The sequence below is a fragment of the Xylanibacter ruminicola genome, assembly GCF_900142525.1.
In the GTDB taxonomy this organism is placed as follows: Bacteria; Bacteroidota; Bacteroidia; order Bacteroidales; family Bacteroidaceae; genus Prevotella; species Prevotella ruminicola_A.
In genome coordinates, this window is the sequence record NZ_FRBD01000008.1 from 1 (window position 1) to 57,671 (window position 57,671).

General features: G+C 45.8%; 41 protein-coding genes and 1 rRNA gene (1 of these 42 running past the window's edge). 30 read left to right on the forward strand and 12 right to left on the reverse strand.

Annotation, left to right across the window (positions count from 1 at the left end; translation table 11 throughout):
- Positions 1-199: 199 nt before the first annotated feature.
- A 5S ribosomal RNA gene (gene rrf / locus BUB86_RS06205) occupies positions 200-312 on the forward strand.
- A gap of 509 nt (positions 313-821) precedes the next feature.
- On the opposite strand, the gene BUB86_RS06210 is transcribed toward rrf, so the two are convergent.
- The gene (locus BUB86_RS06210; RefSeq protein ID WP_175549424.1) at positions 822-1,772 is read right to left on the reverse strand and encodes a helix-turn-helix domain-containing protein; all 951 of its coding nucleotides are present in this window, start codon (positions 1,770-1,772) and stop codon (positions 822-824) included.
- 413 nt (positions 1,773-2,185) lie between these two features.
- Here BUB86_RS06210 and BUB86_RS06215 point away from each other — a divergent pair, with 413 nt between their 5' ends.
- The 10 genes from BUB86_RS06215 (at position 2,186) to BUB86_RS17175 (ending at position 9,315) form a co-directional block, all read left to right on the forward strand.
- On the forward strand, positions 2,186-2,827 hold the full coding sequence (locus tag BUB86_RS06215) for a helix-turn-helix domain-containing protein (RefSeq protein ID WP_081373131.1): 642 nt from the start codon (positions 2,186-2,188) through the stop codon (positions 2,825-2,827).
- A gap of 18 nt (positions 2,828-2,845) precedes the next feature.
- Complete coding sequence (locus tag BUB86_RS06220; protein WP_139261465.1) at positions 2,846-3,625, forward strand: hypothetical protein; 780 nt, start codon at positions 2,846-2,848, stop codon at positions 3,623-3,625.
- Positions 3,626-3,847: 222 nt separating this feature from the next.
- Positions 3,848-4,366: a hypothetical protein gene (locus tag BUB86_RS06225; RefSeq protein WP_073207050.1), complete on the forward strand. Its 519-nt coding sequence runs from the start codon at positions 3,848-3,850 to the stop codon at positions 4,364-4,366.
- Positions 4,367-4,372: 6 nt separating this feature from the next.
- Positions 4,373-4,936: a cob(I)yrinic acid a,c-diamide adenosyltransferase gene (locus tag BUB86_RS06230; RefSeq protein ID WP_073207053.1), complete on the forward strand. Its 564-nt coding sequence runs from the start codon at positions 4,373-4,375 to the stop codon at positions 4,934-4,936.
- 65 nt (positions 4,937-5,001) lie between these two features.
- On the forward strand, positions 5,002-5,223 hold the full coding sequence (locus tag BUB86_RS06235) for a DUF2795 domain-containing protein (RefSeq protein ID WP_013063838.1): 222 nt from the start codon (positions 5,002-5,004) through the stop codon (positions 5,221-5,223).
- A 64-nt stretch (positions 5,224-5,287) separates the two neighbouring features.
- Positions 5,288-5,827 carry a DUF255 domain-containing protein gene (locus BUB86_RS06240; RefSeq protein ID WP_073207363.1) on the forward strand — a complete coding sequence of 180 codons (540 nt, stop codon included), beginning with the start codon at positions 5,288-5,290 and terminating at the stop codon, positions 5,825-5,827.
- A gap of 75 nt (positions 5,828-5,902) precedes the next feature.
- The gene (locus BUB86_RS06245) at positions 5,903-6,352 is read left to right on the forward strand and encodes a GatB/YqeY domain-containing protein (protein ID WP_073207056.1); all 450 of its coding nucleotides are present in this window, start codon (positions 5,903-5,905) and stop codon (positions 6,350-6,352) included.
- Between the two features lie 209 nt (positions 6,353-6,561).
- Complete coding sequence (locus BUB86_RS06250) at positions 6,562-8,085, forward strand: DUF2779 domain-containing protein (RefSeq protein ID WP_073207070.1); 1,524 nt, start codon at positions 6,562-6,564, stop codon at positions 8,083-8,085.
- Between the two features lie 41 nt (positions 8,086-8,126).
- Positions 8,127-9,083 (forward strand): hypothetical protein, encoded by a 957-nt coding sequence (locus tag BUB86_RS06255; RefSeq protein ID WP_073207074.1) that lies wholly within the window; start codon positions 8,127-8,129, stop codon positions 9,081-9,083.
- A gap of 34 nt (positions 9,084-9,117) precedes the next feature.
- Positions 9,118-9,315, forward strand: a complete 198-nt coding sequence (locus BUB86_RS17175) for a hypothetical protein (protein WP_139261467.1) — start codon at positions 9,118-9,120, stop codon at positions 9,313-9,315.
- Between the two features lie 14 nt (positions 9,316-9,329).
- Here BUB86_RS17175 and BUB86_RS06260 read toward each other — a convergent pair whose 3' ends face one another.
- From BUB86_RS06260 to BUB86_RS06275, 4 genes are all read right to left on the reverse strand, one after another.
- Positions 9,330-10,430: a hypothetical protein gene (locus BUB86_RS06260; RefSeq protein ID WP_073207077.1), complete on the reverse strand. Its 1,101-nt coding sequence runs from the start codon at positions 10,428-10,430 to the stop codon at positions 9,330-9,332.
- A gap of 41 nt (positions 10,431-10,471) precedes the next feature.
- Positions 10,472-11,257 (reverse strand): helix-turn-helix transcriptional regulator, encoded by a 786-nt coding sequence (locus tag BUB86_RS06265; protein WP_073207080.1) that lies wholly within the window; start codon positions 11,255-11,257, stop codon positions 10,472-10,474.
- A 68-nt stretch (positions 11,258-11,325) separates the two neighbouring features.
- The gene (locus BUB86_RS06270) at positions 11,326-11,655 is read right to left on the reverse strand and encodes a hypothetical protein (protein WP_139261469.1); all 330 of its coding nucleotides are present in this window, start codon (positions 11,653-11,655) and stop codon (positions 11,326-11,328) included.
- 86 nt (positions 11,656-11,741) lie between these two features.
- Entirely contained in the window at positions 11,742-13,409 is a 1,668-nt protein-coding gene (locus BUB86_RS06275) for an ATP-binding protein (RefSeq protein WP_073207087.1), read from the reverse strand.
- 196 nt (positions 13,410-13,605) lie between these two features.
- Between BUB86_RS06275 and BUB86_RS06280 the strand changes: the two genes are divergently transcribed.
- The 11 genes from BUB86_RS06280 to BUB86_RS06330 all read left to right on the forward strand — a co-directional run bounded on the left by BUB86_RS06280 (position 13,606) and on the right by BUB86_RS06330 (position 33,660).
- Positions 13,606-14,001 carry a hypothetical protein gene (locus BUB86_RS06280; RefSeq protein ID WP_139261471.1) on the forward strand — a complete coding sequence of 132 codons (396 nt, stop codon included), beginning with the start codon at positions 13,606-13,608 and terminating at the stop codon, positions 13,999-14,001.
- Positions 14,002-14,006: 5 nt separating this feature from the next.
- Entirely contained in the window at positions 14,007-14,435 is a 429-nt protein-coding gene (locus BUB86_RS06285; protein WP_073207094.1) for a hypothetical protein, read from the forward strand.
- Positions 14,436-14,804: 369 nt separating this feature from the next.
- Positions 14,805-17,852 carry a SusC/RagA family TonB-linked outer membrane protein gene (locus tag BUB86_RS06290; RefSeq protein ID WP_254795114.1) on the forward strand — a complete coding sequence of 1,016 codons (3,048 nt, stop codon included), beginning with the start codon at positions 14,805-14,807 and terminating at the stop codon, positions 17,850-17,852.
- Between the two features lie 16 nt (positions 17,853-17,868).
- A complete protein-coding gene (locus BUB86_RS06295; protein ID WP_073207098.1) occupies positions 17,869-19,785 on the forward strand; it encodes a RagB/SusD family nutrient uptake outer membrane protein in 1,917 nt (638 codons plus the stop codon).
- Positions 19,786-19,817: 32 nt separating this feature from the next.
- Entirely contained in the window at positions 19,818-20,957 is a 1,140-nt protein-coding gene (locus BUB86_RS06300) for a SusE domain-containing protein (protein WP_073207101.1), read from the forward strand.
- A 163-nt stretch (positions 20,958-21,120) separates the two neighbouring features.
- Positions 21,121-22,722, forward strand: a complete 1,602-nt coding sequence (locus tag BUB86_RS06305) for a DUF6377 domain-containing protein (protein WP_073207104.1) — start codon at positions 21,121-21,123, stop codon at positions 22,720-22,722.
- A gap of 182 nt (positions 22,723-22,904) precedes the next feature.
- On the forward strand, positions 22,905-25,154 hold the full coding sequence (locus tag BUB86_RS06310) for a glycoside hydrolase family 31 protein (RefSeq protein ID WP_073207107.1): 2,250 nt from the start codon (positions 22,905-22,907) through the stop codon (positions 25,152-25,154).
- Between the two features lie 10 nt (positions 25,155-25,164).
- Positions 25,165-25,890, forward strand: coding sequence for a SusF/SusE family outer membrane protein (locus tag BUB86_RS06315; protein ID WP_139261473.1), 726 nt, complete (start codon positions 25,165-25,167; stop codon positions 25,888-25,890).
- A gap of 35 nt (positions 25,891-25,925) precedes the next feature.
- Positions 25,926-28,049 carry a TIM-barrel domain-containing protein gene (locus BUB86_RS06320; protein ID WP_073207113.1) on the forward strand — a complete coding sequence of 708 codons (2,124 nt, stop codon included), beginning with the start codon at positions 25,926-25,928 and terminating at the stop codon, positions 28,047-28,049.
- An 88-nt stretch (positions 28,050-28,137) separates the two neighbouring features.
- Positions 28,138-30,066, forward strand: a complete 1,929-nt coding sequence (locus BUB86_RS06325) for a glycoside hydrolase family 97 protein (RefSeq protein WP_073207116.1) — start codon at positions 28,138-28,140, stop codon at positions 30,064-30,066.
- Positions 30,067-30,087: 21 nt separating this feature from the next.
- Positions 30,088-33,660, forward strand: coding sequence for a glycoside hydrolase family 38 C-terminal domain-containing protein (locus BUB86_RS06330; protein WP_073207120.1), 3,573 nt, complete (start codon positions 30,088-30,090; stop codon positions 33,658-33,660).
- 105 nt (positions 33,661-33,765) lie between these two features.
- On the opposite strand, the gene BUB86_RS06335 is transcribed toward BUB86_RS06330, so the two are convergent.
- Genes BUB86_RS06335 through BUB86_RS06365 form a run of 7 tightly spaced genes read right to left on the reverse strand, consistent with a single transcriptional unit; the run spans position 33,766 to position 47,966 of the window.
- On the reverse strand, positions 33,766-36,024 hold the full coding sequence (locus BUB86_RS06335) for a GH92 family glycosyl hydrolase (protein WP_254795115.1): 2,259 nt from the start codon (positions 36,022-36,024) through the stop codon (positions 33,766-33,768).
- A 38-nt stretch (positions 36,025-36,062) separates the two neighbouring features.
- Positions 36,063-38,561 carry a glutaminase family protein gene (locus BUB86_RS06340; protein ID WP_073207123.1) on the reverse strand — a complete coding sequence of 833 codons (2,499 nt, stop codon included), beginning with the start codon at positions 38,559-38,561 and terminating at the stop codon, positions 36,063-36,065.
- A gap of 17 nt (positions 38,562-38,578) precedes the next feature.
- Positions 38,579-39,403: a DUF3823 domain-containing protein gene (locus tag BUB86_RS06345; RefSeq protein ID WP_073207373.1), complete on the reverse strand. Its 825-nt coding sequence runs from the start codon at positions 39,401-39,403 to the stop codon at positions 38,579-38,581.
- Between the two features lie 35 nt (positions 39,404-39,438).
- Positions 39,439-41,499 carry a RagB/SusD family nutrient uptake outer membrane protein gene (locus BUB86_RS06350; protein WP_073207127.1) on the reverse strand — a complete coding sequence of 687 codons (2,061 nt, stop codon included), beginning with the start codon at positions 41,497-41,499 and terminating at the stop codon, positions 39,439-39,441.
- Between the two features lie 28 nt (positions 41,500-41,527).
- On the reverse strand, positions 41,528-44,677 hold the full coding sequence (locus tag BUB86_RS06355) for a SusC/RagA family TonB-linked outer membrane protein (RefSeq protein WP_073207131.1): 3,150 nt from the start codon (positions 44,675-44,677) through the stop codon (positions 41,528-41,530).
- Positions 44,678-44,697: 20 nt separating this feature from the next.
- The gene (locus BUB86_RS06360; protein ID WP_175549425.1) at positions 44,698-46,149 is read right to left on the reverse strand and encodes a glycoside hydrolase family 76 protein; all 1,452 of its coding nucleotides are present in this window, start codon (positions 46,147-46,149) and stop codon (positions 44,698-44,700) included.
- A gap of 20 nt (positions 46,150-46,169) precedes the next feature.
- A complete protein-coding gene (locus BUB86_RS06365) occupies positions 46,170-47,966 on the reverse strand; it encodes a carboxypeptidase regulatory-like domain-containing protein (protein WP_073207137.1) in 1,797 nt (598 codons plus the stop codon).
- 357 nt (positions 47,967-48,323) lie between these two features.
- Here BUB86_RS06365 and BUB86_RS06370 point away from each other — a divergent pair, with 357 nt between their 5' ends.
- From BUB86_RS06370 to priA, 8 genes are all read left to right on the forward strand, one after another.
- The gene (locus tag BUB86_RS06370; protein WP_081373133.1) at positions 48,324-50,654 is read left to right on the forward strand and encodes a hypothetical protein; all 2,331 of its coding nucleotides are present in this window, start codon (positions 48,324-48,326) and stop codon (positions 50,652-50,654) included.
- Positions 50,655-50,681: 27 nt separating this feature from the next.
- A complete protein-coding gene (locus tag BUB86_RS06375) occupies positions 50,682-51,614 on the forward strand; it encodes a type IX secretion system membrane protein PorP/SprF (protein WP_073207144.1) in 933 nt (310 codons plus the stop codon).
- 14 nt (positions 51,615-51,628) lie between these two features.
- On the forward strand, positions 51,629-53,065 hold the full coding sequence (locus BUB86_RS06380; protein ID WP_073207148.1) for an SUMF1/EgtB/PvdO family nonheme iron enzyme: 1,437 nt from the start codon (positions 51,629-51,631) through the stop codon (positions 53,063-53,065).
- An 18-nt stretch (positions 53,066-53,083) separates the two neighbouring features.
- On the forward strand, positions 53,084-53,839 hold the full coding sequence (gene gldL, locus BUB86_RS06385) for a gliding motility protein GldL (RefSeq protein WP_073207152.1): 756 nt from the start codon (positions 53,084-53,086) through the stop codon (positions 53,837-53,839).
- A 5-nt stretch (positions 53,840-53,844) separates the two neighbouring features.
- Entirely contained in the window at positions 53,845-55,404 is a 1,560-nt protein-coding gene (gene gldM / locus BUB86_RS06390) for a gliding motility protein GldM (protein ID WP_073207154.1), read from the forward strand.
- A 16-nt stretch (positions 55,405-55,420) separates the two neighbouring features.
- Positions 55,421-56,503, forward strand: a complete 1,083-nt coding sequence (gene gldN, locus BUB86_RS06395; protein ID WP_073207157.1) for a gliding motility protein GldN — start codon at positions 55,421-55,423, stop codon at positions 56,501-56,503.
- Between the two features lie 116 nt (positions 56,504-56,619).
- Positions 56,620-57,225, forward strand: coding sequence for a porin family protein (locus tag BUB86_RS06400; RefSeq protein WP_073207160.1), 606 nt, complete (start codon positions 56,620-56,622; stop codon positions 57,223-57,225).
- 102 nt (positions 57,226-57,327) lie between these two features.
- Positions 57,328-57,671, forward strand: the 5' end (the start) of a protein-coding gene (gene priA, locus BUB86_RS06405; RefSeq protein WP_073207164.1) for a primosomal protein N'. It continues 1,912 nt past the right edge of the window; 344 of the gene's 2,256 nt are visible here — the first part of the coding sequence; it begins with the start codon at positions 57,328-57,330; its stop codon lies beyond the right edge, outside the window.

The following is a 57,671-nucleotide window of genomic DNA, read 5'->3' on the forward strand; positions in this document are numbered from 1 at the left end:
CGATGACGTTGATAGGGTGCAGGTGTAAAGACGGTGACGTCAAAGCCGAGCACTACTAATTGCCCGAGATCTTTCGCTTCATGCTGATATTATCAGATGTAGTTGTTTCTAATAGAAGTAATTACTTCAGTTCTTGTGTCGACACTGTCAATCCCATACTAGTGATGCTAGTTTTGCTAGTGATGCTAGATAAGATTTATCAGGTGGTTATTGCAGTGGGGTCCCACCTCTTCCCATTCCGAACAGAGAAGTTAAGCCCACCTGCGCCGATGGTACTGCAATGCAATGCGGGAGAGTAGGAAGCCGCCGTCTTTTTTAAGAAAGCCCTGGAGAATACATTTCTCTGGGGCTTTTCGTTAAAAGCTAATATTCGAAATTGAAGACTCGCAAGATGCTGATTCTCAGTAACTTGAGTCACCTCCAGAAACACAAAGGTGATATAGTGACATAGGAAAAATAAACTCCTATAAGAAAAAATAAAAAAGTGGTACATTTTTATTTTTGCATAGTAAGTTCGCATATGTATATATCACTATATCACTAAGTAAGAGCTAATTATCTAATTATTAACAAGTTACAAAGATTATTAAGTTATTATGATGATATAGGCAGTTTAGGGTTGTCCTAGCGTCATCTTCAGGTCGTTCCGAAGTCATCTTCAGGTCGTTCCGAAGTCATCTACGACTCGTTCCGCAGTCATCTTAGGGGGGTAAAGTGACTCATCTACGACCGCAAAGTGACTGAGATTCGAGCGAAAGAAACGTCAGGCGCCACCCGAAGATACCCCTACCCACTGCACCGCCGCCACCATACACAAAAAGTTACTCGGCAGAATCGTGCATCCAGGCGGTGACGCTCTGGCCCATGCGCTGGGTGAATGCGCGGCTGAAGGTGCTGTAGCTGCGGTAACCGCTCTCGATGGCCAGCTGTTGTACCTTGAAGGTCTGTCCGGAGGCAACAACCTTCTGGTAGCGGCTGATAAAGTAGTTGATGCGCAGATTGTTGATATAGATATTGTAGTTGATGCCCTGGCGCGAGAAATACTGACTGAGATACGATCGGTTGGTGCCGATGACCTGCGCCAGCTCCTCTATCGAGAGGTCATGCTGCAGGTAAATCTGTGTAGCCACGCAGCACTCGGCCAGCGATTTCTCGATTTGGGCCAGGTCGATAGTGACGGGGACTACCGTTGGCTGCTGAGCCTTTGGCTGGACTGGGAGTTCCAACATAGGCAGTGTCTCCACGCGCCACATCAGCAGGCCTACAAGCACCAGCTCGATGATATGTACAAGCCAGAGAATGACCAAGTTGTCAGCAAGTACATAGAGCACAAACAGCAGCATGCAGAGGAGCGCCACCGCTTGGCATAGCCATACTTTCTTGTTCTCCAGGTCAGCATAGTTGTTGTTTAGCCAACTACCGTATTGACGGATGGCATACACCATATATCCTGTAAAGACCATGCCGACCAACAAGAGGTAAGCAGCGGCAAACATTTCGAGCTGGTGGTTGGGATAGACCATGTACACTCCCGCAATCGCTACGAATGGTATCACGGCCACCAAGGCGGGCCATACAGGCCTACGTCGGTCCTGAAGCATAGACAGCAGCATGCCGGCGAAGGTGACGAACAGCAGCACGCAGTCGGCCATGGCGAGCACCAGATTGCCCAAGGAATTCAGGTCTCGGTCGAAGATGAAGAACAGCAGCCACCACACATGCGCCAACGTAGATACGCCAAAGAACGCCGCCGTCCAACGACGCAGCCGCACAGGCGATGTAACACCTGGCGCAATGGCATTGGCCCGGCGTAGCAGCAGGTAAAAGGCCGCAATCAGCGGCACCACGCCCGTTACGCCGTAGAGCACGAAAAACAGCATCGCCTGTATAGTGGTTAGACCAAGTATTTCCATCTAGTGTGCAAATATACTACTTTTTTCGATACGTTGCATGATTTTTGCAAAAAAATCTTGGCCCCCAACATGTCAAACTAACAATTTTGAGTTGTCAAATCATCAATTTGAGTGTGCAAATTCACAAAAAGTTGTCAAATCGTAAAAATCTGCACCTGACAGCGGCTCGGGGCTTGCAAGCTTCGTGTATTTTTTGTAGATTTGCCACAAAGATAAGCCGAAATTCTACGGCGCCTATTATATTATTAGTAGTAACTTAAAACAATTTTATCATGAATAATAGAATTATTTCTAGTACCTTGATGTTTATATTGGCATCCCCCTTCTGCTACGCCAGCGGCTACACCCTGGCTGTGGCCAATAGCATTATAGTGGCACTGGTGGTCATTGTGATTGCGCTCATCGCGATGGGCTGCTATAGCATACATTATAATAAGGTGCTCAGTCAGCGAAACGAGCAGTTGCGACGCATCCTCACGGCGCTCGATGACTACCGCGCCCTGGTATCCGACGATGCGCTGGCGACGGTAGAGCAGATAGAGGTAAAGGCCAAGGAGCCCGAGCAGAGCTTCTTTGTGAAGATGGATACCCGTGTCAATAAGGAGCGGCCCTTTGCCGATCCTGATTTCGACCAGGCTGCGCTGGCCGCGTTTATGGATGTAACGCCTGAGGCGTTCTGTCAGCTGGTGCCGCGCTATGCCGATCCGGCCCGTACGCTCGACTACATCAACTCGCTGCGTGCAGAGTATGCGGCCAAGATGCTGATGGAGCATCCTGCCTACACTGCAGCCGACATCGCCGGCCAGTGCGGTTTCCGCGATACTGCCGCCTTCAACAAGGCCTTCCGCTTCTCGTTCGGCATCACGCCTACCGATTACCTGAGCGACATGAACAGGATGTTCAAAAATAACTAAAACCCACAACTACCAATTATGTTCGACTACCGAGGACTGCACGACATGGCATTCCTGGCGCTCTACTGGGGGGCGGCGGTGCTGGCTCTGCTGGCCGCGCTGTACCTGCTCTGCCGGCGGAAGAACCTGCTGATGCATGAGTCTGGACCGGAGGAGCTGCTCACCATTGAGCTGCCGTCGGGTAGGAAGCTGCGCCTGGGCCGGCCGCGGCGCTCCAGCCCGAGGTTGCGGCGGTGGACAGCGGCGGCGCTGGTGGCCATGGCGCTGAGCCACGTGTGGTGGTACGGCGTGGGGCAGTGGTGGCTGGTGGACGACCATTTGGTGCGCACCCTGCTGGTGATCATGCTTGACCACATGACGCTGGTGCCGCTCTTGATGGGCGTGCTGCTGGCGATGCTGCAGGATAGGCGGCGGCCGCTGTGGCCGTGGCTCTTGGTGCAGGCGCCGGTGGCGGTGCTGGGCGCCGTGGGCATGGCGCAGCGCTCGTGGCTGCTGGGCTATACGCTGGCCTGCTGGTGGCAGCTGGGCTCGATAGCCGTGTTCATTACCTATTATATATATGCGCTACGGCAGTACGGCCGCTGGCTGCTCATGAGCTATGCCGACCTGGAGCACAAGCAGGTGTGGCAGAGCCTGGCGCTGGCGCTGGTGTTCTTCGCCATCTACGGGCTGTACACGTCGAACATGGGGGCCCTCTCGCGCGAGTATCTCTCGCAGGTGCTCACCGTGGCCATCGTGGCGTTCCTCGTCTGGCGCGCCGAGACGCTGGAGGAGCTCTCCGACGGCGGCCCGCCCTGATGAGGTAGTAATCTTTGCCCGTACCACTGGCGCCAGTGTGAGCGAGAGTGGTCATCTGGACGTAACGGTAGTAAACATCGGATTTGGCCTGGTCGATGACCAGATAGATCAATCGGAAGCAGAATGAAAAAGCGAGCCTCGCGTCATCACGACGCGAGGCTTTTTTTTAAAATACTCAAATAATTATTTGTTTTTTTGCTCACTTAATCGTATCTTTGCCGAGTGAATCAAATAAAACGCTGGGGAGTGTGGGTTAGGCGGGTGCATCGGTGCCGGGGATTTGGCATACAGTCGCCTACCGATTATTCGTTTGTACGCTATGTGATAAACGAACACTGGCCGTATTATGCCTACGATGAACTTTACAGTAGCGACTGGCTGGAAGAGAAACTTGGACGGCTGTACTTCCGGTTGGCTAACTGGCGACAACCTGACCAGATGATAGCCGACGAATATCAACCGTACTGGCAGGCGGGTTGCAAGAAGACTTCCTTTTCTGCTGATATCGAAAAGGTGGAACTGGCCAGGGTGACCATCGAGGACCACGACCAATGGGAAAAACTGCTTGCCAAATGCGACCGACAGTCGGTGGTGGTGGTTGAGGGCATCTGGCGCGATTGGGATCGTTGGCAGATGATAGAGAATGACGAACGGACATCGATTACCTACGATCTGTATTATTGCGGTATCGTGATGTTTGATAAATCCAGATATAAACATAACTATTTAATAAACTTCTAGCCTATTATGAAAATAACTAAAGTCTATACCCGTGGTGGTGATATGGGTAAAACCTCGCTCGTAGGAGGTCAGCGTGTTTCGAAAGCCAGTGTACGCCTGGAGGCATACGGCACAGTGGATGAGCTGAACAGTCATCTGGGATTATTAGCGGCCATGATGGCGGATGGCGAGGATAAAGAGTTGATTATCCGCATCCAGAACTGCCTGTTTAATGTATGTACTAATCTGGCTACCGACCAGGAGCAAACGCCTCTGTATCCTTCGGCCCATCTGCCTGAGGGCGAGATAGAGCTGATAGAACAGAAGGTAGATGAAATCATGCAGTTGCTGCCCGAGCGGCAGGGTTTTATACTGCCTGGTGGTACCAAGGAAGCTGCCCAGGCACATGTGTGTCGCACGGTATGCAGGCGCGCCGAACGCCGGATAGTGGCCCTCGCTGAAGTGGCCCAGATAACCCCTTCGGTATTACAATACGTGAACAGATTAAGTGATTACCTGTTTGTTTTGGCAAAAAAAATAAATTTTAACGCTCATCATAGTGAAATAGTCTGGCAAAATGTTGGTAGATAGGAAATAATTGATTACTTTTGCGGCCGAATTAAAATAATGAATCAGTTAAACTAACAACTTGTATTATGTATTGGACACTTGAATTAGCTTCAAAACTTGAAGATGCCCCTTGGCCTGCAACCAAGGACGAACTTATAGACTATGCAATCCGCTCAGGCGCTCCTCTCGAAGTACTGGAGAACCTGCAAGAGATAGAGGATGAAGGTGAAGTATACGAAAGTATCGAGGATATCTGGCCCGACTATCCTACGAAGGAAGATTTTCTATTCAACGAGGATGAGTATTAAGAAACAAGAGACTGGCAATCCACATGGATGTCAGTCTTTTTTTAGATCAGAAAACCTTGAAGAAATGAGAAATAAGTTAATCCTATCATTTTTAGGGGTCTGTCTTGCTCTGACGTTGAATGCCCAGACCTTGCGTCCAAAGGTCGAGCAGAAGAAGGTGTATAACGAGGACATCAACCCCATCGAGCAGATATACCAGGCTATAGTGAAGTCTAAGTCTGAGGGAAAGTTCGTTATCTGTCAGGTCGGCGGAAATTGGTGTCCCTGGTGTTTACGCTTTGCTGACTTCATCACAAATGATACGACCATCAGTAAAGTTATTGACGAGAACTTCGTCTATATCCATGTGAACTATAACCCACGCAAGTCTGAGGGAGAGGAAAAGATGCTGTTAGCGAAGAAGATGCTGGAGCGTCTTAACAACCCTGCGCGTTTCGGCTTCCCAGTGTTTGTTGTGTTGGACGATGAAGGTAAAGTCATCCATATTCAAGATTCGAGTTTCTTGGAAGAAGGCCAAGGCTATGACCAGAAGAAAGTGCTGCGTTTCTTCAAGAATTGGACTCCTAAAGCCGTAAAACAAAGTGTAATCGCTAAAAAAGACTAAGACTTCACGTAAAAGGGGATTGTTGAGTAAAAAAACTGTATCTTTGCATCATGTTAAGGTTTAAATAATAGCATTATGACTTTATTCGATCAGATTAGCGAGGACATCAAGTCCGCAATGAAGGCTCGCGACAAGGTTCGTTTGGAGACGCTTCGCAACATTAAGAAAGTTTTTCTGGAGGCAAAAACAGCTCCTGGAGCCAACGACACATTGGATGATGCTGATGCATTGAAGATTATCTCAAAACTGGCCAAGCAGGGCAAGGAAACTGCAACGACCTACACACAAGCAGGACGTCAAGACCTGGCTGATGCAGAGTTGGCACAGGTGGAGGTACTTGAGAGTTATTTACCAAAACAACTATCCCAAGAGGAGATAGAGGCAGAGGTGAAGAAAATCATTGCTGAGGTTGGAGCCACAAGTATGAAGGAGATGGGAAAGGTAATGGGCACCGCCAGCAAGCTGTTGGCAGGAAAGGCTGATGGGCGAGTTATCTCTGAGATAGTGAAGAAACTCCTGGCATAAGCTTTGATTTTATGTTTGGAATTAGTGGCACAATAATGGCACAGAGCACCGTAACTCGTTGGTACTCAGTGTGTGCTTTAAACTTCAACGAGGATGAGTACTGATCATTTAATTTAGCTTGGAACAAGCGTAAATGTATAAATACAGCATGTTTTAAAACTTATAGTTTTCCATGCTGCTTTTTTATTAATGTAGAATAACTATTACCAATGGCTAATAAAGGACTCTCTAAGTCAAAATACACGAAGTTCCGTCAGTGTGAAAAGGCTTTGTGGTTGCGCGTTTACAACCCAGAATTAGCAGTGGAAGATCCGCAGATGACAGCCCGTTTCCAGGCAGGTAACGAGGTGGGAGATTTGGCTATGCATCTTTTTGGTGATTACGTTGAGGTGACAACACACAAGGACGATGGCAGTCTTGACTTGAAAGCGATGCTTTCTAAGACGCAGCAAAGCCTGAAGGATGGTACTGAGAATATTTGTGAGGCCTCTTTTACTTTCGAGGGCTGCTATTGCGCTGTCGATATACTCAAGAAAACGCCTGACGGTTATGCCATCTATGAGGTCAAGAGCAGTTCTGCTTCTGATGATGAAGAAGGTGCCAAGAAAGATAAGATGGAGGTCTATGCACAGGATATAGCCTACCAAAAGTGGGTGCTCACACATTGTGGTGTGAACATTACGGATGTTTTTCTTGTCAGGCTGAATTCTGATTATGTTCGTGGCGATGAACTCGACATTCAGCAGCTGTTTATTATTACTGATATGACGGACTATGTGGCTAAGGAGTATCCGCATATAGAGCGTTTTGTAAACAAGGCTCGTCTGACGTTGCAAAGTCAGCAGGAACCACATGCAGATTTGACTAAGTATTGCCACAAGCCCTATCATTGTGAGTTTTGGAACTATTGTTCACAACATATACCTCATCCATCTGTCTTTGATTTGTATAGAATGCGCTTTGATGGCAAGTTAAAGTTATATGATAATGGCAAAGTGACTTTCGATGACATCGTAGACGAGAAACTTACTGATTTCCAAAAGATGCAGGTGGCTTGTACGATATCGAATCAGACGCATATTGACTGCAAGGCCATCCGTGAGTTCATGCAGCAGTTGAGTTATCCGCTCTACTTCCTCGACTTTGAGACCATGCAGGTGGTCATTCCGCAATATCCTGGTACCAAGCCCTATCAGCAGATTACTTTCCAGTACTCTCTTCATTATATAGAAGAGGAGAGAGGCCCCTTGTTGCATAAGGAGTTCTTGGGTGAATCAGGTAAAGACCCTCGTCGCGCCTTAGCTGAGCAGTTGTGTCAGGACATTCCCATGAATGTCTGTGTGACGGCTTATAACAAGTCGTTTGAGTGTACCCGTATCAAGGAGCTGGCACAGGCCTTCCCTGACCTCAGTGAACATCTGCTGAATATCCGTGACCACATTGTAGATTTGTGGGATCCCTTCAAGGCAGGTCATTATTATGTGCCCGCCATGGGAGGTTCCACCAGTATCAAATACGTGTTGCCTGCCCTCTGGCCCAACGAGCCCTCGCTTGATTATCACAACCTCGACGAACGTTGTCAGAATGGTGGTAATGCTATGACCATCTTCCCACAAATCAAGGATATGGAGCCCGCAGAACAAGCCGCCACCCGCAAAGCCCTCCTTGCCTACTGTTGCCTGGATACCTATGCAATGGTGAAGGTTTGGGAGAGATTGAAAGAACAAGAATAAAATTACACAAAAGTGTACAAGAGTAACTAAACAATATAAAAATGAAAATTGAAATTGGAGAATCGTTGATTTATTCATGGCTTCGTCATGTAAAAGAATGTCAAATTGTACAGACCAATTGGAAAGTTTCGTCAAAATGGTCAGAACAGTCAACCAATGCGAATTGGCAAAAGATTTATGAAGAATTAGCGGATTTATATATTGATGAGCTTGATGTATTTGGCAAAAATACGAATATTGGCCAGCTTATTAAGCAAACAGAATGCGATGCGATTGGTATTTCGATGGGAGAAGAGCAAAAAGTTTATGCTGTAGAAGTAGCTTATCATGAAGGGGGATTAGGATATGGCTCGCCCAAAAAGAATGCATCAAAAATTATAGCTAAGTTTTTTCGTATTGCAGTATGCTTAAATATTTATTTTGGGTGTACTGATGCGGAGATAATCTTTGCCTCGCCAATTATCAAAAAAAACTCTTTAGATATAATTGAGCCTTGTATAGAGAAATTACAGAATTTCATGAAGGATCACAACTTTGATTTTTCTTTCCATATCCTTGCCAATGACGACTTTAAAACACAATTATTAGATTATGTTCTTTTGGATAGTAGCAACATAAAAGATAGCAATGAATTGTTTGTTCGATCATATCAACTATGGAAGATGTTCTACAAACAGAATTCTACTTCTTGTCAATTATCTACATCTGTCTATACGGAAATGAAAATTGGCCGATTGGCCAATCATACTCTGCGTGACGCAATTGAAAACAATCGCGTAAACATGACTGAAATAAAGAATATGCAACGTTCTGATTGGTCAAAAGAAGTTTTCGGTATTAACTATCCTTTATTAGTATCTGAGGAAAGTCAGTTCCCTAAAGAAAGGTATTATGTAATGCCAATAGAATTTGATAAGAAGAATTATTACCTTTGTTCACAATGGTTTGAAGCAAGTAGTAGAAATCTTCTTTTGAAATGGATTAATGAACATGAATAGATTATTCTCTGAGCAGCAATAATATAGATTTTTCATGAAACTCCTCCTCGCTGCCCTGATGCTCCTGTTGTCGCTATGCCTGATATTGAGTCCGCTCTATCTGGTATGGCTGGGCCTTACGGGCACTGGTAGCTTTTGGATAAGAACCCTACTTGTGGTGGCAGGGCTGGTGCTTTGCCGAATGGCAAAGCCCATCTCTGTCATCACAGGCAAGGATTGGAAAATATTTTGAGAATCGAATGATTATTATATTTTGACTTGTTCTATTGCTATTTTCCCTACTTTAGAGTTCTTTTCAATAGACATCTGATTTGAAATTTCAATAATAGGCTTAATTGTTTGTATTTTGTAGTTCCCTCTTTTGGGCTGTCCTTTTATTTCTGGAAAATTTGACACCTTCCAAGAAGTTGATTTGCTCATTTTCTTAAAATTATAGTATTTGCTACAAATACACATAAATGTTGCTTTAAGTTTTGAAGCAAGAGAATCTTCGTCATCAATATCTTTATCAAGAAGGTGGTTTGCCCATGCTGGCACTAAAACAATGTTCCAAAGATTAGTGAAATAGAAAGGATTAACAGCTCCTCCCCATAAGTGGGAAATAATGAAATTTTTAAATGGTTTTTTCTTTAATACGGAACCAAGATTATAACCTGTATAATAATTAATCATCTGGCACACTAAAGCATTTCCATTTCCATCTCTTTCTATTTTACAAATATGCTTATCATCCTCGCAGTAATACCAAATATTATCTTGTTCTTTATCGAACTTTTTGCTTTTTCGCGCAGGCAAAGGTTCGTTATTGCTTATTTTATTAGCAATTTCACAAAGACGGTGTTCTACCATGTCCTTATCAAAAAAGAAAGATGATTCTATTGCAAGTTTAATGATATCTTTCTCTCCATAATCAAATGCTTCTAAAAGAGAATCCATTCCATCAATCTGAGCAAGTTCAGATTGATTAAGATCTTTTCGTATTGAGGCCAAGATATCAGAATTGATTATTTTATTGCTCCCGTTTAAGATTTGATGTATATCTTCCTTACGGATAATTTCATGAATAAATTCTTTGTATCTATTCAAATATGAAATGAGATTAGCGCTTTCTCCATTTCTTTTGACCTTATTCTTGACCTCTCTTTCCCACTTATTTAGAACGGTGTAAGCATATATGCGCTCATCATAATATAAAAAACTAGCAATAATATCATAGTACAATAGAAGATTTCCTGAAGTCTCTAATTTGTCTAAGCGGAAATACTGATTATACGTTTTTTCTTTACCATGTTGTATTAACCATTCTTGAAATTTGTCTCGAAGAAGGAAATTAATAGCTGTATTCATAATAATTTTTTTTTAGATATTTACTTTGTTGTTTTATTACGTTATTCATTGGCAAAGATTTGAGAGTATTCTGATTTTATCGGTTCGGAATACAAATCAAAAGGAGGTAATAGCCAAGATAAAGGCCGTTTGGCATAGCGAATGCGTTCTGTCAAATCGCCTAACATGTATTTGATCTTGTTGTCGCCAAGGGCGTACCAGTCGTTAATGTCGGCAGGTTCTTCGTAATTGATGACATCTCTGTATGTTCCCTCTACGTCATCAGCAATACGCTCTGTCAGCAAATCCTCTACAGCATTCATTATAAAGCAAGCCAGACGTGGATGGTTATCTATAAGCCAAGGGAAGAAATTCTCGTCAAGCTGCTCGTCATCCATATTCTTTAGTGGCCCATCCAAAGCACAGCTGTAGGCATACACCAGCAAAGGGAAGGCTTCTTGCGGTAGTTCCAGACACTCGTCGAAGTTGACGCCATTGATTTCTAGACTGATATCCAGCACTTTGATCTTCTGGAAGCCTTCGCTGATATCCTTATCATTGAAATAAGGCATATCTTTTTTGTCGATGACCATCGCGAGCTGTCCGTTATTGTTGGAATCATCTGGTTTGGGCAAACCTTCTTTCCACATCTCGTCAGCCAGAATCGAGAAATAGTTAACTTTTAAAGCGCGACAGATGCGCATAAGCAACTCAGTGTTGATGCTGTTGCGATGGGTGATGTTAATCACGTTAGTTCTTTCGCAGTAGATTTTCCTTGCTAGTTGCGTAGCGGTGATACCCTGCCGATCCATCTCTTCTTTGATGAGTTCTCCAATGTTGATATTCATATAATGATGTTTTTGGTTTTTATCTGGTGCAAAGATACAATAATTTTTTTCTCCATGCACTTTTTTATCTATTTTTCTTCAAACGCTTTGATCGCGGTAAGAAGTTGGATGGCATTGGCAAGATCCTCCAGCACTTCCTCACAACCTCTCTGGCAGATGGGCTGTAGCTTCTTCAGTCCTTCAATAATGTCTTCAGGCTCTTCAACCAGTTTCGAAGCTTCTTCCCAAATGGAAGTTTTCCACTCATTCTCAGTATACTTCAAGTCTTTTCTCAGCTGCGTTAGTAGCTTTTCCAGAAAGTAGTAATAGATAACCAGCCCCCAACGGCCATTGCCGTTGAAGGTTTCACGCTTTTTCTGCGACTGATAGATAGGACTATAACTTTCAACCTGTTTCATAATCGCACGATTAGTCCTAACGCTACGTGGTTCATTGTCCTTTGGAAATTCAAATGCCATGATCTTTATAATTTAATTGTTAATACTTAATTGAAACCTATTCGTCTGTTGTTTTTATTGTCCAACTGCTCGTTCTCGCAGTGGCGAAAGAGGGTATCCTTCATGTTATCGTTGTTGCCATGCAGGATGCTGTCAATGGTATAGTGGCGGGCTATATTCTCTATCTGTCCTCCGCTGAAGTCGAACTTCTGAGCCAGCTGTGTGGCAATATCATCCTCCAACGAGGGAATCATTGAGAGCCAGATGTTGCGACGGGCCTCAAGGGTGGGCTTGTTGAACTTCACCTTGTAGAGGAATCGGCGCTCGAAGGCCTTGTCCATGTTCTGCTCCAGATTGGTGGTGGCGATGAGGATGCCGTCTAGCGTCTCCATCTCCTGCAGAATGATATTCTGGATGGTGTTCTCCATCTTGTCGACTGAGTGCTCTACAGACTCCTTGCGACGACTGATGATGGCATCGGCCTCGTTGAACAGGAGGATAGGCGTCTTTTCGCAGTCGCGCACTTTGTGGCGATAGTTGTCGAACACCGCCTTGATGTTCTTCTCGCTGTCGCCCACCCACTTGCTTCTGATCTCAGTCACGTCTATCTGCATGATGTCACGACCTGTTTGTCGAGCCAGCTGTAGTACAGTCTCCGTCTTTCCCGTACCAGGAGCACCATAGAACAGACAGGCAAATCCACAACGGAAGCCCTTCTCCTTCAGCCTACTGCGAATGCCCTGATAGTTGTCCTCGCTGAGCAGATTGCTCAGTTCGTTCACCTGTAGTGAGGTGCTCTCGTCGTAGTACATCTGTTTCTTCTCTATCTGCTCATGAGGGGTAAGTCCATGACGCATCGTATCTTCATTTTTTAGGTCGATGTCGAGTTCGCTCAGCATGACCTTCTTGGCAGATAATGTCAGGTGGTAATAGCTTCTGTTGGCAAAGCCCTCTTCGTTGCAGAATTCAACCAACTGATGGCGCATTAGTATGTGGCTCTCCCTGTTCAGCTCGTTGCAAATGCTTTTCGAGATATGACGATCCTTGAATACCGATTTGATATCCATCTGATTGATACGGTCGTCGTGATTATTGACGAAGGCATGTGCAAAATATACCAATAATAGCAGATCCTCATCATTGAGATTAAACGTATTTACAAACTGACAGAAGCCAAGCGTAGGATTGTTGGCCATGAGTGCCTGTATCTTTTTGGTGGCACCTAGAATGGTCATCTCTTGGTCGTCCAGCATGTCGAAGATGCCGTCGAATTGGCAGAACAGATCCTGACAGTCCAACTCTTTAATGTCGATAGTGTTGATATTCCGGTTGTCGTTCAGCGCCTCTAATATATAATAAGGTATGCGGTATGTTGGACGGCAGTTTGAACGATTACAGATAATATAGCCCCTTTCTGCCAGCACTTCCAGTTCCTTTAAGTAGGGAAGAAAACGGAATGAAGTGCAATGTAGGTGTCGACAGTAATCTGCCATCTCGATGCGTTGATCACCACAGAAGTTGACCGTAAGAGCCAAGGCCAAAACCTGTGGATGGGTGAGATCTAGTTTCTTGGCTACGTAATCGAAGGCCTCCTTGGTCTCAATATAGATACTGTCATCGCTAAGTCCGCAATCCTCAGATCTGTTGATGATAGCTTCAAAAGCTAATAAGATGGATGGCTCTCTGTCGCCAAAGGTAAAGTTGTCTTCAATCATATGATATCCTTTCTTTATTAATTATTTGCGGCGGCAAAGGTAAGAAATATCAGGAAACAATCAAAGCGGATCCTGTAAATTTATTTGTCATGGGGGTGTCGAAAAAATTTACGCTTTATATTTTAGTGATTCATCATAATTATGTATTTTTGCACCATAATTCTTAATATGGTATAATATGAAGGAATATAGAAGAATGAAGCCCTGCCCGCCTCGCAAGTATAAGAAGACGGTGTTTGTAGATGTTGAGGCCTTAACAGACGGGCTAAGTGAGGAAGAGAAGGCGGTAGTAGCGTGGCTAACTGCTTACTTTGATGTGTATATCATTCAGACTGATGAGTATGTTCACTTGTTGCGTGGCGACTATCTGATAAGTCCCGTTCAACATGAACCGATGTTTCGTGGGGAGTGGGTTTGCTTTAGGCTAAAAGGCTCACAAGATGCTGATAGTCCTCAAACGGATTGGCAACGGGTAAAAGCGTTTTTCTCGGATATAGTTGAGAAAGGTGAAAATGTGGATGATGGAGTTTCTGATGAAACAGCGCTGGCTATGTTTAGAAGTCAGCTTCGCTATGATGACGATAATTGTTGAGAAATATGAAACAGTTTGACAGAGAAAAAGACGGTGATGAATATCTGTACACCATTGACGGGGAGGTCTGGTTATGTGGTGATGAGGAGGCTTTTGGCCTTATTCGTGATTGGGAAAAGCGTTATGATGACCCCGAAGTCATTACGTCGCCAGACGTGTTTGACGATGACGACAGGATGATAGACGATCACTTTGTGGTATATACCAAAGACGGGAAGCACCTGCTTAACTGCCTGAGTGCCTTTAACGAGCCAGAATACACCGTTAAAGAGGGTGTAGTGACTATCTGTGACGATGCATTTTATTGGCGACAAAATTCTGAAGAACGTTTGACCTTGTATGTTCCATATACCGTCCGACTTATTGGTGATCATGTTTTCGGTGATGCCGGTGGACGTATTGTAATCAAACACCCCATAGACATACCAGAATAGTAGGCTTTACTGAAAAAGCGTTAATTCACTTCAACGAGGATGAGTACTGAATGATCAAGTAAGATAGTTATTTGCTGATTCATACTATAAAAAACACCAATACATCTGTTATACATCAGTATCAAGTAGTGCTATTGTAACTGCTTGATTATCAGTCATTGCTTCTTGATACAGAGTAGATGATACCTTATACAATTCGCATTTATTAGCGGATAATGATGATAAGGAGGTAACTTTGCACCGCAAAATCGATCAAAGCTAACAAATAAACAATTTATCAATTATTAAATGATGAAACAACAACTATCCAAATTCTGTCACTACTGGTTACCTGCCAGTTCTGTGATGTTTTGCAGTCTGACCATGTTGATGGCTGCTCCGTTGTTGCCTGATGCACCTGCTGCTATGGCACAAAGCGTACAGACTACACAGGTTACCGGTCTGGTTACTGACAAACAAAAAGAACCACTTATTGGTGTTACTGTTACATTGGTGGGAACGGAGACCCGTGCTATCACTGATGCCGACGGTATGTTCAGAATCAATGTGCCATCAAAAAGCGGTACAACACTGGAGTTTAACTACATTGGATTTGCCAGCAAGCAGGTCAAGGTGAATGGAGCGCGACTGCTGAACGTGATGCTGGAAGAGGAGACCAATGAGTTTACCGAGGTGGTGGTAACAGGTTACGCCAGTCAGAAAAAGGCATCGGTGATCGGTGCTATCGAAACCATCCGCCCCTCAGAGTTGCAGTTCGGCTCTACACGTACATTATCTAATAACCTGGCTGGTAAGCTGAGTGGTATTATCGGAATCCAGCGCTCGGGTGAGCCTGGTTATGACGACTCAAACTTCTGGATTCGTGGTATCTCTACCTTCTCAGGCAGTAACAACCCGCTGATTCTGATTGACGGTGTGGAGCGTGACCTGAATAATGTGGATGTGGCCGAAATCGAGTCGTTCTCTATCCTGAAAGATGCTTCGGCCTCGGCCATGTATGGTGTGCGCGGTGCTAACGGTGTGATCGTCATCACCACCAAGCGTGGTAAGATAGGTGCACCACAGGTGAACTTCCATTTGGAGCATTCTATCAATCAGCCCACCAAGATGCCTGAGTTTATGAACGCCCCCGACTATATGACACTGCTGAACGAGCTGGCTACACAGGATGGTGTGGCTTTGCCTTTTACCCAGCAGCAGATAGACCGCACACGTTCTGGTTATGATCCAGACCTCTATCCCGACGTGAACTGGGTGGATGCCATCACCAAGGATTATTCATACACTACTCGTGGAAACCTGGATATCAGTGGCGGTTCTGACTTTCTGCGCTACTCTATCGTTACTTCTTACTTCAAGGAGTCGGGTATACTGGAGCAGGATAAGAGTCTGATTTTTGACAATTCGACCAATAACCAGCAGTACAACCTGCGCACCAACATCGACATGGATGTTACAAAGACTACGATGCTTCGCGTGAACATCGGTGGTTATCTTAATCGCTTTAAGAAACAGCGTTGTGATACTGATGGTGCTTTCGGCGAAGCTTTCAGAACACTGCCTTTTGTGCATCCTGCTCGCTATAGTGATGGAGCCATACCTGTTATCTCGTATCGTGCCAATCCTTGGCGTACAGTTACGCAGCAGGGTTACGACTTTATCACATCAAGTAAGATTCAGACACTGTTCAGCGTGGAACAAGACCTTGGCATGATTATTCCTGGTTTGAAGGCAAAGGGATTGTTCAGCTTTGACCGTTGGAACAGAAGTCGTCGCAGTCGTACTGCCAAGCCAAGTACCGTATTCCCCGCAACTGGACGTGATGAGGAGGGTAACCTGATATATTCACAGTATGAAGCTGGTGATGAGTCGCTTGGTAATGAGCAAGGTAACGAATATGGAAATACCCGTGTATATTTTGAAACAGACCTGATGTATAGTCATCGTTTCGGTAAGACTGATGTAGATGCCATGGTGCTCTACAACCAGCAGGCCTATGATGATGGTAGCATACAAGATTATCGCAAGCAGGGTATTGCAGGTCGCTTGTCGGCAACCTACGATAACCGCTATGTGGCTGAGTTCAACTTCGGTTATAACGGTTCTGAGAACTTTGCAAAAGGCAAGCGTTTTGGTTTCTTCCCATCTGTAGCCATTGGATGGTTGCTGAGTGAGGAACACTTTATGGAGAAGTGGAAATCTATTTTCCATAAGATTAAGTTCCGCGCCAGCATCGGACAGGCTGGTGATGATAATATCGGCGGTCGCCGTTTTGCTTACCTTGGAACGCTTATCACCGATGCAGAGGGTTATAAGTGGGGTACCAACGCACAGCGTGACTATGGTAAAGGTATCACCGAAGGCGAAATCGGTGTTGACAATCTGACATGGGAAACGGTGACAAAGAAAAACCTGGGTATCGAACTGGGCCTGTGGAATATGCTGGACCTGAATTTCGATATCTTTAGCGAGAAGCGTAAGAATATCTTTATGCAGCGTAGCATCATCCCTACACAGACAGGTTTTGTAAAAGCACCTTGGGCTAACTACGGTCAGGTGTCGAATCACGGACTGGAGATGACGCTCAACTTCCACAAGCAGTGGAATAAGGACTTCTTTACCTCGGCTTATGGAAACTTTACCTATGCCAAGAACCGTGTAGATGAGAAGGATGAGCCAGATGCACTGAAGGGTACTCACCGTTCGGCCACAGGTCGCTCGATGAATGAGTTGTGGGGATTGACCGCTGAGCGCTTGTTCGGCTATGAGGACTTTAATGAGGATGGCACCCTGAAAGACGGTATCCCCTCGCAGGAAGGAGTGGGCGCTGCTGTGCTCCATCCCGGTGATATCAAGTATGTAGACGTGAATGGCGACGGTGTGATTACTGAGGCCGACGAAGGTTATATCGGTGGTACTGAGGATCCACGTATCGTATATGGTTTCGGTGGTGTGATCAGCTATAAGAACGTAGACTTTAACTTCTTCTTCCAGGGAACAGGCGATATGTATCGTGTGATTGGTAATCAGCCTTACTTCCTGCCTGGTGGAGGTACCACTACCGAGGGTAATGCCTACAGCTATAATATCAGTGACCGTTGGACTGAGGATAATCAGGATCCTTATGCCTTCTGGCCTCGCCTGACCTATGGTCCTAATGTGAACAACTATCGTCGTTCTACTTGGTGGAAAAAGGATATGAGTTTCTTGCGTTGTAAGACCATCGAGGTGGGATATACATTCCCTAAGACATGGCTGCAGAACTTCTATGTGAAGAGCTGTCGTGTATTCGTGAGCGGTAACAACCTGTTCTGTCTCTCAGCATTCAAACTATGGGATCCTGAGCTGGGTACCAACGATGGTTTGAAATATCCGATGAACCGTTCTGTGATGTTCGGTGTTGACATTAACTTTTAGTTTATAGTATATTGTTATGAAGAAGAAACTTCTATATATTTTCTGCGCGCTTAGCGCCATCAGCGGCTCATTAGTGTCGTGCTCTGACTATCTTGACAAGGAACCCGATACCGAGCTGACCACCGATATGGTGTTTGAGAACCGTGAAAAGGTCTACCAATGGCTGGCCTATGTCTATAACGTGATCCATACTCCTGATAAATGGGAACTGAAAACCGATGGTTTCGAGGTGTTTGCCGACGACTTGACCCCTTCTAAGCGATGGCAGCAGTGGGACTGGAGCAAGGTGATTCCAAAGATCTTCGGTCAGTGGACCATCAACTCGCAGTGGGATGCCAATTACTGGCAGATGATGCCCCGTTATATTCGTCATGGCTATATCTTCAATAACATGGTAAAGGCTATGCCCGACCACGATCTGCCACAGTCGGAGGTAGATAACATGAAGAACGAGGTGAAATTCCTGACCGCCTATGGCTGGTGGCAGTTGGCTGAGAACCATGGCGGTATCCCCTTTAAGCCCGATTACATCGCCCCAACCGACTTTGATCTGAGTGACCTGATGGTAGGCCAGTCGAAGTTTGACGATGTGGTAGACTATTGCGATAAGCAGATGCTGGAAGCAGCTATGGCGCTGCCAGCCGTGTATGACGATCCCTCTAAGTATGGTCGTATCAACCGCATCATGGCGCTTACAGTTCGTTCACGTATGCTGCTGTTTGCAGCCAGTCCACTAGTAAACGGCAATCCTTGGTACAAGGATTATGTGAATAATGAAGGTGAACAGATTTTCAATCAGACCTACGACCCACAGAAGTGGGTGCGTGCCGTTGAAGCTCTGAAACTCTGTATCGACGAGGCAGAGAAAGCCGGCTATGAGCTTTATACAGAGCAAGGTCCTAATGGCGACATCGACCCCTTTATGAGTACCTATAATGTACACATCAAGCGCTGGAGCGAGGGTAACCACGAGATTACCTTCCCTGTGACAAAGGATAACAGTTATAGGAATTTCTTCTTGGTTAAGGTAAGTGTTCGTGACTATGGTGGTGGTAATGGTCTTGGTGTATATCAAGGTCTTGTAGATGCCTTCTTCACCAAGAACGGTCTGCCTATTACCGATCCAAACTCGGGATATGTAGAGAATGGCATGTCGACCACTATCGACGACCGTTCTGATATCACCAGCTGGGAGTATGGTACCGGTAAGCCCGGTCAGGTAACCGATCGCGGTACCTATAATATGTACTGTAACCGTGAACCCCGTTTCTATAATGCCGTATCGTTCCATGGTGCCTGGTTGGCCGTTGGCAATCGTAAGTATGATTTCTTCTATAACGGTCGCGATAACGTGCAGACCTCATCGCCACACGATGCGCCACAGAACGGCTATCTGGCTCGTAAGGGTCTGAATGTGCTTGACAACAATCTGACAGGATCTGTTACCCCACGTCAGGGCTTTACCTATCGTCTGGCCTTCACCTATCTGGATTATGCTGAGGCACTGAACGAGTGCTACGACAACAGTGCATCGCGAAACGAGGCTCTGGAATACGTGAATCGTATCCGTAAGCGTGCTGGTGTGCGAATGTATACAACTGATAACGTGAGCGAGATGGACGAGAACTACATCCATGTAGACGATACACAGACAGAGGTTCGTCGTGTGATACGTGCTGAGCGTCGTGTAGAACTCTGCTGCGAGAACAACCGCTGGTATGACATCCGTCGCTGGATGGAAGCAGAGAATCTGCCTGAGATGTGTGGTGATGATTATGGAATGAACTTCCAGGGACGTAATGAGGAGGAGTTCTTTAAGCGTACAGTGTTCCAGACCCGTATCTGGAAGCGCCAGTACTACTGGATGCCTATCTACATAGATGAGTATGAGAAGAACCCCAACCTGCGCGAGGCTCCATTCTGGGTTAATTAATGTACAAGTGTAAAATTAGAAAAAGCAAAAGTATGAAGAAATATGCGATAACTTTCTGTGCCCTGTGCATGGGATTGCTGTTGGGATCGTGTAACAAGGATCCGGAGTACTTCACTTTGGAAACATATCCCGATGAAATGCATGTAAAATGCTCTGTTGAGGAGATTGTTCTGAATAAAGGTGTGGCCGATCAGACGGCAGTTACCTTTACTTGGGATGCTGCTACTAGCCCCATGTCGCCAACTGATCTGGTGACTTACAAGATGTGTCTTTATCCATCGGCCCAGAAGGATAGTAGGTCAGAGTATATCGATCTTGGTACCAATCTTTCTTACTCTCTTACTCACGACGAGCTAAACACCCTCATGTCGCAATGGGTATTGCCCGGACAGGCTATCAGTGTAACAGCCCAGCTGCTTTGTAATGTTCATAACGAGCAGCGTTACATTAAGCCTGAAGAATCAACCGTTGAGTTTACTGTGACTGGTTATGAGAAGTACCCACCATATCTCTATATGAAGATTACGACTGATGAGGGGCAGCAACTGTCGCAGCGCTTGGAGCAGCGCCAGCTGGGTACAGGTATCTATGAAGTGACGCTGGATATGAATCCCTGTAAGTTCCACTTTACAACATCCGACCAAGACTATCCTGCCTACGGTATGGCCGACGGTAGTGATGCTGAGCAGATGGTTTATTGTACAGAAGGTGAGATTAGTGACTTCCGCTTTGAAGGTCAAGGTCGACGCACTGTTATTGTAGATACCAACAACGGCTTTAACGACTGTCGTGTGCTCGACATTGTGCAGCTGCCTACACCAGGTCTTATCTGGATTTGTGGTAATGGTTGTTCGGTAGGTTGGAATACCAATACCTCTACAGGTAGACTGGAGATGGTGGGAAGTGCCCGTGAGCCTTACTATTATGCATGGACGGGTGACTTTAATGCCGGTGGCGAGTTTAAGATAGGTGTTGGTAACGGCTGGGGCGATCCTTTCTTCTTCGCACCAGATTATAATGCCGACCCAGTGACTGATCATCGTCTGTCGACATACCGCTATCAGGACAATGGCGGCGACGTGAAGTGGGTGCCTTCTGTGAGTGGACGTTATACGTTGACACTCTGTCTGCTAGCTACTGATATGTGGACAAAATTTGAACCCGCAGAGTAATACGCTATCTTTCTAACTGATAGGCACTTAGTGACTTGCTTGGAGTCATTAGGTGCCTATTGGTATACGGGGGCGTTAATAATTGTTATAATTTGAATTGACATAGTACGTTGTTTCTTTTTTATCACTACCTTTGGCTGCAATTAACGAAAGTAATAACTAAATGAACATTAATAAATATATTCTTGTGTGCCTTTTGGCATGGCTTGTTGTGCCAGCAAATGCAGCTATAGATAAGAATGCTGCAGGCTGGTTAGATAAGCTGGATGCCAGTCTGGCTAAACGTAGTTATTTTGAAAAGCAGCGTATTGATCGAATTGAAAACCTTAAAGCTGGCTTGAAGAAAGCCCGGACTGATGACCGGAAATACGAGCAGATGTATGCCTTGTATAATGAATATAAGAGCTATTGTTATGACTCGGCACGTCATTATTCGTACGCTTGTCTTGAGGTGGCTACTCGTCAGCATCATAGCCAGAACATCGCGCAGTCGAAGATGGCTATTGCCTTCTCGCTCATCTCGGCAGGTATCCTCAGCGAGGCCAATGATGTGATTATGACTATCAACAAAGATAGTTTGAACGGACAGTTGTTAGTAGACTATTATGAGGTTAACAGCCAGCTATGGCGTAGTATGGCCGACTATGTGAAAGAAGAGCCTTTCTATTCGAAATATATAGCACGAAGCAATGCCTATCTGGATTCTGTGAAACAGACGGTAGCGCCCAATTCGTGTATGTGGTGGTCGGTTACAGGATCCCGCCAGATGCGTGACCGTGAATTCCAGAAGGCACTCGAATCATTCGAGCATGTGCTTAAAGACTGTGGCGATGACCTCCACATGAGAGCCAAGACGATGGCAGAGATGGCATGGGCTCATCTCGGTCTGGAGCACGAAGACAAGGCGATAGCTTATTTTGCCCAGTCGGCCATTGCTGATAATGAGACAGCTACCCGTGAGATTACCGCACTCTATCATCTGTCGAGTCTGATTTTTAAGCGCGGGGAGCATGAACGTGCCAGTGCATACGTTCATCAGGCGCTGGAAGATGTGAACTTCTATGGCACACGACTGAGAAAGGTTGAAATCAATGATATACTGCCCATCATTGAGCAAGACCGCTATGATGTGGTGCGAGGGCAGCGTAACTGGTTGTTTGTGGTTTCGGGGCTTTTCGTGGTTTTGTTGCTGGCATGCCTGTGGAGTTACTGGACTATCCGTCGTAAGAACAATAAACTAACAGAGGCCCGAGAGACTATTGCCGGGCAGCTGGAGCAACTGAAACGTAGTAATCTGCAACTACAGGAGGACGATAAGATTAAGAATGCCTATATTGGTCGCTCGTTCTATACCAATGCTGAGTTTATAGCCAAATTGGAGAAGCTCTATATGACGATTGATCGCAAGATAGCTGCCCGACAGTTTGAAGATCTGCGTTCGATGATGAAGCTCTCGACCCTGAACATGGAGCGAGAGAATATGTATGAGGCCTTTGACCAGACGTTCCTAAAGCTGTTCCCCAATTTCGTGGAGCGTTATAATGCGTTGTTTGAGGAAAAGGATCGCAAGCAGCCGGCAAACGAACATTCGCTGACATCCGAAATGCGCATCTTTGCACTGATACGATTGGGTATTAATGACAGCGAGCGAATAGCCAAATTCCTGGACTACTCGGTTCATACGGTTAATACCTACAAGACGAGAATCAAGAACCGTTCGACCGTTGATAATGAACAGTTTGAGGGCTTAATTATGGAAATTTAGGGTGTTAATCTGAAAATATTACCTTTATACAAATAAGGATATGCTAAACAAGTAAGCCGCTGATAATGAGCGGCTTATTTGTTTTATAATGCTTAAATCATTATATTTTTACTCATTTTCTTCGTGATATGCGGCATTAGTCGTATCTTTGTCCAAGAAATCTGTAACGAATATAATTTAAAATGAAACGAATTCTAACTTTATTAGTGGTTTTTCTTGGCCTGAACTCTACATGGGCTGAGAATCTGAATCCTGTGGCTCATCCTGATGCGGTAGTCAAATCTGGTAAAGCACGCTTTACGGTGCTGACACCTGAGATGATTCGTATCCAGTACAGTGATCGTGCGCTTTTCGAGGATCGTGCTACGTTTGCTATCGTCAATCGTCGATTAGCTGTTCCTGAGTTTACAACTGAAGAGAAAGATGGCTATCTTGTGATCAAGACATCGGCTCTGACTCTTAAATATAAGATAGGTGGTGTGATTGATGGGCGCCACCCATCGGCTGAGGTGTTGAATATCAGCATGACGCTTAACGGTCGCCCTGTGCTGTGGTATCCTGGTAAGGATGATGCGTTGAACCTGAAGGGAACCACCCGTACGCTGGACGGGCAGATTGGTGATAACAAGCGTCAGGAACTGGAGAATGGCCTGTTGTCGCGAGCAGGATGGAGTATCATCGATGAGTCGCCACTTACCCGACGTGGTGATGGCTCTACAACTTTTGTCTTTGATAAGCAGGTAGATGGTATTGATTGGGTGGCTGAGCCAATAGATAAGCAGGCCATCGACTGGTACTTCCTGGGCTATGGACATCAGTATAAGAAAGCTTTGGGCGACTATATCAAGGTGGCTGGTCGACAGCCCATGCCTCCACTCTTTGTGCTGGGTTATTGGTATAGTAAATACCAGCGTTATACATCGGATGAGTTCATGGAGATTGTGAATGACGTGAAGCGTTTCAATATCCCCATGGATGTGATGATATTCGATATGGACTGGCACACCCAGGGATGGACTGGATGGACATGGGACCGCACTGCAATTCCAGATCCTGAGGGACTGATTGACTGGATGCACCAGCATGGTTTGAAGGTGTCGCTGAACTTGCACCCAGCTGATGGTGTGGATGATGACGAAGACTACTTTGATGACCTGCGTGTAGACATGGGTATGGATAAGCAGACAAAGGTGGTGCCCTGGAACTTAAGTGATGGACGCTTCTACCACAACATGTTTAAGAATATCATTCGTGCCCGTGAGCGTCAGGGTGTTGACTTCTGGTGGCTTGACTGGCAGCAGAATCTGACCAGTAAGTATGTGAAGGGACTGGGTGAAACCTTCTGGTGCAACCATGTGTTCTATAACGATATGCGATTGAACCGTCCGGACCGTCGTCCGCTGATCTTCCATCGTTGGGGCGGACTGGGTAGTCATCGTTATCCCATCGGCTTCTCTGGCGACTCGTTCACTACTTATGGCACGTTGGCTTGGCAGCCCTATTTTACAGCCACAGCCTCGAATGTGGGCTTTGGTTACTGGGGACATGACCTGGGCGGACACCAGCAGACAGGTGGTAATGATCCGCAGATCTATCTGCGCTGGATGCAGTATGGCGTGTTTACCCCCATCTTCCGTACCCATGCCACCAACTGGGAGGGTATTGAGCGCCGTATCTGGAAGTATGAAAACTTCCCCTCTCTGTTAGAAACCGTCAAGCTGCGCTATGCGCTGATGCCTTATATCTATACGGCTGCACGTCAGGCTTACGATACTGGTGTTAGCCTATGTCGTCCTTTATATTACGAATGGCCTGAGCAGAACAATGCCTATCTTTTCGAAGATGAGTATATGTTCGGCGATGATATCCTGGTGGCTCCAGTAGTTACCAAACCAGGAAACGATGGTATGACAGCCCGTCGTATCTGGTTGCCTGAGGGCAGTTGGTTTGATGTGTGCCGCAATAAGGTGGTTAGTGGTAATCGTATCTTTACCGATCGCTATACTTTGGAGGAGATTCCTTACTTCTATAAAGCAGGAAGCATTATCGTGAATAATCCACCGATGATGAATCTGAATAAGCGTCCTGACAGACTGATTCTGAAAGTGGTGCCTGGTGGTAATGGACTTACATCGCTGTATGAGGACGAGGGCGATACCGAAGGTTACAAGCAGGGGGCTTATACCACCACCGCTATCAGCCATGAGGGTAACTCGCTGACGATTCATCCTCGTGAGGGTAAGTTCCCTGGTATGCCAGATAGCCGTTCGTATACCGTAGAGTTCCTCTCTGTGAATCGTCCAAATACAGTCATGATTGATGGACGACAGGTAGAGAATGGTGTATGGAGCTATCAGGAGAAGACAAGAGTGCTGACGGTAAATGTGCCCCGCACATCATGCCAGAAGCAAACAGTAGTGACAATTAAATAATGAAAGTGCGATGAAAAGAATATATTTGATGATAATAGGGCTGGTGGCATGCATTGCCATGTCGGCACAGTCATATCAAGAACTGTGGATTACAGGTAGTGCTGTACCTGGTGGTGCACAGAAACTGATAAAAGTGAGTGATAACGATTTTAAGTTTGCTGGCAAACTGAAGGCAGGCGAACTGCGTATCTCTACAGCCAAGAAGGTGCGTAAAGGTTCATATTATCTGGCTCCGAATCAGCCTGATGCCAACATTGTGAACAAAGGATTGGAATACAGCGAATGCGTTGATGCCAAGAATGCAGCATGGCAGGTGATAGTAAGTGAGGATCGCTATCGTTTTCATATTGACACCGAGAAAAAGCAAGTGAAAGGTGAGATCTTCCAACCTTGGGGTGAGTTGTTCATTGCCGGCGGCGCTACTGAGGTAGGATGGAAGTGCGAAGGAAAGATGTTGCTGATGACGCAAAGTCTGGATAATCCATGTATCTGGACTTGGGAGGGAGAACTGAAACGCCATCCCGAAGTAGAGGAACCTGCCAGTTTTAAGATACAGGGACAGGACCGCTGGCATCCCAAATCCATCCATCCTTATGCACCTGATACTGACATCTTGAAAGATAAACGGTTCCGTACAGGTGGTGCTGACACCAAGTGGATGTTGTCGGGTGAAGGACGTTATCGCATCAAGGTTGATTTGTTTAATGAAACCATTCAGGCAGAGTTAATTAAATAATAGTGGAATAGGTTTTTTGTTAATTATTAATAGGTATGTCTAAAAGAGTAGGTATTCTACTATGTGGTCTGGCCATTGCATCCTTTGCAATGGCTCAGACTGTATTTATGACCAACGATAGTGTCGCTGTGTTCTATCCCTCTAACTATGATGCCAAACAGCATCAGCCGTCGCCCATTTTTGAACGTGAGCCTGCAGCTGTGAATCCGTTAACAGCCAGTTGGCCATTGCGTGTAGACTTCAGCGAGAAGGAAGGTCATAGTATTGCTACCATTAATGTGGCGGATGATGTTGATTTCTATGGTACTGGTGAGGTGACTGGCCCTTTGCGCCGTAATGGACGAACCATAGAGTTATGGAACGTGGATACACCAGCCTATGGTATGGATGGTGGTACACATCTCTATCAGAGTCATCCCTGGGTGATGGGACTCCGAAAGGATGGTACTGCTTTCGGTATCATTGCTGATAATACCTGGCGACAGAAGATTACAACGAATGACCATCAGGTGACTTTCGATAGTGAAGGACCTGCGTTTCGAGTGATAATTGTTGAGCGTGAGAGTCCGAAGGCTTTGATGCAGGCATTGGTTAATCTGACAGGCACTATGTCGTTGCCTCCACTATGGGCACTTGGCTATCACCAGTGCCGTCATACTTACTATCCCGATGGAAAGGTCATGGAGATAGCTGATAATCTGCGTCGTTATCGTATTCCCTCTGATGTCATCTGGATGGATATAGATTATATGGATGGTTATCGTATCTTTACTTTTGATCCCGACGGTTTCTCTAATCCGAATAGACTGAATGCCTATCTGCATCAAAATCTTTTCAAGACGGTTTATATGATTGACCCGGGTGTAAAGGTTGAAAAAGGCTACTTTGTAGATGACCAAGGAACGGCAGGAGACTATTGGGTGAAAGACCGTGATGGAAAGGTCTTTGAGGGTAAAGTATGGCCTGGGGCCTGTCATTTCCCTGACTTTACTCGTCCGGAAGTTCGCACGTGGTGGGCTACACTTTATAAAGACTTTATGGCAAAAGGTGTAGATGGCGTTTGGAATGATATGAATGAGCCTGCAGTGTTTGAACGACCTGAGACGACAATGCCTCGTGACAACCAACATGGAGGTGGAGATGGAGTTTCGGCAGGACCTCATCTGCGTTTCCATAATGTGTATGGAATGAATATGGTTAGAGCAAGCCGTCAGGGACTGTTGTTGGCTAATCCACAGAAACGTCCTTTCATTCTGTCACGTTCAAACTTCCTTGGTGGCCACCGCTATGCAGCCACATGGACGGGTGATAATCTGTCATCGCCAGACCATATGAAACTAAGTGTACCCATGACGTTAACGCTAGGTTTGAGTGGACAACCGTTTAATGGACCTGATATTGGTGGATTCTGTGAAAACTCTAATGGCGAACTGGTGGCACAGTGGACGGCTATTGGCGCATATTTCCCATTTGTTCGTAACCATAATACAAAGGGAACAATTCCTCAAGAACCCTGGGCATTTACACCTGAGGTGTTGAATGTATGCAGAACGGCAATCAATCGTCGTTATATGCTGATGCCTTATATCTATACTTGTTTCCGTGAGGCTAGTATCGATGGTATGCCAGTGATGCGCCCATTGTTTATGGCTGATGCCAAGGATCTGAGTCTGCGTAGTGAAGATCGTGCTTTCCTGCTGGGAGGCGACTTGATGGTACGCCCACAGTGGGCGCCAGAGGTAGCTCAGCCTAATGGCGGTAGCTGGCAGAAGCTGACACTCGAAGATGGTACAGATAGCTATCAGGCAGAATTACGTCAGCGTCCAGGTTCAATTATCCCTTTGGCTAATCTCGCCCAGAGTACTGCTGAGATGCGTACCGACTCGCTCACATTGTTGGTATGTTTAGATAGTTACGGTGAAGCCGTGGGACAGTTGTATGAGGATGATGGCGATGGATTTGGGTATAAAAAAGGTGATTTCCGCCTTACGGAGATAAAGGCTGTGAAGCAGAAAAAGCAGCTGAAGATCACTTACTGTCAGAAAGAAGGTAAAATGGAACCTATCGAGCGTAAGGTAAGAATCGGACTTGTAAGTGGCGGAAAGGTGAGTTACAGTGCTTGGCAAACAGGTGTTGAGATGACTTTTTCCATCAAATAATTCATATAAAGACAAAAATTGCAGAAATGAGTACAATAGTTAGTTTATATTTGACTATTTTTGCAGCACCAATTTAATTAAGAAATCTATGATGAAGTACTTATTATCAATATTCATAATGTTGTTGACTTGTGTTCATGCCATGGCTGCAACAGAACGTATTTCCTCTCCTGACGGTCGTATCCGTTTGGAGGTGAATACTGACGATACGCTGCGTATGCGTGTGTCTTATGGCGATGAACAGGTGTTGCTGAACAGTCCACTTTGTTTGCAGTTGCAGCAGGAGTGGTTAGGCGTACGCCCCAAAGTGAAAAGCATTCGACGTAAGTTGATAAATCGACAGCTTGTTAACGTTGTACCTATTAAAAATGCTGTGACAAATGATGAGGCTCAACAGCTAACCATTGCTTTTGCAGGAAACTATAGTGTGGAGTTTCGTGTATATAATAATGGTGTAGCTTATCGCTTTGTTATTGATAAGAAGGGAAAGGTTGATGTTACCGATGAACTGATGACACTCTGTTTCCCTTCAGCAACTAAGGCTCATATCTCCAAGACACGTGGCTTCTGGACATCGTACGAAGAGCCTTATACGCATCTAGCATTGGCCGATTACAAGGTGCAGGATGATATGAGCTATCTGCCAGTATTGATGGAGACTGCCCGTGGTACCAAACTGTTGCTGTCGGAGAGTGATGTGCGTGATTATCCCGCTATGTTCGTCAAGAGTACAGGCAATAACGGATTGACTTCAATCTTTCCAAAGGCTCCTGCAGCATGGGAACCATTAGGTGATCGTGGCTTTAACGTAACAAGTGAGTCGCCGTTCATCGCTCGTACTGAAGGTAAACGCAGTCTGCCATGGCGATTCCTGGTTATTGGCGATGACAAGACTATTGCCGCAAATGAAATGGAGCGTGTACTGGGTGGACAGTGTAAATTAACTGATACCTCTTGGATAAAACCAGGCAAGGTAAGTTGGGACTGGTGGAACCATTGGACCATTTGGAATGTTGATTTCGAGACAGGCATCAATAATCAGACTTATCAGTATTTCATTGATTTTGCTGCCAAGTATGGTATTGAATACATACTCTTAGACGAAGGTTGGAACAAGGATGTGCGCAATCCATTTATCACTCGTGATGAGATTGATGTGAAACAGCTGGTTGAGTATGGTCGCCAGCGTGGTGTAGGCGTTATCCTTTGGTTGGCTTGGCTCACCGTAGAGAATCACATGGACCTCATTAAGTATTATGCTGATATGGGTGTCAGCGGACTTAAGATAGACTTCATGGATCATAGCGACCAGTGGATGGTGAACTTCTATGAACGTGTTGCAAGCGAATGTGCTAAACATAAATTGATGGTTGACTTCCATGGATCGTTTAAACCAGCAGGCCTGGAAATACGTTATCCCAATGTGATATCTTATGAGGGAGTTCGTGGCTTGGAGAATGGTGGTGGTTGTCATCCTGACAATACTATCTGGTTGCCATTTATACGTAATGCTGTGGGAGGTATGGACTTCACACCTGGCTCTATGGCTTCTGCCCAGCCTGAAGATAATCATGGTAGTGGTTCGCTGCCTATGGGATCGGGTACTCGTGCCTACCAGATGGCGATGTATGTTTGCTTTGAAAGTGGTCTGCAGATGTTAGCCGATAGTCCCACCCGCTATATGCGTGAGGATGAATGTACACGTTACATCGCTTCAGTCCCCACGACATGGGACGAGAGCCGTGTACTCTCTGCAAAGGCTGGTGACCATTATGTGGTGGCCCGTCGTAAAGGCGATAAATGGTATATTGGTGCCATGACAGGTGGAAAACCACAGCAACTTACCGTCAGTCTTGATTTCCTGAAAGGAAAGGGCATGCTGACGGGCTTCCGTGATGGACGTAATGCCCATCGTATTGCTGTGGATTACCAGCGATTCCAACAGCAAGTATCACCCACTGATAAACTGACACTTAACTTGGTAAGAAATGGTGGATGGTGCTGTGTGATAGAGTAATTAACTAACTCGATTATAATAATGAATAAGAAAACCCTCATTTTAGCGATGGCTACAATGCTTTCATCATGGGCAATGGCCCAGTCGGAGAAGAAAGCCTATATGGTAGCCGATGCTCATCTGGACACTCAGTGGAACTGGGACGTTCAAACTACCATTAGAGAGTATGTAAAGAATACGCTCGACCAGAACCTGTTGTTGTTGAAGAAGTATCCTAGTTACATCTTTAACTTTGAAGGTGCTGTTAAGTACAGTTGGATGAAAGAATACTATCCGCTGCAGTATGCTGAGTTGAAGCATTATGTGGCTAACGGGCGCTGGCATCTTACTGGTAGTAGTTGGGATGCAAACGAAACTATTATCTGCTCGCCAGAGTCGTGGCTGCGTAATATCCTGCTTGGACAGACTTTCTACCGCAAGGAGTTTAATACCGAGAGCACGGATGTGTTTCTGCCAGACTGTTTCGGTTTTGGTTATACTTTGCCTACGCTGGCTGCTCATTGCGGACTCATCGGTTTTTCTTCGCAGAAACTCGTTTGGCGTACCAATCCTTTCTATGAGGGCGGAAAACGCTATCCATATACCATCGGATTGTGGCAGGGCATTGATGGTAGTCGCATCATGATGGCTCATGGTTTTGGGTATTCAGAGCGCTGGCGCGATGAAGATCTCTCTAACAATCAGCAATTGCTGCGTGAGGTAGGAGAGAGTCCGTTGAATCAGGCCTATCGCTATTATGGAACTGGCGATATTGGTGGCTCGCCAACGATTGCCTCTGTTCGTGCTGTAGAGAAAGGTGTTGCAGGTAACGGACCAGTCAAGATTGTCAGCGCTACCAGCGATCAGCTCTATAAGGATTATCTGCCTTTCGATAAGCATCCTGAGTTGCCAGTGTTCGATGGTGAACTGCCAATGGATGTGCACGGAAATGGTTGCTATACCTCGCAGGCTGCCATGAAACTCTATAATCGTCAGAACGAACATCTGGGCGATGCTGCTGAACGTTCGGCTGTGATGGCCGATTGGTTGGGAGTTGCCAATTATCCTGCTGCTACGATGACTGAGACTTGGCAGCGTTTCATCTGGCATCAGTTCCACGATGATGTAACAGGTACCAGCATTCCTCGTGCCTATGAGTTCTCTTGGAATGATGAACTGCTGTCACTTAAGAAGTTCTCTGATGTGCTGACACATAGTGTTTCTGGGGTGGCTAATCAGATGGATACACGTGTTGCTGGACAGCCTGTGGTGGTTTATAACAACGAGACTTCGCCTGTTCATGCAGTAGCTGAGGTTGCACTTAAGGATAATTGTGACTATCGTGTTACTGATGCAGAAGGCAAACGTGTTCCTTCTCAGGTTATTGAGCGTAACGGACAGCGTGTACTCTTGTTTGATGCCAATGTGCCATCTACAGGTATGGCTGTTTATGGCATAAAGGCTGCTGGTCAGAAAAAGATGATGGCTGCAACAACAGGACGAACCATCGAGTCGTCGCGTTATAAGTTGACTGTTGATGAATATGGTGATGTGGTATCGCTGATTGATAAGCAGAATAATCGCCAGATGGTTGCCGATGGTAAGAGCATCCGACTGGTTGTATTTGATGACTGTCGCTCAGAACAGTGGCCTGCATGGGAGATTCTGAAGAAGACACTCGATAAGGCTCCTCTGCCTGTACACGATGGTGTTGAGATATCTATCGAGTCAGGAAACCTGCGCCAGACAATGGTTATCAAGAAAAGGTATGGCGACTCTGATATCATTCAGCGTATTCATCTTTATGAGGGTGCACAGGCTGATCGTATCGATTTCGAAAATGAGGTTGACTGGCGTTCTCTTAATGCCTTGCTGAAAGCAGAGTTTGCTCTTGGTGTTGCTAACGATGAGGCTACTTACGATATTGGATTGGGCAGTGTTCGTCGTGGAAACAATCGCGATAATAGCTTTGAGGTTTATGCCCATGAATGGACAGATCTGACAGATAGAAAGGGAGACTATGGTGTGACTTTGCTGAATGACTCGCGTTATGGTTGGGATAAACCTAACGATCATACATTACGCCTCTCATTACTCTATTCGCCAAAGACTGGTCGTAATTTCTCTTACCAGTCTCGACAGGATTTCGGGCATCATGTGTTTACTTACAGCATCGTAGGTCACGATGGAGCGCTGAATGCCGTCAATGCTGTGCATCAGGCTGACAGACTGAATAGCCCGTTACGTACTTTCTATGCTCAGCGTCATGCGGGCAAATTGGGCAAAAAGTTCTCGTTTGTTACTTCAGATAACGACTGCGTTGTGGTACGTGCATTGAAACGTGCTGAGGTTTCTGACGAGTACGTGGTTCGTGTCTACGAGATGAGTGGTAAGGGTGCTCAGAAGGCTCATCTAACTTTCCCCTCTGAGATAGTTAGTGCTGTTGAGGCTGATGGTACAGAACGCAACCTTAAGCAGGCTGATGCTGAGGGTAATTCGTTGTTGGTAGATATCAAACCTTATAGCGTTAAGACCTATAAGGTAGTGCTGGCTCAGCAGAAGGATAAAGTACAGCCTGATGTTCGACCATTGATGCTTGATTACGATCGCCATTGCTTCAGTTACAACGAGTTCCGCTCTTCTGGTAATTTCGAAGGAGGATACAGCTATGCTGCAGAGTTATTGCCTGATGAGGGTATTACCGTAGGCGATATTCCTTTCCGCTTTGGCGAGAAAGATGCTGCCAATGGCTTGACTTGTAAGGGTAATACCATCAAGTTGCCTGCCGATAAGGATTATCGTCATCTGTATCTGTTGGTGGCTTCTGATCGTGAAGACCGTCAGGCAACATTTACCATAGCTGGCAAGCAGCAGAAAGTAAACGTACCATATTATACTGGCTTTATTGGCCAATGGGGCCACGACGGACAGACTGAAGGTTACTTGAAGGATGCCGAAGTAGCTTGGGTGGGCAGCCATCGCCATTCTGGTGAGGGTGATGAGCCATACGAGTTCACCTATATGTTCAGAGTCCGTTTGGATATACCAAAGGGTGTTCGTGAGATCACTCTGCCTGCAGATGAACATGTTGTAGTCTTTGCTGCAACGTTGGCTAACGATACGCCTGATGTCAAGGCTGCTTCACCGCTGTTTAAGACCTCTATTCTGCCTATAGCTCAGAATATGGCAACAGCCTCACAGCCACAGGTTAACCTGCTTGCCGATGCTAAGATAATCGCTGTATCGGGCGAGGTTGGTCACAGCGAACGTGCAGCTTTGTTGGTAGATGGCGATGTTAACACGAAGTGGTGTGATGCTCAGGCTGCTCCTAACTATGTTGCCTTCGATTTCGGACAATCCAAGACCATCACTCGCTGGCGCCTGTTAAGTGCTGCTTGCGAGCAGTCGGCCTATATCACTCGTACCTGTTTGCTGCAGGGACGTAATAGCGAGACTGAAGAGTGGCAGACGATTGATATGATTGATGGTAATCGTAGCAATCTGGTTGATCGTAACTTCCCGCCAACCTCTGTACGATACTTGCGAATATACGTCGTATCGCCTACGCAAGGACATGATCCCGCAGCCCGTATCTACGAGCTTGAGGTGTTCTAAATAAGATTAGGATATACAATTTATTCCCAGCTTGGGAACAAAATATTCCCAGGTTGGGAATAAAATGTTCCCAGGTTGGGAATATTTTATGGGGTAAGCTAACAATTATTGAATACTCTTATCCGTAGAGAACGAATAAGGGTAGCTGTTAGCCTGAGTGCCACGTTGGCGATTGGGCTTTGACGCCATGCGATATACGATGCTACCACCTTTCAGCAGGTCGTTGTGCTCCAGATAGTTCTTATCGTAAGGTGCACCATTCAGGCTCATCTCGCTTACATAGCAGTTTTCATCGCTATTACCATCAGCATGAATCACTAAGGTCTTGCCTTCTGGCAGATGCAGGGTGATGCGATTGAAGTATGGTGTTCCCAACGCATACTGACCAGAGCCAGGGCAGACGGGATAGAAGCCAAGTGCTGAGAATACATACCAGGCAGAAGTCTGGCCGTTATCCTCATCGCCACAGTAGCCATCGGGCTGAGCCTGATAGAGGCGGTCCATCACCTGACGAACCCAGTACTGAGCCTTCCAAGGTTCGCCAGCCCAGTCGTAGAGGTAGATCATGTGCTGAATGGGCTGATTGCCGTGTGCATAGTTGCCCATATTCATAATCTGCATCTCACGAATCTCATGAATCACAGCGCCATAATAGCTGTCATCAAATACAGGTGGCAACTGGAATACAGAGTCGAGCATCTCTACAAAGCTTTCGCGACCTCCCATCAGGCGAATTAATCCTGCAGGGTCGTGGAATACCGACCATGTGTAATGCCAAGCGTTACCCTCAGTAAAGGCATCGCCCCACTTGAGCGGATTGAACGGACTCTGGAAAGAACCATCTTCGTTGCGACCACGCATCAGGCGTGTTTCTTTATCGAATACATTCTGATAGTTCAAGGCACGTTTCTTAAAGGGCTTGAGTTCTTTCTTCGACTTGCCAAGTGCCTGTCCGAAGCGGTAGATACACCAATCGTCGTAGGCATACTCCAAAGTGCGAGCCACATTCTCGTTGATACCTACATTATATGGTACATAACCCAAGCGGTTGTAATATTCATACCCCAATCGACCTGTGCTTGAAACCTGTGGGTGAACGGCGTTGGCACCATGCTTTACGGCTTGCCAGAGTGCCTCCGTATCATAGCCACGCATACCTTTTAAGTAGGCATCGGCCACTACTGAGGCAGAGTTGTTGCCCACCATACAACCACGATGACCAGGGCTGGCCCATTCAGGCAGGAAACCACTCTCTTTGTAGGTGTTAACCAGGCCTTCCTGCATCTGCTGGCTCATCTCTGGATAAACCAGGTTGAGCAGAGGGAAGAGCGAACGGAAGGTGTCCCAGAAACCAGTATCAGTAAACAGACGGCCTGCATGAACCTGACCATCAAAAGGACTGTAGTGAACAATTTTGCCAGCCTGATTTACCTCATGAAACATGCGAGGGAAGAGAACTGAGCGATAGAGACAAGAGTAGAACGTGCGCAGATGGTCGGTATTGGAATCCTCAACCTCCAGTCTGCCCAGTATGTTATTCCATCTATTGCGTCCGGCTTTGCATACAGCATCGAACGAACGGCCTGCAACTTCCATCAAGTTCTGGCGGGCCTGCTCAGCGCTGATAAACGATGAGGCTACACGTAGTGTTACCACCTCGCCACGTGCTGTCTGGAATCCAACCACGGCGCCAGCATGATTTCCTTTGAACTCACGCTGGTTAGGGTTGATTTTTCCATCAGCAACGGTAGAGATAAAGCTAAAAGGCTTGTCGCTCTCAATGACAAAGTAGTTCTTGAAGTTGTCTGGCACGCCGCCGCTGTTCTTGGTGGTATAACCCTCGATGTGGCGATCGTCAACAATGCGAATCATCGAACCCTTGTCGAATGCATCAACCACGATGCGGGCTTCAGACGAGTTGGGGTAGGTGAATCGCATGACTGCTGCACGCTCAGTAGGAGTCAGTTCGGCTGTAATGTCATAATCGGCCAGATACACCTTATAATAATATGGGCGAGCCGTCTCTGCCTTGTGTGAGAACCACGATGCACGTTTGTCTTCATCGAACACGGTGCCGATGGTAGGCATAATGGCAAACTGACCATAATCGTTGATCCAAGGCGAAGGCTGGTGAGTCTGCTTCAAGCCACGTATCTTTCCTGCGTCATAGGTATAAGCCCATCCGTCGCCCATCTTTCCTGTCTGGGGCATCCAGAAGTTCATACCCCAAGGTAGTGCGATAGCTGGATAGGTGTTGCCTGTTGATAGAGCGTGAGTAGATTGTGTGCCCACTAAAGTGTTGACATAATCTACAGGTGTAGTAGAGGCCATAGCACTACTCACAAGGAGCAATGCTACAGCCATGAGATTCTTTCTGAGATTCAAAATCATACAACTATTCATTACTTTACTAACAATCTCATCCAGTATCCGCCTACTACCGATCTGGCCTTGAATCCAATCATCAATCCAGTCTTCGTATCGTGCCAGTCGCTGGTTGGAACACGCGACTGTGTCTCGTCCATATATTTGTAGATAGGTTCAACAAACTTGAGGAAGGTATCCTTGTCGTTGGCCATGGCTGCGCTCCACATAATCCAGTCGGTCTTAGTGTAGTCCTTACGGATGTCGAGAGGCAGACCATAGCTGTTCTGCTGCTTCAGGTAGTAATCCAACTCGCGCTGCATCACCTCCTGACCAAACAGATTGGTGTTCCACAGTTTGTCCCAAATCATATTGTACTTCTGGCTCCAGGTATTATTACGATCGAAAGCCAGTTTATAGTGATCTCCCTCGCGAGCATCAGCCTCCCATTTCTTTGCCATCTTTCGGGCTGTTTCCATATAGCGGTCAGCAGTAGCGTTATCGCCCTTGATGCGAGCCATCAGCGCATAGCCTGCAATACCCATGATAGCCTTGACAGAGAGGTTACAGTTGTGGGGCCAGTGGCCTGCAAAGTCGTCAGTACACAGCTGGTTCGATGGATTCTGTCCATTCTCAACCAGATAATCAGTCCACTCTGTCAGGATGTCCCAGTAGGGTTGTACGTAGTCTACATTACCATCTTGAATCGAGAGTTGTGCAGCCAGAGTCAGCATGTTACCAGCCTCTTCGATAGGCATGTCGCCACCATATACCTGACCGTTAGCGATAGGATAGGTACCTATGTCGTGAGCAGCAAAAGGCTTGGTCCAGCGGCCTGAACGACTATATTCGAAGATGCTGGTCATCATGCCCTTCTGCAAATCTGGGTTATAAGCCAAGAAAAGCGGTGCCGATGGATAAGTGAGATCTACGGTATTTACACAACCATTGGAATTATTCTCTTTAGAAAAATACAGAAGATGTCCTTCGTTATCCTCAAAAAGTTTGTGGGCAGCTAACACATGACGATATACGCCTGAGAGAATCTCGGCATAATGAGTGTTACCTACACGAAGGGCGTCGTCGTAGATCTGCTTATCCAATGCACGGCATCGCTCCATGATACTCAGATAATTACGATTCAATTTATTGAAAGCGTCGAAGATGTCAACCTTTCCACCATGTGCCCAATAGGCCTTGTAGCGGTGGTACATATATTCGATATCCTCCACCTCGTCATAGCCAATCAGCGAGAACGATGACTGAGGCTGCTGGTCTACCTTGCCGAAGTCGTGAACATAGGCCAGTACAGGGATATCGTTCTGGCGGTAAGCACGAATGAGGTTCTGACCACAGCTGAGCTGACCCTTGTTCAGGAAACCATCGATGATATTATTGTAGTTATCGAGTGATACCTTTCCGTTCACGTCAGCTACATAGAGATAGCCCCAGTCGATGCCGATACCGTCGCCTTTCTTGGCGAGGATAGGCTGGTCGATAGTTCCTGACTTGAGGTATTTTACACCATTTACCGTAACAACCGATGACTCTGTGGGCTGATGAGGTTTGTTGGTGGCAATCAGCGGACTTGTCAACAAGCAGAACTGTACATCGTGCTTCTTGCGATCAAGACTCTTTACCTGATAAGATACATAAGAAACAGGAGTAGAGAGCAGATCGAGGTCATCAATCAGCATGGGTGATGTGAAGACTACGTCGAGTGCCACGGGACCACAAGTAAATGAGTAATAGGTTGATGTGGCCATCACGTCGACACTCTTCTGTACGGCAGTCTTGACAGAAGTGGTTTCTACACCCACATTGGCATAGAGGCCGAAGTCGGCATAGGCACCTCCAGTATTGTTGTAAACATGGAAGGCCATCACGTTACGACCCTCGTGAAGCAGCTGCTTCTGCTCGCCTGTCAGGTGAACAGACTCGCCAAACACGGCATCCATACGTCCCTTGCCAATCAATGTGCCGTTGATATAGAGCTCGCAGGCATCATCGTGAGAGAAAAGGGCATACAAGTCGCCTTTCAAATCATCGGCTGTCAGGTTAATCTCGCGGCGAATATAGATATCGCCATGTTCCTTTGACCAGCCAGTCTGGATGTTATCGCCAGCATTACCAAAGGCTGCGCGACCTGTGTTCCAACCTGTAGCTGCAAAGTCGGGTGCCTGCCAGCCATCAGCCTGTGGTGTCTCTGTGTACTTGGCTTCCCAGTTTTTCTCATCGGACATTGGGGCTAGAGCCTTGAGTAGTTTGTGCTCCTTGTCACCCATAAAGCGATAGGTGGTGCCATCTACTCTGAGCAAACCCTCCAAAGGTTTCTCATCACCAGTCCACAGACGTGTGTTACCTTCGTTCAGACGATTGTAGGGAGACCAGATAGAGAAATAAGGGTCGTTAACCACGATGGGAACGGCTGGAAGTCGGAGCGATGTAGCCTTGTAAGGCTTGAATAGCTCAGACTGGGCAAAGGCGCTGGTTACTACCAGCGCCATGCCTAATAAGTTGATAAACTTTTTGTTCATGTTCTTGTTTTTATGTTCTATGGAATAATAACTTCAAGCGGTTCGCTATAGTTCCAACGGCGTGTACCACTGCCTCGTGGTGTGTCGTAGTTGATACGGGCTGCTGCTCGTACAAAGACGTGACGACCTGATGGAATGGTCTGACCAGCTGCTGAGCGGATGGTGATAGGCTTACCCTCGTACTCGTCGAAACTGTCGCCAGCATAGTTTATCTGACTCGACCAGCGCTGATCTCGGGCTCGATAGCCCACACTTGATGACATTGAAACAAACAACTGGATATCAGTCACGTTGGTGAAGTCATTGCTATAACCACCCATGGGCTCTACCATACTACGGAACTCATCTTTGCTGATGGCGCGAGTCACCTTTACCTTGGCAGTAATCTGACCGTTAGATACAGAAGGTGTCTCAACAAATTCTACTTTCAGGAAGGGGTAAACCTCAAACTTTACATTTGTGGTACCAGAAATCTTTCCATACCAGGTGTCGTCTGAAATCACAGTACCGTCATCGGTATCACGGTATACAGGGATAAACGGACCATCGATACGGATATTGTAGTCGCCTTTGAAAATCTTAGTGTTACGGAAGGTACCATCTGGTCGGCAATAGAAATCGGGGTTATGATCCACGTTATCGCCATAACTCAGTTCTGTCAATCGAACACGGATGCCCTCTGACCCCTGATCGGTCAGTACTGGCTCGCCAGTCTTGGCATCAACTACTATACCCTCTATGGTTTCGCCTGGCTCCTCGTAGTTGTCAAGTTCGAAAGCATCACAAGCGCTGAGTGCAAATGCTGCAAACATCAGGCAAGAATAATATCTGAATGTTTTCATTGTTTTCTGTATTTTGTCTATATTAATCATCTTTATTATCTGTTAGGTTGCTGGTCGATGACTGGACTCTTTGATACCTCGCCACCAGGAATGGCAAAGTAGTAGTCGATGGCATTGAACTCGCACTCATTCTGTCCTAGATACTGGTAATGGTAGTCGAAGAAGTACTTGCCCGACTGAGCCGACATGTAAGGATAGAGACCATGGAAACGGTAGCGGCTGTTGTCGCTATACACGTTCTTGTCGCGTGTCTCACCCCAGAAACCATCGCGATTGTCGTAGTCCTGCACACGCCAGCGACGAAGGTCGTATTTGGTCTTCTGCTCGAAGGCCAGCTCCTTACGGCGCTCCTTACGTACGATGTTACGACTCTTCTCATTCGATGTCAGATTATTAGTCATGACGTTGGCGCCTGCACGCTCTTGGATGGCGCGGATAGCCTCGGTGGCTTCGCTCAGCATGTCGGCACCATCAGGTGAGTTGACGCCCTGAAGTGAGAGCTCGACAGCTGCCTCGGCAAAGTTAAGAAGCACCTCGGCATAGCGCATCAGGATGAAGTGCTGATCGCAAACACCCTCACCGCTGCGGGCATCGCTGCCCTGATAGAGCCACTTGCGAGAGTACATACCGCTGACACCACCTTCGGCCCAGCTGTAGAAAGGACCATCGGCACCTGTGGCCTGGGTAATAACTCCCTTCACATCAACTGTCTCAACTGTTCCTTGGTTAGGACACATATAGAGCGTCTTGGGCTTGTCGGTATATGCCTTGAGGGTCTGTGGGCCCTTGCTGGCGTTGCCGTAAGAATAGTCGGCACCTAGATCGGTAGAGAACAGAGGCTTGATTGGTTCTGAGCCTGTGTAGATACCCTGACGGATTTCAATCACCTTGCCACGGAATACATCGCCAGGCACAATGACCTGAGCACGAAGACGTGGCTCGGCATTCTTAAAGAAGTCGAATGGATTGTCGTAGAGCACATAGTTGCCCTGAGCATCGGTTGTCTTGATAGAACCATCGGCATTTACAGGGATACCATCGAAGAGCGAGATGAAGTCGGCTGTAGGACATGTACCGCCTGATAGTGGTGCATGGATGGTGCAAGGTGTGTTATACGAGTCGTAAGAGTGTACATAGGTAGGATAGCTGTACTCGCGGGTCTGGATGTTCTCAGGACTGTCAGAGTCAGAGAGCATGTTAACCATCGACTGCATGATGGCATCCTTGTTACCAGCTTCCCAACCTTTCTTATAGAGTGAGTATCTGCCGCTGTTGATAACCTCCTTGGCAGCTACGTAAGCCTCTAGGAACCACTGGTTAGCCAATTTGTCGGCTTGGCTGTCGTCGAAGCCCATCACACGTACGCCAGTCTTCTGACCTACACCGGTAAGGTGACCTGTAACAGTCTTGTTGTATTTAGCTATACATGCAGCATAGAGAGCGGCTTCTGACTTCCATGAAAGGGCAACATACTTGTTAGCATAACCATCCTTAATACTAAGAGGGCCCATCAGTTCGGCGGCTTTATCGTAATCGGCCAGAATCTGCTTCCAGGTGTCCTCCTCGCTTGAACGTGGTACTTCTAACACGTCGCTCTCTGCTGGATAGTCAATCACCTTTGTTACCAAGGGAATACCGCCATAACGACGAGCCATGGCGTAGAAGATGGTGGCACGGCAGTAATAGGCGTCGCCAAGATACTGGTTCAGAGTAGGCTCTGGCAGACTGCTGGCTGCGGCAGGCAAGTCGCGAATGAGCTGATTGATCTGGCGTAAGGTCTTGAAAGCCTGACTCCAGTAGGGATTGCCCTCGCTGCGCCATGCGTTCATGAAACCCTCGCGACCTACACCTTCGCCGATACCCTCGGTACCAAAGCTTACGAGCCAGCCATTGTTAGTGAAGCCCTCGCTGAAACGATATTTGAAGTCCTCGAAAGGCATGTTGCTATAGATGTTGGCAAAGTAAATATCAAGGCCGGACTCATCGCTGATTAACTGGTCTTCTGTTACCACATTATTAGGTGGTACATCGAGACCAACACATGAGTTAAACAGAAGGGCGATGCCGGCTGTCATGATGAATAATATCTTTTTCATATCTTATTCTTAACTAAATATGTTCGACTTAGAATGACAATTGCAGACCAAAGGTATAGGTCTTGTTCAGAGGGTACAAGCGGCCTAGGTCGCTATCGGGGTGCTCTGGGTCAACGAACTTAACACCAGTAAAGGTGAGCAGGTTGTAAGCATTGGCATAAATGCGGAGCGACATGCCATTGAGCGACTTCATCTTAGGCAAGGTGTATCCCAGTTCAACGCTCTTCAGACGCAGATAGGCTGTGCTGACACGGTTGAACTCAGAGTTGCCATAAGGGTTGTGGTTTGTGTAGGCATAATAACCTGATACCCACTCCTGTGTAGGATCCCATGGATCGGCTGTTGGGTCAACTGGATGCCAGCGATCCCAGAACTGTTCCAAAGTACCACCTGCAGCAGCTTCGTAACCCCAGATGCGATAGAGAGGCTCCTGATACTGCATGCTTCCCATTGCTGATCCTTGGAAAAGAATATTGAGGTCGAAGTTGCGCCAGTTGGCATCGATGTTGAACGAGTAATTCATCCAAGGAGTCTGGTCGTAGGCGAAAGGATGCTCATCGAGACCATTGATTTCGCCGTCTCCATTCCAATCTTCATATTTGTAATCACCAGGCAGTACATCGCGTTCGTGGTAAATATCGTAGTTCCAGATATCCTCCCAGCTGGTGAAACGACCTGCTGAGGTGTATCCGAACTGAACGCCCTGGTATCGGTTGTTCAGATTATCGTGGCGCCACTTGTCGTAGCTGTTGGCATAGGTGGCATTCTGAACAGCTGTGAGGTATTTGTTACGGGTCAGACTGAAGATTCCCTTCAATCCGTAGCCTACTTCGCCGATACGGTTACGATGTGAAATCTCAAGCTCTACGCCCATGTGCTGGTCGCTATTGGCGTTGAGGCGTGGTGCATCTGCTCCAATAACTGTTGGGAAGTCGCCTGGCTGCATGTAGAGTCCGGTACGCTTGCGGATAAAGTAATCGAAGGTAATACCCAGCTTACCATCCCATGCAGAGAAATCGAAACCGATGTTGAAGCTCTTCGACTTATACCAAGAGATCTCCTCATTAGGCATTGCCTTGGGTGAGGCACCATAGATGAACTGACCTCCAAACATCCAGCCTGGGGCGTAACCGTTATACCAGCCTTTGTTGCCATCGCCACTACCACCTGAAGGATAAGAGTAACCGGCAACCCAGTCGTAAGAGGCGCCAGAGTCATCACCCATCTCACCATAGCTGGCGCGAACCTTCAGGTTCTGGATGAAGTGCAACGCATCGATATTCTTAAAGAAAGGCTCCTCGCTTACACGCCAGCCTGCGCTGGCTGATGGGAAAAATCCCCAACGATGTCCAGGGGCGAACTGAGAGCTTCCGTCGTAACGGAACTGACCCTCCAACAGATAACGATCGGCATAATTATAGTTGAGTCGGCCGATAAATGAATTGTAGTTAGCAGCGTGGATGTCGCCAGCGTTGGCATTACCAATCTGACCTTCGTCGACACCATTGAATAGATAAGGACTATTGAAAGCCAGATTACGACGTGCATAGAAACCATCGTAAACCTTCTGCTGAGTCTCAAGACCAATCATGGCGCCTATTGTGTGTGAAGATATGGTGCGATTATAGTTCAGAGTGAACTGCATCAATTTCTGTGTGTTATCGTAGTGCTCCTTACGTAGTTGGACAGGTGAGCTGCCTGAATAAACCTGTTGGATATAACTGTCTGTCACAGGATCGTAGGCATACTGGTTGTACTGTCGGCGATAAATCTCATTCTTATCCATGTGGAAATCGTAAGAGTACATGGCACGGGCAGTAAGACCTTTCAGGGCGTTGACATATTGCCCGAAGTCGAATGTCAGTGTGCCTTGTGTCAGCATCTGGTAACGCTTATACTTCCTGTATCCACTGATGTCGGCTGTCATCTCGGCTACGGCATTCTCGCCCAGATCAAGATTCTGATAGTTCAGCATGGTGTGTTCTGGGTCGGCATAGGCTGCGGCGAGCGGGCCTTGGCGCCAATAGTTTCGAATAATATCAGTAGTAGAGGTGTAGGGATTATTGCGGTTGTCGAGCATGCCGTTTATCTGTAACTCGAAGTCCAGTCCCTTCACAATCTCTGCATTAATTTTCGAGGTGATGTTGAACTTGTCGTAGTTCAGGTCGCGGCTCTTCAGGAAACCCTCCTGATAGAGGTATCCAAGGCTTACGAAGTACTGCATCTTCTCCGAACCTCCGCTGATGGTCATGTTGTGATTCGTCTCAGGAGCTGTGTCGGCAAAGATCAGTTCATTCCAGTCAGTTCCCTGTTTGGTGCCATTACGATATTCCTCGATAGCCTCTTCTGTGAACATAGGGGCGCCGCCATCGATATTGTTCTTCTTCAGTTCGTTCATCAATGTCATGGCACGTACGGGATCAAGTAACTTTGGCATGCTCTTTGGAGCCTGGATCGTGAATGATCCACTATAACTAACTTGTGTTTTGCCTTTGCCTCCCTTTTTGGTAGTCACAAGCAATACACCGTTAGCTGCACGCAGACCATAGATGGCTGCTGAGGCATCTTTCAGTACAGAGATATCCTCAATGTCGTTGGCATTCATACGCTGGAAGTCCTCTACCGAACGGGGAACACCATCGATAACGATCAATGGTGCGCCTAAACCGCGTACATCGAAGTTGTTCTTGTATGTACCAGGCTCTGAGCTCTGCTGCCATACACGTACACCAGCTATACGGCCAGTCAACATATTTTGAGTGTTTTCGTTGTTGGTCTTCAGCATTTCCTTACCACGGAGGGCACTAACAGAACCTGTGATTGAACCACGCTTCTGTGTACCATAACCTACTACGATGACATCATTCAGTTCTGATACATCCTCAATCATCGTGATGTTGATAGTCTGACGTTTCTGTACATTCTGGCTTACTGCCTTCATTCCGATATAAGCAAAATCAAGTGTGCCGTTGTCGGCTACAGATATAGAATACTGACCATCAAAATCAGTAACTACAGCAGTCTTTGTTCCACGAAGGGTTACTGTGGCACCAATGACCGGCTCATTATTCTGGTCGGTAACTTTTCCTTTTACGGTGATGATACTCTGTGCCTGCAAGCCAATGCTGAAAGCAGTGGAAAGCAACAAAAGTATACATTTTTTAGTTGAAAAATACATATTGTTGTTTTTTTTAGTTGTTATTGTAATGCAGAACCTACCAACATGCCATACTCAGAAGCGTATGCGAAGGCTACTAAGGCACGTACGTCATTCTGTGCATCGTTGTTACTCCAACCTCCGGTAAGTCCACGGGGCAGTGTCTTATTAAGCAGGAAGTGTTCCCATGCATAGTCGAGGTTTGTTTGGAATGTTGCTACTCCTTCTTTTGTATCTACTCCAATCTCACCAGCAGAAATCCATCCGCGCATCAGTACATCATCGAACCAGCGGCTGAAGTTGCTGTAGGCATAGTCCCATGTACCTTTTGAATTCTTCTTGGGAAAATACGAAAAGGTGTCATTATAGAGCTTGCGTGTGTCGTCGAGGAAACGGCTGTCGTGGGTCAATGCATAGAGATCGGACCCACCGCTTACCATTGTACCACTGTTATAGGTGTGCTTAGTGCCACCTGCACCTGTACCTGGGTTAGAGATTCGATACTGTACACCATCTATAACTTCGTATCGGATGTTGTTGTTGGCTCCAACCATGTCCAGATAAACACCATCTGAAGCACGAAGGTTATACTGTTGCCACTCATATATCTTCTTGGCCATCATCAAGTAGTAATCAGCTTTTGTTGCTGTTACATCCTGACGCTTTCCGTCTGCATGAATAGTGCGATAAGTGATTTTGTCAGACTTTCCTTGGTAATACTCTGCCAACCAAACAAGTGGAGAGATGAATGGACCATTGCTGCAAGCGTGCTTGGTGCAATATGATGGTCCCCACGTGATGCCACCAACTTCGTTGCCCCATGCGTTTTGCTTATCATCAAGGCACCAATCCCAACCATCAAGAACGTAGGCTGTGAGATATTCTGCCTTATCCAGATATTTCTGCTCGCCAGTGGCTTTCCACGAACGTAGAAGTTCGCGGATAATCCACTGCTGATCATCGTATACATTCTGGTCACCATCTACTCTGGCTCCACCTTTCATGCCACCACGATGTACACCATATACTGTCCACTCTTGATTATTTCGAGTATATGAGGTTAGTTTGAAGGTGCCTGCATAATACTCAAGACCGTCGTAGAGCTTTTCGAGTTGAGCCTTATAGGTTGCAGATGACCCTTGCTCTGGCGTTTTGCCGGTCTTCGCAAGAACTGCATATCCTTCAAGTATGCTGTTACAGGCTTCGATAGCAGCTGTATATGGCCATACGTCGGCCTCGCCAGAGGGTTTGTCTGTTGAGGGGTTGTACATATCAGCCATTTTCATATCACCGCTTATGTAGTGCTGCATGGCAGCATCAAATAGGGTGGTGGCTCTAGTGAGATTTCGAATACTAACATCGCTGTTTTCAATAGGTTGCGGATTAACAGGCGTGTTAGGGTTGTCTGGCAGTATGTCGTTGCTGCTACCACAGCTGGCAGTTGTGGTTATGGCAATGACAAGGCTAGCCATAGTCAGAATTTCTTTTTTCATTTTCTTGTTCATATTATTGTTTAATTCAAGTCAATACTATAGATGGTTACCTTATTCTCATCGCCATTCTCCTCGCCTTTGTATACTGCAAGAACCAATGTTACGTTCTGTCCATTATATTGTGAAAGGTCGAATACGAATTTTCCGTAGTTCTCAGGATGCCCAGTGTCGCCATTCTTATGATTGAACTTGATGGTGCCGTCAGGACCTTCTGTCAGCTCGTCAACTTTAGACTCTTTTGTAGGCTGGAGATACTTGACGTTCATATCATCTGTGATGGCAATCAGTTTGTAGTATGTGGGATGATCTCCGAAGTTGCGTACACGAAGGGTAAGAGTCTTGTTATTATCATCGATAGCAAACTTACTGTAGAGATAGCTCTCTGCTTTCGAAGTGCTGACGATACCGTTGCCACCACGTGTCTTAATGGTGTAACCCTCGTTGGTAAATACGTCGCAGTCCTTGGTGATTGATGTCATGCCCCAGTAAGCTGCAACGTGACCCGTCTTATTCCAGTCGCGATATGCCCAGACATATTCATCGCGATCCTTACGACCATCGTAGGTGGTGATACCAGTGAATGATTTGAGCACGTTAGGCATTGTACCACGTACCATCTCTTGTGTAAGATGGAGATCTTCCAATGCCTCATTGATAGGTGTACCAGGCAACCAGGCGAGACCATTGGTGGCTGAAGGTGCAAAACTGATACGACGCAGTACAAGCTGAACCCACTCGCCAGAATAATATGTTCCAATGGCAATGGCGATATCCTTGCCAACGTAAGCGCTGAGGTCGAATACAAAGTTCTTGTAGTTGCCGTCTTGGAATGAGATGTTCTCACCTAACTTCTTGGCTTGAGGTTTTGCTTCACTCAAATCAACTACGACAGCATTCCATATAGCAGGTCCCTGATGGGTGCGAGCAAAGACTGTCATGATCTTGTTGTCTTCTGTGATATGCTTTCTACCATATATAAAGGTATTCAGGTTATCCAGATCGACACCATTGCTTTCGTTAACTCGCATAGTGGTTCCTTCGTTTTGCTCTTCCCAGTTTCCTACCATGTCGAGTGTACACATGTAGTCTACGCTCCAGTCGAATTGAGGATAGTTATCGGCATTACGTCCACCGCGATATTCGTTATACATCCATGGTGTACATTCTTTCAAGTCGCCCAATGTGAGTCCTGGCAGAATTTCTTCGCCGCCCATCAGTATATCAGATAATTGGGCAACACCATCTACAAAATCGTCGCTTTTTATATCACGAGTTTGAGGGTTATAATCGTTGTAAGTGATTGTTACGGTGTAGTTATCTAATGGTAACTGTGATATGGTAAAGATACCATCGCTATTTGTTAATACAGGCTCACCACCAATAGATACCGATGCTCCTTCCAGTGGCTTCTTACCATTTTGTGCATCGAGAACCTTACCGGTAATCTTAGCTGCTGCATAGCGAAGGCTGGTGCTTATGTTGGCTGTACCCTCGTAGAACTGCTTTGATGTCAGGGTGCAGCTCACCGTTTGATAGTCTGTTCTGCTGAACGTGAGAATGTGTTTGCCAATAGGCAGACCTTTTAGATTGTAACTACCAGATGCATCAGTAATGTCGCTGATGTCAGCATCGTTCACAGTTACGGTTACTCCTTCCAAAGGAGCGTTTTTGTCGTCAGTTACGATTCCACTTACATCACCATTTCCGAGATTGGTGGTGTTACTGTCTTCGTCTCCACTGCAACTAATGTTGCTAAATGCCAAGCATATCCCGAAGAGATATACCATAAGTTTGTTGGCTTTGGTTTTCTGTTTCATTAAATAATTAAATTTTAGTTATTAATAGGAAATGTTTATTAGCAATTATTTCTACCAATCGCCTTCTGACGATTTCGGCCGCAAAAATATAACTCCGTTTATTAATTATCCGGTTAATTAGGGGTTAATTTGCGATTAAAAGTGTTAATCTGGCCGATTTTCAACGTTTTTATGCTATAAAAGTGCTAAATTTGCACCATCAATTTTAATGTTATGAACAAAATATCTAAACTAGTATTCTTACTATTGTTATTAGGTAGTATTTCAAAATCGTATGCCCAAGGCTTGCGATTCTTGAATCCTATTGACTCGATAAATGGTCGAACATCTTATTCTGTTTTTGCAGATGATAGAAAGATGTTTGCTCATCAATTGAATATCAAGTTCGACCTTCAGATACCACGAGTGGGTGAGGTGGGGTATATCCTACACGTGGTGGATGAAAACAATGGTGTTAATTATAATTTGTTTTACGATGGTCGAGGCAACGATTGGTTTGAGTTAAACGAAGAAGGTAAGACGACTCTCATAAGAATCAACTTTAACCGTCAGGCATTACTTGCCAAAGGTTGGATAACCCTATCGCTTTGTTTTGATTTGGATAGAAAGGAAGTTGCCATGACTATCGATGGTATGACCATGAAGTCTGTAGCTATGAGCCTTCCTTCGTCCCTATCTCCAAAGATTGTTTTCGGTCGATTTGATTATCTGATAGAGGTGCCTTCTGTAACGCTTAAGAATCTGTATGTTCAAGGCGGAGAAGTCAACTATTTCTTCCCTCTCTCGCAGAGCCGTAGTAACGATGTCTACGATTATCAGATGAATAAGGTGGGGCGTGTGGATAATCCCTATTGGAGTATCAATGATTGCTATCATTGGAAAAAAATCGATAGTATGCACTTCGTTCACAACGCTGGTACATGTTTCGATCTCAAGCGTCATGTTTTTTATGGTTATACGCGTGATACCTTATTTATATATAATACTGATAGTCGCGAAACCAACTATCGGGTGTTTCAACCTTCTTGTCCTGTTGATATCAACCTCGGCATGAATTTTCTCGATATACGCTCAGATAAGTTATATACATACGAGGTGTTTAAATATGGTAATCTTGATGAACGGCCTAAGGATGAACCTTCTATAGCCAGTCTTGATCTTAATACCTTTGAGTGGTCTTCAGAGTGTTTTGCTCAGCTGCCCACCCAGATGCACCATCATGGATGTATCCTCGATACACTTAGAAACCGATTCCGAATCTTTGGCGGTTTTGGTAGTATGCAGTACTTCCGTAACCTCTATACTTATGATATACAGACTCAACAATGGCTAGAATCAAAGCCTCTCTATACTTGTACACCTCGCTATTTTACGTCAATGGGTATTGATTCTCAATCTCGTTACGCTTATATCTTTGGTGGCATGGGTAATGATTCTGGCAATCAATCTATTGGACGTCATTATCTGTATGACTTGTATCGGATAGATTTGAACAACGATTCTACAACAAAACTATGGAGTATTGATTGGGGTAAACGCCAAAATGTTGTACCAGTAAGAAATTTGTTAGTAATAGGAGACTATTTTTATACTCTCTGTTATCCAGAGGCACTTTCTTCTTCATATCTCCGCTTGTGCCGTTTCTCGCTTGCCGATGGAACGATGGAGATGTTGGGTGATTCAATACCCATCCAGTCGAATAAGATAGCAACTAATGCAAATATTTATTACGATCCTGTAGTCAAAAAGTTTTTTGTGTCTGTGCAGGAGTTTACTAATGATATATCATCAACCATCTCATTTTACTCCATCCAGTTGCCTGTGTTGTCTGAGGCTGAGTTCGTTGAGATATCTGAACTACCCGTTGATAAGAAAATATATTTTATAGGAACTGCTTTGATTGTTGTTATTCTCATTATCATGTGGCTACTTTATAAGAGCTATCGCCGTAGGAGACAGCAGATTGCCAATAAGGAGAAGCTGGACGTGATGATACCTGAGAGTAAACCTAATTCTATCTATCTGTTTGGCGTTTTCTGCGCTTTTGACCGAGAGAATCGGGATATTTCCTATATGTTTACCGACAGACTTCGTGAACTAACCTGTCTGTTGTTCTGGTATCACAAACAGGGTGGTATTTCTTCTCAAATGGTTGGCACAATGCTTTGGGGCGATAAACCTGCTGACAAGATTAAAAATTCGCGTAGTGTTATTATGAATCACCTGAGGAAGGTGCTTGACGAAATAGATGGCATTGAACTCGTTTATATCGATGGTTTCTACCGTTTTAACATCACCAAGCCATTCTATTGTGACTATCTGGATTGTTCTCATCAGGTGTTCACCGAGACGTATACTGAGCAGAGCTTGTTGGCAATCTTGCGTCGTGGAAAATTCCTACAGACACAGAATATGCCTTCGCTCGACAAGTTTAAGTCAGAGACAGAACGTATCTTAACTCCTGTTGTCCAGCTATTGATGAAACGTACTTATACAAACAGCGAACTTAAATTGACTCTCTATTTTGTTGAGGCCATGTTCCATATCGATCCCTATAATCTGGATTCATTCTCGTATCAGATGAAATCTTTGAAGCGACTTGGCAAGATTTATGAAGCCCAGGACGTGTCACGTACCTTCCACGAGGAATACATTAGGGCATTTGGAGAGGACTTTACAATACAATAAAATCAGGCGTTTTGCGTTATTATTAGCGTGAAACGTTTTTTGTTATTGCTTTTTTGCGTATTCGCAACAATAAAAGTTTGTGCGCAATACGATGCTTCCTTTGCACATTATTGGGCGATGGAACCATCATTTAATCCTGCAACTGTGGGCAAGGAGGCCAAACTGAATGTGGTTGGAGCATACGCTATACAAATGGCTGGTTTCGAGCATAATCCTAATACGATGTATGCAGCCGCTGATATGCCTTTTTATGCTATGGGGGCATATCATGGAGTAGGTGTGCAACTAGTGAATGATGCCATAGGATTGTTTTCGCATAAGCGTTTGAGTGTGCAATATGCCTATCAGCAACGTTTATTTAAGGGCAAGTTGAGTCTGGGAGTTCAAGCAGGCATGCTAAGTGAAACTTTTGATGGAACAAAACTAGATGTTGAAGATACTACCGACCCAGCACTAGCTACAACTTCGGTTAACGGTACTGGTCTTGATTTCTCTGCGGGTATCTATTATCAGGCCCGTTGTTGGTATGTCGGAGTATCAGCTTTACATCTTAATTCACCAGTAGTTGCGTTAGGCGAAACGAATGAGTTGAGCATCGATCCTACATATTATTTGACTGCAGGATACAATATTCGGCTAAATAATCCGTTTCTAAAAGTACAGACATCTGTATTGGGACGTACTGACGGAGTGGCTTGGCGAGCTGACGTTACTGGTCGCTTGAAGTATGAACACGAAAAGAAGGTGATGTATGCAGGATTGTCGTATAGCCCTACAAACTCGGTTACGGTATTGATAGGTGGTAATTTCCATGGTGTTCATTTAGGATATAGTTACGAGATGTATACTTCGGCTATTAGTGCAAAAAACGGGAGTCATGGACTCTTTGTGGGTTATCAGACAGAGTTGAATCTGTATAAGAAAGGCAGAAATCTGCATAAAAGTGTAAGATTATTATAGATAAATAGGTATATATGAAGAAATTAATAGGATTCTGCACCGTTGCGTTACTTTTGCTTACCAGCTGTTTTGGTAGCAAGATGATGACTGCTAATGGCGGTGAGGTGACAGGTACGGGAGGAAAGGCCTTTACTGAACCTACTCCATACGGAATGGTGCTTGTTAAGAGAGGCCATCTGAAGATGGGTATCGAGAATCAAGATTCTCTGTGGGGAAAGAAAACTCCTCTCAGAGATATTTCTGTTGATGGATTCTGGATGGATGAGACTGAGGTTACAAACTCTAAGTATCGGCAGTTTGTTAATTATGTGCGCGATTCTATCCTCCGCGAACGTCTCTCTGAAATTGACGAGACCTATAAGACGGTTAAAACTGATAAGGAGGGTAACGAAATATCGACAGTTTTGAACTGGAAGAAGTCATTGCCTCGTCGACCAAATGAAGACGAGCAGGAGATTATCGATGGTATGTATGTAACTAATCCTGTTACAGGCGATAAGATGTTGGACTATAGACAGTTGAATTATCGCTATGAGGTTTATGACTATACTGCAGCTGCCTTGCGTCGCAATCGTCTTAATCCGCAAGAGCGCAATCTGAATACAGACTTTACTGTTGATCCTGAGGAGCAGGTGTGGATTTCGAAAGATACGGCCTATATCGATGATGAGGGCAGAATCATTCGCGAGAGTATCAATCGTCCGCTTTCAGGACCTTGGGATTTCTTGAATACCTATATCGTTAATGTATTCCCAGATACCACTTGTTGGGTAAACGACTTCCCCAATGCTGATAATGAGATGTATCTGCGTTACTACTTCTCGAATCCTGCCTATAACGACTATCCTGTGGTAGGCGTGACTTGGGAACAGGCTAATGCCTATTGCGCTTGGCGAACAGAATATTTGTTGAAGGGACTTGGTCCTGCAGCACGTTATGTTCAGCGTTATCGTCTGCCAACTGAGGCAGAATGGGAGTTCGCAGCTCGAGGCAAGGATCAGAATGAGTTCCCATGGGATAATGAGGCTGTGGCAAGTGGCAAGGGCTGTTTCTATGCCAACTTTAAGCCTGATAATGGTAACTATACCAAGGATGGTAACCTGATAACAAGTCGCGTTGGAATATACTCAGCCAATTCAAATGGTCTGTATGATATGGCTGGTAATGTGGCTGAGTGGACCAGCACCATCTATACTGAGGCTGGTGTTGAGGCTATGAACGATATCAACCCACAGCTCAAGTATAATGCTGCTCAGGAGGATCCTTACCGACTGAAACGTAAGAGCGTAAGAGGTGGATCTTGGAAGGATCCTGAGTCATATATCCGTTCTGCTTGGCGTACTGCTGAATATCAGAACCAACCTCGTTCGTACATTGGATTCCGTTGTGTACGCAGTCTGGCTAACTCTACTAGTGAACGTGCTAAGTCTACAAAGACCAAGAAGAAATAATCAAAAAACAAGATAGTTATGACTACATATAGCAAATACAATATCGTCTACCGCTTGCAGAAGTGGATGGATAGTGTGCCAGGTCAGACATTCCTGAACTACGCCTATAGCTGGGGCGCTTCAATTGTGATTCTGGGTACACTCTTTAAGCTTACCCACATGGGTGGAGCTGATTACCTGCTGTTTATCGGATTGGGAACAGAGGTGTTTGTGTTCTTCCTTTATGCCTTCGATCGTCCTTTCGATAAGACGGCTGACGGTATGGAACTGGATACTCATGTTCGTACTGGTGCTGATGCTCCAGTAGTTAGCAGAGGTGGTAGTGCCACAGTTGTTGGAGGCAATGGTGGAACCATCATCATAAATGGTAATCCATCGGCTCCTGCTGAGAATGTACAGCCTGCAGTTTCAATACAGCCAGCAGCATCTGTTTCATCTGCTGCTTCTGTCCAGCCATCTACATCTTCTCATCCTGAACTCGAGGCAGCTACTTCTGGCTATGTTGAGGAGTTGAAACACTTAACAGAAACCCTCTCTAAGGTTTCTGCCCAGAACGAAAAGCTGGCTCACGATTCTGAGGAGATGGAGAACCTGAACCGCACACTTACTGGTATCTGTAAGGTTTATGAGATGCAGTTGAAGAGTGCCAGCTCGCAGATTGGTACTATCGACGATATCAACGAACAGACAAAGAGAATGGCTGCTCAGATAGCTGAGCTTAACAAGATATATGCCCGTATGATCGAGGCAATGACGGCTAAGATGAACGTTTAACGACTATGGCAATAAAGAAAAGACCCGTTTCTCCACGCCAGAGGATGATCAATCTGATGTATGTCGTCCTGATGGCTATGTTGGCGCTGAATGTCTCTAACGAGGTACTCAACGGCTTCTCTATTGTGGAGGAAAGTCTGAACCGCACAACCAGCAACTCGTCAAAGGAGAATCTGGCTATCTATGAAACCTTCGAGCAGCAGATGAAGGCCAATCCTCAGAAGACAAAGGAATGGTATGATAAGGCTCAGCAGGTGCGACAGATGAGCGATTCACTCTATAACTTTGCTGCCAGTTTGAAGCTGGCTATAGTTGTTGAGGCTGATGGTAAAGACGGCGATGTTAATAATATCCGCAACAAAGAGGATCAAGAGCCTGCCAACTACGTGATGCTCTCGCCTACAAATGGTCAGGGACAGAAACTCTATAATGCCATCAACTCGTTCCGCAATCGGATGCTGACGATGGTGACAGATGAGAAGCAACGTAAGATTATTGCCAGCAATCTGACTACCGAGGTGCCTAAGCGTGCTATGGGAAAGAACTGGCAGGAATATATGTTCGAGTCGATGCCTGCAGCAGCAGCCGTTACTTTGCTTTCAAAACTTCAGAGCGATGTGCGTTATGCTGAGGGCGAAGTGCTACATAAGCTGGTGCAGAATATCGATGTGAAGGATATCCGTGTCAATCTGCTGGATGCCTTCGTTATTCCAAGTTCTAAGACTATCGTCAGGGGCGATCGCTTCTCTGCACGAATCGTGATGGCTGCAGTCGATACTACTCAGGTGCCTGATATCTTTATTGGTGGTCAGAAGGTTAACTTGCAGAATGGTCTCTATGAAACGGTTTGTGGAAAAACAGGTGATTTCACTTTGAAAGGCTACATGGAGATGGTGAATGGCAATGGTGAAAGAATCCGTCGTGAGTTTTCGCAGGATTATACTGTTGTAGAACCAAGTGCCACAGTATCAGCCGACTTGATGAATATGCTTTATGCAGGCTATGCTAATCCTATCAGCATCAGCGTGCCAGGAGTACCTCTTAATAAGGTGCAAGCCTCGATGACTAATGGAACTTTGCAAGCTGTAGGTGCTGGCAAATATATTGCCAAACCTTCGAAGATAGGGCAGAATGCTGTCATTACTGTTACATCAACCAATACTGGTCGCCCTCAGCAGATGGGACAATACACCTTCCGCGTTCGTAAATTGCCCGATCCTACACCTTATATAGCTATGAAAGACGAGCATGGTAATCCAGCTCGCTATAAGGGTGGAACTTTGTCGAAGAGTCAGTTAGTGGAGGTAGGAACTCTTGGAGCCGCTATCGATGATGGTATACTTGATATCGCTTTCCGCGTTCAGAGTTTCGAGACGGTGTTCTTCGACAATATGGGTAATGCAGTTCCGATGGCTTCAGAAGGTGCTCAGTTCTCTGGTCGCCAGAAGGATACCTTCCGCAAGCTTTCGCGTAATCGCAGATTCTATATCTCGAGAGTAACGGTAGTTGGTCCTGATGGTTTGACACGTACGCTAACAAATCCAATGGAAGTTATAGTAAAATAAATAAGGTATAAGATATATGAAACGAGTATTTTTCTTATTCACCGTCGTGCTGTTTGCAGTTGTAGCAGTAGCTCAGCCACCTCAGCGTGTGGCTCAACAGCAGGAACAGCAGAAAGCAAAGCAGAACTCAGCTTCGACTGCTATGTCGATGCGTGCGCAGATATCATTCCCCACAGCAGTCGAGATGCCTGAAGAGGTGGTGTGGCGTCGCGACATCTACCGTGAGATATCGCTCGACGAGGATGTGAATAGCGGACTCTACTATCCCGTAGAGCCGCAGGGGCGTCAGCTCAATCTGTTTACCTACATCTTTAAGTTGGCGCTTAATGGCTATATCCCCCTCTATGAGTATCCTACTGATGGTAGCGATGTGTTTACAGAAGAGGCAAAGGTGGATATGAAGAATCTTCTGCACGACTTCCATATTCGCTATGAGGAGCAGAATGGGCGTCTGAAGGTAGAAAACAGCGATATTCCATCTTCTGAGGTTAAGAAGTATTATCTCAAAGAGAGTGCTTATTACGATCAGGCCAATTCTTCGTTCCACATCAAGGTTCAGGCTCTATGCCCTGTTATGGTGGAGGAAGATGAGTTTACACTTAGCGATGATAATGGTGATAAGCAGGTAACCCAGTATCCCCTTTTCTGGGTTAAGTATAGCGAACTGGAGCCGTTCCTGAATCGACAGACGGTTATGGCAAGTAGTATGAATAATGCTGCACAGGTATCGATGGACGATTTCTTTACCCTGAACATGTATCGCGGTAAAATCTATAAGACGAACAATGCTATGGGCAAGACGTTATCTCAGCTTTGTAATGGTGATAAGGACAAGATGACTGCTGAGCAGAAACGCATAGAGGCAGAACTTGAGGCCTTTAAGAAGACCATTTTTGGCGATCCTGCCAAGCGCGATTCACTAGACAGCATAGCAGCCTTGAATGATAAAAAGGCTGATAAGAAAGTGAAGTCTGCCAAAAACAAGCCCTCGTCAGACAAAGGCGTAAAGGCTGCCAAGCAGAAGTCGCCTAAATCAGAGAAAGCAAGTAGCAGCAGTAATAGTTCTGCCCGAGTTTCAGTACGCCGCCAGAGACATTAAAACAGCTAAAACGGAGGCATTAATCGAAAAAAAACAGATATTTCCTTCTCTATTCCAACTTTTTTCGTATCTTTGCAGCCGTAGAAAGATTCATTAACATTAAAAGCAAATAGGTTATGAAGAAATTATTTACTATGGTAGTGCTGCTGGCAACAATGGCTGTTGCTGCTCAGGCACAGTTGAAGTTTGGTGTTAAGGGAGGCCTTAACCTCACAAGTATGAAATTTGATAAGGATGTAGTAGACCCCTCTAATCAGGCTGGTTTCTTCATTGGTCCTACTATTAAATTTACGCTTCCTGTCGTAGGTCTTGGCATCGATGCTTCAGCTCTTTACGACCAGCGCTCTGCTAAGATTGCCGATGAGACTGTGAAGCAGCAGTCTATCCAGGTGCCTATCAATCTGCGTTATGGTTTTGGTTTGGGTTCTACAGCAAGTATCTATATCTTTGCAGGTCCTCAGTTTGGTTTCGCTATTGGCGATAAGGTTCAAGAAATCGGAAACAATATTGCTGATTGGCGTTTGAAGGATTCAAACCTGAGTGCAAATGTCGGTCTTGGACTGATGCTGCTGAATCATCTTCAGATCTCAGCAAACTATAACATCGCTCTTGGTACAACAGGTGAGGTTGATGTTAACAAAGCTCTTAGCACAACATGGGATACAGCTATTGGTAAGGCAAAGGCAAATGCTTGGCAGCTTTCAGTAGCTTATTATTTCTAAAATATTCCCACGTTGGGAATAATTTGTTCCCACACTGGGAATGAAATGTTCCCTAACTGGGAAAATAATAGCGCCTTACTAAGGCGCTTTCTTTGTCCTAAGATGAGATATGCAGATGTGATATTGCCCGTGCCCCTAACAGGGTTGTTTACCTACAGCGTACCTGAAGGTATGGCTGTAGGTATAGGTATGCGTGTACTTGTTACCTTTGGACGCAGCAAGAAGTATCTGGGCATCGTGGCAAGTCTGCATAACAACAAACCTGAGAACTACGAGGTGAAATCCATCGCTCAGGTAATGGATTCAGAACCCATAGTCACAGAAAATCAGCTGAAGCTGTGGCAGTGGATAGCCGATTATTATATGTCGCCAATAGGTGAGGTATATAAGGCAGCCTTGCCATCAGGCCTGAAGGCAGAAGATGGTTATCGCCCCAAGACAGAACT

Excerpts from the sequence above, each read along its gene's own strand:
- BUB86_RS06215 (WP_081373131.1), top strand. The coding sequence starts at position 2,186 with ATGAATAATAGAATTATTTCTAGTACCTTGATGTTTATATTGGCATCC.
- BUB86_RS06220 (WP_139261465.1), top strand. The coding sequence starts at position 2,846 with ATGTTCGACTACCGAGGACTGCACGACATGGCATTCCTGGCGCTCTAC.
- BUB86_RS06230 (WP_073207053.1), top strand. The coding sequence starts at position 4,373 with ATGAAAATAACTAAAGTCTATACCCGTGGTGGTGATATGGGTAAAACC.
- BUB86_RS06235 (WP_013063838.1), top strand. The coding sequence starts at position 5,002 with ATGTATTGGACACTTGAATTAGCTTCAAAACTTGAAGATGCCCCTTGG.
- BUB86_RS06240 (WP_073207363.1), top strand. The coding sequence starts at position 5,288 with ATGAGAAATAAGTTAATCCTATCATTTTTAGGGGTCTGTCTTGCTCTG.
- BUB86_RS06245 (WP_073207056.1), top strand. The coding sequence starts at position 5,903 with ATGACTTTATTCGATCAGATTAGCGAGGACATCAAGTCCGCAATGAAG.
- BUB86_RS06250 (WP_073207070.1), top strand. The coding sequence starts at position 6,562 with ATGGCTAATAAAGGACTCTCTAAGTCAAAATACACGAAGTTCCGTCAG.
- BUB86_RS06255 (WP_073207074.1), top strand. The coding sequence starts at position 8,127 with ATGAAAATTGAAATTGGAGAATCGTTGATTTATTCATGGCTTCGTCAT.
- BUB86_RS17175 (WP_139261467.1), top strand. The coding sequence starts at position 9,118 with ATGAAACTCCTCCTCGCTGCCCTGATGCTCCTGTTGTCGCTATGCCTG.
- BUB86_RS06260 (WP_073207077.1), bottom strand. The coding sequence starts at position 10,430 with ATGAATACAGCTATTAATTTCCTTCTTCGAGACAAATTTCAAGAATGG.
- BUB86_RS06265 (WP_073207080.1), bottom strand. The coding sequence starts at position 11,257 with ATGAATATCAACATTGGAGAACTCATCAAAGAAGAGATGGATCGGCAG.
- BUB86_RS06270 (WP_139261469.1), bottom strand. The coding sequence starts at position 11,655 with ATGAAACAGGTTGAAAGTTATAGTCCTATCTATCAGTCGCAGAAAAAG.
- BUB86_RS06275 (WP_073207087.1), bottom strand. The coding sequence starts at position 13,409 with ATGATTGAAGACAACTTTACCTTTGGCGACAGAGAGCCATCCATCTTA.
- BUB86_RS06280 (WP_139261471.1), top strand. The coding sequence starts at position 13,606 with ATGAAGCCCTGCCCGCCTCGCAAGTATAAGAAGACGGTGTTTGTAGAT.
- BUB86_RS06285 (WP_073207094.1), top strand. The coding sequence starts at position 14,007 with ATGAAACAGTTTGACAGAGAAAAAGACGGTGATGAATATCTGTACACC.
- BUB86_RS06290 (WP_254795114.1), top strand. The coding sequence starts at position 14,805 with ATGGCTGCTCCGTTGTTGCCTGATGCACCTGCTGCTATGGCACAAAGC.
- BUB86_RS06295 (WP_073207098.1), top strand. The coding sequence starts at position 17,869 with ATGAAGAAGAAACTTCTATATATTTTCTGCGCGCTTAGCGCCATCAGC.
- BUB86_RS06300 (WP_073207101.1), top strand. The coding sequence starts at position 19,818 with ATGAAGAAATATGCGATAACTTTCTGTGCCCTGTGCATGGGATTGCTG.
- BUB86_RS06305 (WP_073207104.1), top strand. The coding sequence starts at position 21,121 with ATGAACATTAATAAATATATTCTTGTGTGCCTTTTGGCATGGCTTGTT.
- BUB86_RS06310 (WP_073207107.1), top strand. The coding sequence starts at position 22,905 with ATGAAACGAATTCTAACTTTATTAGTGGTTTTTCTTGGCCTGAACTCT.
- BUB86_RS06315 (WP_139261473.1), top strand. The coding sequence starts at position 25,165 with ATGAAAAGAATATATTTGATGATAATAGGGCTGGTGGCATGCATTGCC.
- BUB86_RS06320 (WP_073207113.1), top strand. The coding sequence starts at position 25,926 with ATGTCTAAAAGAGTAGGTATTCTACTATGTGGTCTGGCCATTGCATCC.
- BUB86_RS06325 (WP_073207116.1), top strand. The coding sequence starts at position 28,138 with ATGATGAAGTACTTATTATCAATATTCATAATGTTGTTGACTTGTGTT.
- BUB86_RS06330 (WP_073207120.1), top strand. The coding sequence starts at position 30,088 with ATGAATAAGAAAACCCTCATTTTAGCGATGGCTACAATGCTTTCATCA.
- BUB86_RS06335 (WP_254795115.1), bottom strand. The coding sequence starts at position 36,024 with ATGGCTGTAGCATTGCTCCTTGTGAGTAGTGCTATGGCCTCTACTACA.
- BUB86_RS06340 (WP_073207123.1), bottom strand. The coding sequence starts at position 38,561 with ATGAACAAAAAGTTTATCAACTTATTAGGCATGGCGCTGGTAGTAACC.
- BUB86_RS06345 (WP_073207373.1), bottom strand. The coding sequence starts at position 39,403 with ATGAAAACATTCAGATATTATTCTTGCCTGATGTTTGCAGCATTTGCA.
- BUB86_RS06350 (WP_073207127.1), bottom strand. The coding sequence starts at position 41,499 with ATGAAAAAGATATTATTCATCATGACAGCCGGCATCGCCCTTCTGTTT.
- BUB86_RS06355 (WP_073207131.1), bottom strand. The coding sequence starts at position 44,677 with ATGTATTTTTCAACTAAAAAATGTATACTTTTGTTGCTTTCCACTGCT.
- BUB86_RS06360 (WP_175549425.1), bottom strand. The coding sequence starts at position 46,149 with ATGAAAAAAGAAATTCTGACTATGGCTAGCCTTGTCATTGCCATAACC.
- BUB86_RS06365 (WP_073207137.1), bottom strand. The coding sequence starts at position 47,966 with ATGAAACAGAAAACCAAAGCCAACAAACTTATGGTATATCTCTTCGGG.
- BUB86_RS06370 (WP_081373133.1), top strand. The coding sequence starts at position 48,324 with ATGTTTGCTCATCAATTGAATATCAAGTTCGACCTTCAGATACCACGA.
- BUB86_RS06380 (WP_073207148.1), top strand. The coding sequence starts at position 51,629 with ATGAAGAAATTAATAGGATTCTGCACCGTTGCGTTACTTTTGCTTACC.
- gldL (WP_073207152.1), top strand. The coding sequence starts at position 53,084 with ATGACTACATATAGCAAATACAATATCGTCTACCGCTTGCAGAAGTGG.
- gldM (WP_073207154.1), top strand. The coding sequence starts at position 53,845 with ATGGCAATAAAGAAAAGACCCGTTTCTCCACGCCAGAGGATGATCAAT.
- gldN (WP_073207157.1), top strand. The coding sequence starts at position 55,421 with ATGAAACGAGTATTTTTCTTATTCACCGTCGTGCTGTTTGCAGTTGTA.
- BUB86_RS06400 (WP_073207160.1), top strand. The coding sequence starts at position 56,620 with ATGAAGAAATTATTTACTATGGTAGTGCTGCTGGCAACAATGGCTGTT.